The organism is Reyranella massiliensis 521 (assembly GCF_000312425.1).
In the GTDB taxonomy this organism is placed as follows: Bacteria; Pseudomonadota; Alphaproteobacteria; order Reyranellales; family Reyranellaceae; genus Reyranella; species Reyranella massiliensis.
This window is the reverse complement of record NZ_HE997181.1, coordinates 1238601-1296271: the sequence shown is the minus strand read 5'-3', so window position 1 is coordinate 1296271 and position 57671 is coordinate 1238601. Positions and strand designations below refer to the sequence as shown.

51 protein-coding genes and 1 tRNA gene (1 of these 52 only partly in view) are annotated in these 57671 nt (G+C 65.0%); 15 read left to right on the top strand and 37 right to left on the bottom strand.

What is annotated here, in order from left to right; translation table 11 throughout:
* From BN60_RS06370 to BN60_RS06340, 7 genes are all read right to left on the bottom strand, one after another.
* A protein-coding gene (locus BN60_RS06370) for an iron-containing alcohol dehydrogenase (protein WP_020695173.1) crosses the window boundary here: on the bottom strand, positions 1 to 490 show its beginning. It extends 671 nt beyond the left edge of the window; only the first 490 of its 1161 coding nucleotides appear in the window; its start codon is at positions 488 to 490; the stop codon falls past the left edge of the window.
* Positions 490 to 1854, bottom strand: coding sequence for a glutamine synthetase family protein (locus BN60_RS06365; protein ID WP_020695172.1), 1365 nt, complete (start codon positions 1852 to 1854; stop codon positions 490 to 492). The genes BN60_RS06370 and BN60_RS06365 overlap by 1 nt, the downstream gene beginning before the upstream one ends.
* A gap of 46 nt (positions 1855 to 1900) precedes the next feature.
* Positions 1901 to 3202, bottom strand: a complete 1302-nt coding sequence (locus BN60_RS06360; RefSeq protein ID WP_020695171.1) for a TRAP transporter large permease — start codon at positions 3200 to 3202, stop codon at positions 1901 to 1903.
* Positions 3203 to 3205: 3 nt separating this feature from the next.
* On the bottom strand, positions 3206 to 3745 hold the full coding sequence (locus tag BN60_RS06355; RefSeq protein ID WP_020695170.1) for a TRAP transporter small permease subunit: 540 nt from the start codon (positions 3743 to 3745) through the stop codon (positions 3206 to 3208).
* A 72-nt stretch (positions 3746 to 3817) separates the two neighbouring features.
* A complete protein-coding gene (locus BN60_RS06350; protein WP_020695169.1) occupies positions 3818 to 4822 on the bottom strand; it encodes a TRAP transporter substrate-binding protein in 1005 nt (334 codons plus the stop codon).
* 31 nt (positions 4823 to 4853) lie between these two features.
* Positions 4854 to 6527, bottom strand: coding sequence for a hydantoinase B/oxoprolinase family protein (locus BN60_RS06345; protein WP_020695168.1), 1674 nt, complete (start codon positions 6525 to 6527; stop codon positions 4854 to 4856).
* A 10-nt stretch (positions 6528 to 6537) separates the two neighbouring features.
* Positions 6538 to 8622 carry a hydantoinase/oxoprolinase family protein gene (locus BN60_RS06340; protein WP_043283679.1) on the bottom strand — a complete coding sequence of 695 codons (2085 nt, stop codon included), beginning with the start codon at positions 8620 to 8622 and terminating at the stop codon, positions 6538 to 6540.
* Positions 8623 to 8710: 88 nt separating this feature from the next.
* Between BN60_RS06340 and BN60_RS06335 the strand changes: the two genes are divergently transcribed.
* From BN60_RS06335 to BN60_RS06320, 4 genes are read left to right on the top strand one after another with little or no spacing between them, the layout of a single operon-like run.
* Positions 8711 to 9895 carry a cyclic nucleotide-gated ion channel gene (locus tag BN60_RS06335; RefSeq protein WP_020695166.1) on the top strand — a complete coding sequence of 395 codons (1185 nt, stop codon included), beginning with the start codon at positions 8711 to 8713 and terminating at the stop codon, positions 9893 to 9895.
* Positions 9892 to 11580 (top strand): FAD-dependent oxidoreductase, encoded by a 1689-nt coding sequence (locus BN60_RS06330; protein ID WP_020695165.1) that lies wholly within the window; start codon positions 9892 to 9894, stop codon positions 11578 to 11580. Before BN60_RS06335 ends, BN60_RS06330 begins: the two co-directional genes overlap by 4 nt.
* 29 nt (positions 11581 to 11609) lie before the next feature.
* Positions 11610 to 13016, top strand: a complete 1407-nt coding sequence (locus BN60_RS06325) for a mannose-1-phosphate guanylyltransferase/mannose-6-phosphate isomerase (RefSeq protein ID WP_020695164.1) — start codon at positions 11610 to 11612, stop codon at positions 13014 to 13016.
* 3 nt (positions 13017 to 13019) lie between these two features.
* The gene (locus BN60_RS06320; RefSeq protein WP_020695163.1) at positions 13020 to 13982 is read left to right on the top strand and encodes a hypothetical protein; all 963 of its coding nucleotides are present in this window, start codon (positions 13020 to 13022) and stop codon (positions 13980 to 13982) included.
* Positions 13983 to 14000: 18 nt separating this feature from the next.
* Here BN60_RS06320 and BN60_RS06315 read toward each other — a convergent pair whose 3' ends face one another.
* The 13 genes from BN60_RS06315 to gyrA form a co-directional block, all read right to left on the bottom strand.
* A complete protein-coding gene (locus tag BN60_RS06315; protein WP_020695162.1) occupies positions 14001 to 15302 on the bottom strand; it encodes a glycosyltransferase family 2 protein in 1302 nt (433 codons plus the stop codon).
* 7 nt (positions 15303 to 15309) lie between these two features.
* A complete protein-coding gene (locus BN60_RS06310; protein WP_020695161.1) occupies positions 15310 to 16554 on the bottom strand; it encodes a glycosyltransferase family 2 protein in 1245 nt (414 codons plus the stop codon).
* A gap of 13 nt (positions 16555 to 16567) precedes the next feature.
* Positions 16568 to 17284, bottom strand: a complete 717-nt coding sequence (locus BN60_RS06305) for an ABC transporter ATP-binding protein (RefSeq protein ID WP_043283678.1) — start codon at positions 17282 to 17284, stop codon at positions 16568 to 16570.
* Between the two features lie 2 nt (positions 17285 to 17286).
* The gene (locus BN60_RS06300) at positions 17287 to 18453 is read right to left on the bottom strand and encodes an FtsX-like permease family protein (protein ID WP_215905885.1); all 1167 of its coding nucleotides are present in this window, start codon (positions 18451 to 18453) and stop codon (positions 17287 to 17289) included.
* Between the two features lie 110 nt (positions 18454 to 18563).
* The gene (locus tag BN60_RS06295) at positions 18564 to 19520 is read right to left on the bottom strand and encodes an HlyD family secretion protein (protein ID WP_043283677.1); all 957 of its coding nucleotides are present in this window, start codon (positions 19518 to 19520) and stop codon (positions 18564 to 18566) included.
* A gap of 84 nt (positions 19521 to 19604) precedes the next feature.
* The gene (locus tag BN60_RS06290) at positions 19605 to 20768 is read right to left on the bottom strand and encodes a polysaccharide biosynthesis/export family protein (RefSeq protein ID WP_177324770.1); all 1164 of its coding nucleotides are present in this window, start codon (positions 20766 to 20768) and stop codon (positions 19605 to 19607) included.
* Positions 20769 to 20853: 85 nt separating this feature from the next.
* Positions 20854 to 21237: an STAS domain-containing protein gene (locus BN60_RS06285; protein ID WP_020695155.1), complete on the bottom strand. Its 384-nt coding sequence runs from the start codon at positions 21235 to 21237 to the stop codon at positions 20854 to 20856.
* Complete coding sequence (locus BN60_RS06280) at positions 21234 to 22376, bottom strand: glycosyltransferase (protein WP_020695154.1); 1143 nt, start codon at positions 22374 to 22376, stop codon at positions 21234 to 21236. Before BN60_RS06280 ends, BN60_RS06285 begins: the two co-directional genes overlap by 4 nt.
* A 6-nt stretch (positions 22377 to 22382) precedes the next feature.
* The gene (locus tag BN60_RS06275) at positions 22383 to 23195 is read right to left on the bottom strand and encodes an ABC transporter ATP-binding protein (RefSeq protein ID WP_020695153.1); all 813 of its coding nucleotides are present in this window, start codon (positions 23193 to 23195) and stop codon (positions 22383 to 22385) included.
* Positions 23173 to 24051: an ABC transporter permease gene (locus BN60_RS06270; RefSeq protein WP_020695152.1), complete on the bottom strand. Its 879-nt coding sequence runs from the start codon at positions 24049 to 24051 to the stop codon at positions 23173 to 23175. The genes BN60_RS06275 and BN60_RS06270 overlap by 23 nt, the downstream gene beginning before the upstream one ends.
* 28 nt (positions 24052 to 24079) lie before the next feature.
* Positions 24080 to 24154 (bottom strand) — tRNA-Lys (locus BN60_RS06265).
* Between the two features lie 123 nt (positions 24155 to 24277).
* Positions 24278 to 24784 (bottom strand): pantetheine-phosphate adenylyltransferase, encoded by a 507-nt coding sequence (coaD, locus tag BN60_RS06260; protein WP_020695151.1) that lies wholly within the window; start codon positions 24782 to 24784, stop codon positions 24278 to 24280.
* A 70-nt stretch (positions 24785 to 24854) separates the two neighbouring features.
* Complete coding sequence (gene gyrA / locus BN60_RS06255) at positions 24855 to 27674, bottom strand: DNA gyrase subunit A (protein ID WP_020695150.1); 2820 nt, start codon at positions 27672 to 27674, stop codon at positions 24855 to 24857.
* 178 nt (positions 27675 to 27852) lie between these two features.
* On the opposite strand from gyrA, the gene BN60_RS06250 reads away from it, so the two are divergent.
* Positions 27853 to 28494 (top strand): HAD family hydrolase, encoded by a 642-nt coding sequence (locus BN60_RS06250; protein ID WP_177324769.1) that lies wholly within the window; start codon positions 27853 to 27855, stop codon positions 28492 to 28494.
* Between the two features lie 19 nt (positions 28495 to 28513).
* On the opposite strand, the gene BN60_RS06245 is transcribed toward BN60_RS06250, so the two are convergent.
* Together BN60_RS06245 and ssb are read right to left on the bottom strand one after the other, a co-directional pair.
* Entirely contained in the window at positions 28514 to 29512 is a 999-nt protein-coding gene (locus BN60_RS06245; protein ID WP_020695148.1) for an amidohydrolase family protein, read from the bottom strand.
* A gap of 9 nt (positions 29513 to 29521) precedes the next feature.
* Positions 29522 to 30019 (bottom strand): single-stranded DNA-binding protein, encoded by a 498-nt coding sequence (ssb, locus tag BN60_RS06240; protein WP_020695147.1) that lies wholly within the window; start codon positions 30017 to 30019, stop codon positions 29522 to 29524.
* 199 nt (positions 30020 to 30218) lie between these two features.
* On the opposite strand from ssb, the gene BN60_RS06235 reads away from it, so the two are divergent.
* Both BN60_RS06235 and uvrA read left to right on the top strand, forming a co-directional pair.
* Positions 30219 to 31463: an MFS transporter gene (locus BN60_RS06235; protein WP_043283676.1), complete on the top strand. Its 1245-nt coding sequence runs from the start codon at positions 30219 to 30221 to the stop codon at positions 31461 to 31463.
* 85 nt (positions 31464 to 31548) lie between these two features.
* Positions 31549 to 34437 (top strand): excinuclease ABC subunit UvrA, encoded by a 2889-nt coding sequence (gene uvrA / locus BN60_RS06230; protein ID WP_020695145.1) that lies wholly within the window; start codon positions 31549 to 31551, stop codon positions 34435 to 34437.
* Here uvrA and BN60_RS06225 read toward each other — a convergent pair.
* The 3 genes from BN60_RS06225 to pdxH are packed head-to-tail and all read right to left on the bottom strand — an operon-like array spanning position 34434 to position 37406.
* A complete protein-coding gene (locus tag BN60_RS06225; protein ID WP_020695144.1) occupies positions 34434 to 35933 on the bottom strand; it encodes a bifunctional aminoglycoside phosphotransferase/ATP-binding protein in 1500 nt (499 codons plus the stop codon). The two genes, uvrA and BN60_RS06225, sit on opposite strands and share 4 nt — an antisense overlap.
* Positions 35930 to 36805: a cation diffusion facilitator family transporter gene (locus BN60_RS06220; protein ID WP_020695143.1), complete on the bottom strand. Its 876-nt coding sequence runs from the start codon at positions 36803 to 36805 to the stop codon at positions 35930 to 35932. Before BN60_RS06220 ends, BN60_RS06225 begins: the two co-directional genes overlap by 4 nt.
* A gap of 7 nt (positions 36806 to 36812) precedes the next feature.
* The gene (gene pdxH / locus BN60_RS06215) at positions 36813 to 37406 is read right to left on the bottom strand and encodes a pyridoxamine 5'-phosphate oxidase (RefSeq protein ID WP_020695142.1); all 594 of its coding nucleotides are present in this window, start codon (positions 37404 to 37406) and stop codon (positions 36813 to 36815) included.
* Between the two features lie 78 nt (positions 37407 to 37484).
* Between pdxH and fabI the strand changes: the two genes are divergently transcribed.
* The 5 genes from fabI to BN60_RS06190 all read left to right on the top strand — a co-directional run bounded on the left by fabI (position 37485) and on the right by BN60_RS06190 (position 42513).
* Positions 37485 to 38321: an enoyl-ACP reductase FabI gene (gene fabI, locus BN60_RS06210; protein ID WP_020695141.1), complete on the top strand. Its 837-nt coding sequence runs from the start codon at positions 37485 to 37487 to the stop codon at positions 38319 to 38321.
* An 18-nt stretch (positions 38322 to 38339) separates the two neighbouring features.
* Positions 38340 to 39410, top strand: a complete 1071-nt coding sequence (aroC, locus tag BN60_RS06205; RefSeq protein WP_020695140.1) for a chorismate synthase — start codon at positions 38340 to 38342, stop codon at positions 39408 to 39410.
* Between the two features lie 17 nt (positions 39411 to 39427).
* Positions 39428 to 39961 (top strand): hypothetical protein, encoded by a 534-nt coding sequence (locus BN60_RS06200; RefSeq protein ID WP_020695139.1) that lies wholly within the window; start codon positions 39428 to 39430, stop codon positions 39959 to 39961.
* Positions 39962 to 39982: 21 nt separating this feature from the next.
* On the top strand, positions 39983 to 41740 hold the full coding sequence (sppA, locus tag BN60_RS06195; protein WP_020695138.1) for a signal peptide peptidase SppA: 1758 nt from the start codon (positions 39983 to 39985) through the stop codon (positions 41738 to 41740).
* A gap of 119 nt (positions 41741 to 41859) precedes the next feature.
* Complete coding sequence (locus BN60_RS06190) at positions 41860 to 42513, top strand: FABP family protein (RefSeq protein WP_020695137.1); 654 nt, start codon at positions 41860 to 41862, stop codon at positions 42511 to 42513.
* On the opposite strand, the gene BN60_RS06185 is transcribed toward BN60_RS06190, so the two are convergent.
* The 3 genes from BN60_RS06185 to BN60_RS06175 all read right to left on the bottom strand — a co-directional run bounded on the left by BN60_RS06185 (position 42510) and on the right by BN60_RS06175 (position 44715).
* The gene (locus tag BN60_RS06185) at positions 42510 to 43007 is read right to left on the bottom strand and encodes a 2'-5' RNA ligase family protein (RefSeq protein WP_020695136.1); all 498 of its coding nucleotides are present in this window, start codon (positions 43005 to 43007) and stop codon (positions 42510 to 42512) included. The genes BN60_RS06190 and BN60_RS06185 overlap by 4 nt on opposite strands.
* Positions 43007 to 43762: a DUF169 domain-containing protein gene (locus BN60_RS06180; RefSeq protein ID WP_043284927.1), complete on the bottom strand. Its 756-nt coding sequence runs from the start codon at positions 43760 to 43762 to the stop codon at positions 43007 to 43009. Before BN60_RS06180 ends, BN60_RS06185 begins: the two co-directional genes overlap by 1 nt.
* A gap of 152 nt (positions 43763 to 43914) precedes the next feature.
* A complete protein-coding gene (locus tag BN60_RS06175) occupies positions 43915 to 44715 on the bottom strand; it encodes an IclR family transcriptional regulator domain-containing protein (RefSeq protein ID WP_020695134.1) in 801 nt (266 codons plus the stop codon).
* 97 nt (positions 44716 to 44812) lie between these two features.
* On the opposite strand from BN60_RS06175, the gene BN60_RS06170 reads away from it, so the two are divergent.
* Positions 44813 to 45787, top strand: a complete 975-nt coding sequence (locus tag BN60_RS06170; protein WP_020695133.1) for a Bug family tripartite tricarboxylate transporter substrate binding protein — start codon at positions 44813 to 44815, stop codon at positions 45785 to 45787.
* Positions 45788 to 45792: 5 nt separating this feature from the next.
* The gene (locus BN60_RS31410; RefSeq protein ID WP_020695132.1) at positions 45793 to 49635 is read left to right on the top strand and encodes a hydantoinase B/oxoprolinase family protein; all 3843 of its coding nucleotides are present in this window, start codon (positions 45793 to 45795) and stop codon (positions 49633 to 49635) included.
* Here the strand turns inward: BN60_RS31410 and BN60_RS06160 are convergent.
* The 4 genes from BN60_RS06160 to BN60_RS06145 are packed head-to-tail and all read right to left on the bottom strand — an operon-like array spanning position 49628 to position 52673.
* Positions 49628 to 50365, bottom strand: coding sequence for an SDR family NAD(P)-dependent oxidoreductase (locus BN60_RS06160; RefSeq protein ID WP_020695131.1), 738 nt, complete (start codon positions 50363 to 50365; stop codon positions 49628 to 49630). The two genes, BN60_RS31410 and BN60_RS06160, sit on opposite strands and share 8 nt — an antisense overlap.
* Positions 50358 to 51146, bottom strand: coding sequence for an alpha/beta fold hydrolase (locus BN60_RS06155; RefSeq protein ID WP_020695130.1), 789 nt, complete (start codon positions 51144 to 51146; stop codon positions 50358 to 50360). Before BN60_RS06155 ends, BN60_RS06160 begins: the two co-directional genes overlap by 8 nt.
* A gap of 2 nt (positions 51147 to 51148) precedes the next feature.
* The gene (locus BN60_RS06150) at positions 51149 to 52444 is read right to left on the bottom strand and encodes an O-acetylhomoserine aminocarboxypropyltransferase (protein WP_020695129.1); all 1296 of its coding nucleotides are present in this window, start codon (positions 52442 to 52444) and stop codon (positions 51149 to 51151) included.
* Positions 52445 to 52484: 40 nt separating this feature from the next.
* Positions 52485 to 52673 (bottom strand): DUF1192 domain-containing protein, encoded by a 189-nt coding sequence (locus BN60_RS06145; protein WP_020695128.1) that lies wholly within the window; start codon positions 52671 to 52673, stop codon positions 52485 to 52487.
* 66 nt (positions 52674 to 52739) lie between these two features.
* Between BN60_RS06145 and BN60_RS06140 the strand changes: the two genes are divergently transcribed.
* Positions 52740 to 53732: an NAD(P)H-quinone oxidoreductase gene (locus BN60_RS06140; RefSeq protein WP_020695127.1), complete on the top strand. Its 993-nt coding sequence runs from the start codon at positions 52740 to 52742 to the stop codon at positions 53730 to 53732.
* Between the two features lie 4 nt (positions 53733 to 53736).
* Here BN60_RS06140 and BN60_RS06135 read toward each other — a convergent pair whose 3' ends face one another.
* The 5 genes from BN60_RS06135 to BN60_RS31790 form a co-directional block, all read right to left on the bottom strand.
* Positions 53737 to 55005, bottom strand: a complete 1269-nt coding sequence (locus BN60_RS06135) for a TRAP transporter large permease (protein WP_020695126.1) — start codon at positions 55003 to 55005, stop codon at positions 53737 to 53739.
* The gene (locus BN60_RS06130; protein ID WP_020695125.1) at positions 55002 to 55565 is read right to left on the bottom strand and encodes a TRAP transporter small permease; all 564 of its coding nucleotides are present in this window, start codon (positions 55563 to 55565) and stop codon (positions 55002 to 55004) included. Before BN60_RS06130 ends, BN60_RS06135 begins: the two co-directional genes overlap by 4 nt.
* 9 nt (positions 55566 to 55574) lie before the next feature.
* Positions 55575 to 56603 carry a TRAP transporter substrate-binding protein DctP gene (dctP, locus tag BN60_RS06125; protein ID WP_083855974.1) on the bottom strand — a complete coding sequence of 343 codons (1029 nt, stop codon included), beginning with the start codon at positions 56601 to 56603 and terminating at the stop codon, positions 55575 to 55577.
* 111 nt (positions 56604 to 56714) lie between these two features.
* Positions 56715 to 57368 carry a DUF1013 domain-containing protein gene (locus BN60_RS06120; protein WP_020695123.1) on the bottom strand — a complete coding sequence of 218 codons (654 nt, stop codon included), beginning with the start codon at positions 57366 to 57368 and terminating at the stop codon, positions 56715 to 56717.
* Positions 57369 to 57509: 141 nt separating this feature from the next.
* Positions 57510 to 57668 carry an OmpA family protein gene (locus BN60_RS31790; RefSeq protein ID WP_354002177.1) on the bottom strand — a complete coding sequence of 53 codons (159 nt, stop codon included), beginning with the start codon at positions 57666 to 57668 and terminating at the stop codon, positions 57510 to 57512.
* Positions 57669 to 57671 lie beyond the last annotated feature (3 nt).

Here is a 57671-nt window from a genome sequence, read left to right as displayed (position 1 = left end):
GCGTCTGCTCGTTGGTGATCACCGACGCCCGGCCCGTCTCAGAGCCGGTGCCGGCCGTCGTGGGCACGGCGATCGAGGGATAGATCCCGGCCGGATTGGCGCGTGTCCACCAGTCGCCGACATCCTCGAAATCCCAGAGCGGCCGCGTCTGGCCCGCCATGAAGGCAATGGCCTTGGCCGCGTCGATGCCAGAGCCGCCGCCCCAGGCGATCACGCCATCATGCTTGCCGGCCCGCAGCACCCGGATGCCGGCCTCGACATTGGCAGCCACCGGATTGGGCTTCACGTCGCTGAACAGCGCCACTTCGAGGCCGGCCTTGCGCAGGCCCGTCACGGCGTCGCCGATCATCGGCAGCTTGGCGAGGCCGGGATCGGTGACCAGCAACGGGCGGCGCAGCCCCACGGCCTTGCAAGCGTCGGCCAGCTCGCGGATACGGCCAGCGCCGAAGCGAATCGAGGTCGGATAGTTCCAGTTGCCGACGAGTGACATCAGATGATTTCCATATAGCGGTCGAGTTCCCATTCCGTGATGGCCTTGCGGAACTCCCGCTCTTCCCACTCACGTGTTGCAGCATAATGATCGACGAAGGCATCGCCGAACAGGTCGCGTGCCACCTTCGATGCCTTCAGCCGGCCCGCCGCCTCCATCAGGGTGCGCGGAAGCTCTGCCCTCGCCGGATGCTTCTTCTCGTAGGAATTGCCCTTAACCGGCTCGCCGGGATCGACCTTGTTCTCGATGCCCCACAGGCCTGCGCCGACCGCTGCCGCCAGGGCGAGGTACGGGTTCGCATCCGCCGCGGCGACGCGATACTCCACGCGCGTCGACTTGGCCGAGCCCGGAATGACACGCAGCGAGGTCGTGCGGTTCTCCACACCCCAGCTCGACACGGTCGGCGCCCAGAAGCCCGGAATCAACCGGCGATAGGAGTTCACGTTGGATGCCACCATGCCCAGCAGCTCGGGCATCAGCGCCGCCTGGCCTCCCACGAAATGGCGCATGGTCGGGCTCATGCGATAAGGCGCCTTCTCGTCGAAGAACACCGGCTTGCCGCCCTTCCACAGCGACATGTGCATGTGGCCGCCGCAGCCGGGCCAGTCCTTCGACCATTTAGCCATGAAGGTGGCGAGCCAGCCGCGCTTCTGCGCCAGCACCTTGGTGAAGAGCTTGAAGAGCGCGGCCTTGTCGGTCGCCGCCAGCGCATCGTCGACGCGCAACGCCGCTTCCAGCACGCCCGCGCCGGTCTCGGTGTGCAGCCCCTCGATGCCCATGTCCATCGCCTCGCACATGGCGAGGAGGTCCTTGTACCAGTCGCTCAGCACGGAGTTGCGCAGCACCGAGTAACCGAAGAAGCCCGGCGAGATTGGCTTCAGGTTCCTGTAGCCTTTCTCGCGGATCGACTCGGGCGTCTCGGCGAAGACGAAGAACTCGTATTCGAAGCCCACCTTGACCTCGAAGCCGAGCCTGGCTGCCCGTGCCAGCACGCGCCGCAGCACCCCGCGTGGACAGATCTCCTCGGCTCGGTCCACGAACTCGCAGAGAAACATCAGGTTGCCCGGCTCGGTCGCGATCTCGCGGCACGTCTCGGGCAGGATGCGCACCATGGCGTCGGGGTAGGCGGTGTGCCAGCCGGTATAGGTGACGTTGTCGTAAAGCTGGTCGTTGATGTCCCAGCCCAGCACGACGTCACAGAAGCCGAAGCCGCCGTCGAGCGCCGAGTTGAACTTGTCGACGTGCAGGTACTTGCCGCGTAGGACCCCGTCTATGTCGTGGACGCCCACCTTGACGTGGGTCAGTCCGCGTTGCTTGACGATCTTGCGCGCATCGGCGCCTGTCTTGACCTGACGCGGTTCCATTCATCCCCCGAGAACTTCCAGTCTCGGGAGTTTGGCAGAGGCCGATCTACCTCGACAGGATGAAATCGGCCGGCCAGGTCACGAAGCTGGGGAAGATGGTCATCAGGGCCGTAAAGCCCATCATGATCAGGAAGAATGGGATGACCTTCCAGGCGACGTAGGTCTGCGAGTCGCCCGTGATGTTCTGGATGACGAACAGGTTGAAGGCCACCGGCGGGGTGATCTGCGCCATCTCGATGGTCAGGATCAGGAAGACGCCGAACCACACCTTGTCGAAGCCCGCCGCCAGCACGACCGGCAGCACGATCGGCAGGGTCAGTACGATCATGGAGAAGCCTTCCAGCACCGTGCCGAGCAGGATGTAGAAGAACATCAGGAACATGATCAACACGAAGGGCGACAGGTTCCACGAGGTGATTTCCGCCGAGACGAACTGCGGCACGCGCAGGTTGGCGAGCACCGTGCCGACCACGAAGGCGCCAAGGACGATCATCCCGATCATGCAGGTCGTCTGAACCGAGCCCAGCAGGGCATCGCGCAGCCCCTTCCAGCTCAACGTGCGCTGGAAGGCGGCCACCGCCAAGGCTCCCAGCACGCCGATCGCCGAAGCCTCGGAGGGGCTGGCGATGCCGGCATACATGGTGCCGAGCACCGAGAGGATCAGGAAGGCGACCGGCCCCAGCTCGATCAGGCTGCGGAAGCGATCGGACCACGTCCAGTTGCCGTGATCGTCACTCGGCAAAAGCTTCGGATTGAGGGTCGCCCGCAAGCCCATATAGGCCATGAAACAGCCGGCCAACGCGATCCCCGGCAGGAAGCCCGCCGTAAACAATCGCAGCAGCGATTCCTCGGCCAGCACCGCGTAGATGATCATGGGGATCGATGGCGGGATCAGGAAGCCGAGCGTTCCCCCTCCCGCCAGGCTGCCGACCGCGAGCCCCCTGTCATAACCGCGGTTCAAGAGCTCGGTCAGGGTGATGCGGCCCACCACCTGCGTCGTCGCGGCCGACGACCCCGAGATGGCGGCAAACATCGAGCAGCCGATCACCGTTGTGTGGAACAGCCGCCCCGGCAGGAAGCTCATCCAGGGGGCAATTCCCGAGAACAGGGACTGCGACAGCCGCGTACGGAACAGCAGCTCACCCATCAAGATGAACAGCGGCAGCGAGACGATGTCCGACGAAGTGAGGACGTTGAACGCCCAGGCACCGATCAGCTTGTGCGTCGGCCGGTTCGTGAACATCTCCAGGAGGCCGACGCCCACCGCGAGAAGCGCAGGACCGATCCAGATACCGAGACAGAGGGTTGCGGTCATCAGAACCAGCAACCAGGTCAGGATGGCACTCATGCGTTATTCGATGTCCTGACCGATACGGAGACGGGAATCATCGCCCGGCTCGCCGCGCAGCAGGCGGCCGAGCCGTGCAATCGTTTGCAACGTGAAGAGGAGCGAGCCCAGCGCCAACGGGAACTGGGTGATCCAGCGCAGGATCTCGCTCTTTTCCGGCGAGCGTGACTCGCGGACGTAGGACAGCCAGGTGAGTTCGCCCAGCGCCCAGGTAAGGTAGACGGCGATCAGCACGCCACAGATCGTGGCGAAGATATCCAGCAGCCGCGCCATAGGCTTCGGCACGTTCTCCAGCAGCACATTGACGCGGATTTGCGCCCCGGCGCGCAGCGCATAGGCCGCGCCCATCAGGAAGGCCGCGCCCATGAGGTACGCACTGAACTCCCAGGCGAAGTAGAGGCTGACATTGAAGAAGTTGCGCGACAGAACTTCGGCTACGATCAGGCCGAGAATCGAGACGATGCAGAGCGCGGATGCCCAGGCACCCCACATCGACAGCCCATCGATCAGGTCAAGGACACGGCCCGCCGGATCCGCCTTCATCCATACTCCTCTTTTCTTTTGAGATTCGGCGGGAGCGCGCCGTCCAACCGACCCGCTCCCGACAAAGACCGGCTACGAGCGGCCCAGCTCTTTCTTGTACTTGGCGATGATGTCGGCCGAGACCGGACCGGCGCGATCGATGAAGGCCTTCTCGAGCGAGGCGGTCCGCTTGCGCATGTCGGCCAACATGGCCGGCGGCACTTCGATCATGGTCATGCCGCCTTCGATCATCCGCTTGGCGCTGGCCTGGTCGGCATCGATCGAGACCTGCCAGAACTCCGGCTGCAGCTTCGCCGCGAGATCGGTGATCGCCTTCTGATTGGCCGGCGAAATCTTCTTCCAGGTGTCGTTGTTGATGGTGACGATCTGGCTGCTCCAGACATGATTGGTCTTGTAGAAGACCTTGAGGAACTCCCAGAACTTGCCGTCGACGCCCGACACCGAGGAGGTGCTGACGCCCACCACGGCGCCCGACGCCAGCGCCGGCACCGTCTCGCCCCAGGGGATCTGCACGGCCGACATGCCGAGCAGATTGATCATGTCGCCGGCCTGACGGTCGGGCACACGGATCTTGAGGCCCTTCAGGCCGTCGACCGTGTCCGCCTTGACATTGCAATGGATGTACTGCGTGGGCCACGGCACCGTGTAGAGGATCGTCTGGTTGAACTTGGTGGCGATCTTGTCGAACTCGGGCCGCGCATACTTCTGCAGCACCTTGAGTTCATCGGCATTGCCGACGAGGAAGGGCACGCCCTCGATGCCCAGCAGCGGCGCATCGCCGACCTGCTGGATGTTCAGGATATCGGCCATCGGCACCAGCCCGTCGCGCACGGCGTTGAGCTGTTCGGGTCCCTTGTAGCCCAGCGACCCGCCGGAATGGACGGTGATCGCCACGCCGCCGTTGGTCGCCTTGCCGACTTCCTCGGCGAACTTCTTGGCGTTCTTGGTGTGGTAGTTGCCATCGGGCCAGACCGTTGCCAGGTCAAGCTTCATGCCCGACTGCGCCTTCACGATCGCCGGTGCGAACATTGCCGCGCCGGCGCCAACCTTCAGTGCGGTTCGGCGTCCCAGTTTCATCGAAGTCTCCCTTCCCTGTTTCCCTGTTTTGCTATTCTGCCGCTTGAAGCGGCTTATATGCATATAGCTTGCTAGCTGCTTCCTCGGAGATCAAGCCGTCGGCGAGATCGTTAGCGACTTGAACCCGATCGCGTTCGGCCGGCGCGCCGATACCGGCACCACCCGGCGTCATGATTACGAGGCGGTCGCCCGGTGGAATCAGCTGGAAGCCCTTGCCTTTGAGCTTACCACCGGACTTAAGCGCCACGAACCCCGCCTCGCCATCGGCGCCACCGTCGCGGCCGCGCGGCGGATGGTCGATGCGGTCAAAAGCGGCCAACAGATCAAACGGCTCCGCGATGCCGCTTTCGATTTCCATGATCTGGCCCAGCCCGCCACGCGTGCGGCCGGCACCGCCGGAGTCGGGACGGAACTCCTTGCGCCAGAAAATGAGCGGCGTCTGTGTCTCGGCGATCTCGACGGGCGTGCCACGCACGCCGCTGGGATAGGCCGTGGCAGAGAGCCCGTCCTTGTCCGGACGCGCACCTGTACCGCCGTTGGAGGTGATGGCCATGCCGAATCCGTAGTTGCCGCCCTCGCCGCCTTTCACGTGGCCGCGCACGTTGATGTTCCACAGGCAGGAAGTGCCCTCGGCAGGCACCCGCTCGGGCACCGCCTGGCGCAGGCAGCCAAAGGTCACGTCCGGCAGCATCTGGCCGATGACATGACGCGAGGCCACGGCGCTGGGCTTGGGTGCATTCAGGATGGAGCCCTCGGGCGCCGATACGGTAAGCGGCTCGAGCGAGCCTGCGTTGTTGGGAATATGTGTGGAGACCACGCATCCCAGGCCGAACACCGTATAGGCCGTCGTATAGGCGTGCGGCACGTTGATGCCACGCCGCGACACGCCGGTGGTACCGGTGTAATCGACATGGATGCCCGTGTCGGACACGGTGAGCGAGGCCGACAAGGTCACCGGCTCGTCGTAGCCGTCGACCGTCATGGTGTTGTGCCAGGTGCCTTTGGGCAGCTTGGCGATCTCCGCCAGCACGGCCTCGCGCGAGCGGGCGATGATGTGGTCGCCGAGTTCGTCCAGCGAGTCGATGCCGAACTCGTCCAGCATCTCGACCAGACGGCGCGCGCCGACATCGTTACAGCCGGCCAGAGAGTAGACGTCGCCTTCGGTGTCGACCGGCTGGCGCGTGTTGGCGCGGATCATCGCAAACAATGTCTCGTTTGCCTTGCCCTGGTCGAAGAGCTTCAGCATCGGAATATAGAGGCCTTCCATGAAGACGTCGGTCGCATCGGGACCGAAGCCGATGCCACCGATATCCATGAGATGGCTGGTGCAGGAGAACAGCGCCACCAGCTTGCCGTTGTGGAAGCAGGGCGTGGTGATGACGAAATCGTTGAGATGGCCCGTACCCATCCAGGGATCGTTGGTGATGTAGGCATCCCCCGGCTTCATGCTCTCGACCGGAAAGTAACGCAGGAAGTGCTTCACCGATTCGGCCATCGAGTTCACATGGCCCGGCGTGCCCGTCACCGCCTGGGCGAGCATCCGCCCCTGAAGGTCGAAGACGCCGGCGGAGAGGTCGCCGCACTCGCGCACGATCGGGCTGAAGGCAGTGCGCATCAGGGTCTGCGCCTGCTCTTCGACCACCGCGATCAAGCGGTTCCACATGATCTGCAGGTCGATCAGGCCGACGCTGTTGGATTGGCTCATCGGTGGTTCCTCACGCGTCTTTGCGATCCATGACGATACAGCCGGACGCATCGATATGCGCGGCAAAACTCGCGGAAATGAAGGTCGAAGTCTCGTCTTCGGCGACGATTGCCGGCCCCTGGAATGCGCTCCCCGGTGGCAGACTCTCGCGGAGATACACCGGCACCTCGGCCGACTTGCCGCTGCGGCCATCGAACACCGGCCGCCGGCCTACGGGCTCGGGCGCAGCTGCGGTCCCCGCCTTGCCCTGCACCTCCGGTCGCTTGGCCTCGGTCGAGACCTGCACCGACCAGCTCAGCACCTCGATCGCGGCGTTGGGGATGTGCCGCTCGAACAGGACGGCATAGTCCTTCTCATAGGCCTCGCGCAGCGCCTGGGTATCCGCTTCGGTGAGCGGCCGCTGCGGCAAAGTCACCATGATTTCGTGGCCCTGACCGACGTAACGCATGAACGCGACACGGCGCTCGAAGGTCGGCAGACCGCGCGCCCCCGGCGCCACCAGGGCCGTCGCTTCCGCGCTCATCTCGTTGAGAAGCTCTGTCGCTCCCACCGCATCGAACGTGTCGAGACGCATGTAGCGGCTGCGCACGAGTTCATAGGACACAGGTGCAGCGAGAAAGCCCACCGCCGAACCGACACCGGCATTGGGCGGCACGATCACGCGCTGGACGCCGATCTTCTCGGCAACGCGCGCGGCATGGAGCGGTGCGCCGCCGCCGAAGGCGACCAGCGTATATTGATTGACCACCGAGCCGCGCTCGACGGCGTGGACTCGCGCCGCACTCGCCATGTTCTCCGACACCATCTCGTAGACGGCGTATGCGCCCATCTCGGTCGACAGGCCGATACCTTCCGCGACATCGCGCTCCAGCGCGCCGCGGGCCGCCTCGATATCGAGCGCGATCGAGCCACCCGCGAAGTGCGCAGGATCGATGGTGCCCAGCACGACGTTGGCGTCGGTGACGGCGGGATGCCTGCCGCCGCGGCCATAGCAGGCCGGTCCCGGCTCCGCGCCTGCGCTCTCCGGCCCGACGGTGACCCGCTTCAACGCATCGAGCCGTGCAATCGAGCCGCCGCCCGCGCCGATCTCGACCATCTCGATGACCGGGATGCGTACGGGCAGGCCGGAGCCCTTGAGGAAGCGCGCCGCGCGGTCGACCTCGAAGAGCCGCGCCGTGTGCGGCTGATAATCGTCGATCAGGCAGATCTTGGCCGTGGTGCCCCCCATGTCGTAGCTCAGCGCCCGCTTCTCGCCGGCGCGGGCCGCAACCTGTGCAGCAAAGATCGCGCCACCGGCCGGGCCGGACTCGACCAGACGCACCGGAAAGCGCCGCGCCGTCTCGATGGCGGTGAGACCGCCGCCGGACGTCACGAGATAGATCGTGCCCTTGAACTTCTCGGCCACGAAGGCCGACTGCATGCGCGCGAGGTAGGAATCCATCAGCGGCTGCACGTAGGCATTGGCAACGGCCGTCGACGTGCGCTCGTATTCGCGCACCTCGGGACAGACCTCGCTGGAGAGCGTCACCCAGAGATCAGGCAGCTCGGCTTTCAGGATGTCGCGCACCCGGCGCTCGTGCACGGGATTGACGTAGGAGTGCATGAAGGCGATGGCCACGCTTTCGATGCTCTCGCGCTTGAGCTGCTTGGCCAACTCCCGGACGGCCGCCTCGTCGAGCGGCAGTCGCTCCTTGCCGTGCACGTCCATGCGTTCCGGCACGGTAAAGCGCAGCGCGCGCGGCACCAGGGGCTTGGGCTTCTCGATGGTCAGGTCGTACTGGTCGTAGCGGCTTTCGTTGGCAATATCGAGAACGTCGCGGAAGCCTTCCGTCGCGATCAGGGCCGTGCGCGCGCCGCGCCGTTCGATGACGGCGTTGGTCGCGAGCGTCGTGCCGTGCACGAACACAGCGATGTCGCCAAAACCCTTGCCGGCATCCCCCAGGATCAGGCGGACGCCTTGAAGCACCGCTTCTTCGGGCCGCTGGGGCGTCGTCAGCAGCTTGCGCGTGAGCCGCCTAGCCCCCTGTTCCAGCACCACATCCGTGAAAGTGCCGCCGATATCGACGGCAATGCGCAAATCGTTAACCACCTTGATCTGATACCCCTAACCGCGACGCGGACACGACCGTAAACCGGGCCTCCCCGCGTTGCAATTGGCACGCCAAGCCGCCTATGGTCGCCCTGTGACGGCCGCGTCAAAGACACTCCGATCGCAGGTTTTCTCGGTCCTGCGTCCTGCCGAGCCCAGCCCCGCTGCGCGGCGCTGGCGGGCCTTCCATCTTATCGTTCTGGCTGTCGGCCTGCTGGCAGTGATCCTGCTCTCGATCGACGAATTCGCGGCGGGGCATCGCGTCTATCTCCGCAGCGCAATCTGGATCGTCACGATTGTCTTCCTGGTTGAATATCTCGTCCGGCTCTGGATCGCCCCCGAGATGCCGCTCTATGCCGAGATGCCGCCGATGCGGGCACGACTGCACTGGGTCGCCACCCTTCCTGGCTTGATCGGCCTGCTGGCGACCATGCCGGCCGTCATGATGACCGGCGGCTACGGCATCACAGGTACCGATACGGCGTCCGTCTTCTGCATCCTGTGGATCATGAAGCTCGGTCTGCATGCGCCGGCCTTCGGCACCCTGGCCCGCGTGATCTCGAACGAACGCGCGCCGATCGCCAGTGTGCTGATTGTCTTTGCCATCCTGTTGATGGCCGCGGCCACTGCTGCGCACATGTTCGAGCGCGTGAAGCAGCCCGAGGCTTTCGGCAGCCTGCCCAATGCCATGTGGTGGGCGGTCGTTACTCTGACGACCACGGGCTACGGCGACGTCGTGCCTCTTACCGTCGGCGGCCGGATGATCGGCTCGCTGCTGATGATCAGCGGCATCGCCGTGCTCGCGCTGATGACCGGCGTGCTCGCGACCGGCTTTGCACAGGAAGAGCGGCGACGCGAATATCTGCGCGTTTGGGATCAGGTCTCGCGGGTTCCCATCTTCGCCTCCCTCGGCGTCGTTACCTTGTCGGAGATCGTGGGCAAGTTGCGCACGCGCTACTACCCCGCCCATGTGACGGTGTTGCGTCGGGGCGATCCCGGCGACTCGATGTTTTTCATCTCGAACGGCGAGGTCGAGGTGCGATTGCCGACCGGCGGCTCGGTACGGTTGGACGACGGAGCGTTCTTCGGTGAAATGGCGCTGCTCAATCGCCAGCCGCGCGCCGCTTCGGTCGCGACGACTCGGCCAACTACCCTGCTGGTTCTTTATGCCAGCGACTTCTACGAGATTGCCTCGCATATCCCGGCACTGGCCGAAGCGGTGGAGAACGAGGCCACACGGCGGCGCGAAGAAAACCTCGGTCGCGAAGGCAAACGATGATCGAAACCGACCTTCTCGTCGTCGGCTCGGGTGCCGCCGGCTTCTCGGCGGCACTGACCGCCTCCCATGCAGGCCTGAGCGTGCTGATGGTCGAGAAGGAGCCGCTGTTCGGCGGCACCACGGCCTACTCCGCCGGCGTCATCTGGATTCCCGGTAACCGACACGGCCGGGCTCTGGGCATTGCCGACTCCAAGGAGGATGCGCTCACCTACCTACAGCAGGAGGCAGGCAACCGACTGAACCTCGAACTCGCCAACGCCTTCCTCGACAACTGCAATCCGGCGGTCGAGTTCATCGAGAACAACACCTATGTCCGCTACGAGGCGGTGCCGATCTGGGCGGACTATCATCCGACCAAAGCAGGCGCTGCACAGGGCGGCCGTTCGCTCCTGCCGTTGCCGTTCGACGGACGTCGCCTCGGCAAGCGCTTCGCCGAGCTGCGGGCCCCGCTACGCACCATGATGGCCTTCGGCGGCATGATGCTCGGCCGCAACGACCTCCCGCATGTCTTCCGCATGACCCGTTCCGCCCGTTCGGCGCTCCACGTGGCGGGCATGACGATCCGCTATGCCGTCGACCGAACCAGCCACGCCCGCGGAACACGCCTCACCAATGGCAATGCGTTGATCGCCGGGATGGCGCTTTCGGCCCAGGAACGCGGCATCGATCTTTGGCTGGAAAGCCCGGTGGTGGAGTTGGTGCAACGCGACGGCGCCGTCGTCGGCGCGGCTGTGAAGCGCAACGGCCAGCGGCAAGAAATCCGTGCACGCCATGGTGTTGTGCTGGCCTGCGGCGGCTTCCCGGCCGACGATGAATTGAAGCGCCGCTACTACGGCCATGTTCACGAGGGACATGCGCACCGTTCGGCTCCGCCGCCCGGCAATCGCGGCGACGGCATTCGGCTCGGCCAGTCGGCAGGCGGGGTGATGGCGGAGGACGTCGCCTACGCCGCGGCCTGGGTGCCGGTCTCGCTGGTCCCGCAGCCCGACGGATCGACCCTGCCCTTTCCGCACTTCTACGAACGCGGCAAGCCGGGCTACATCGCCGTCGATGCCACCGGCCGGCGATTCACCAACGAGTCCGCCTCCTACCATGACTTCGTGCCCGCCATGGTCGAGACCTGCCGCGGCCGCGCGGAAACGAGCTGCTGGTTGATCTGTGACCATCGTGCGATCCGCCGCTACGGCATGGGCGCCATTGGGCCGGCACCGCTGCCCCTCGGGCCACATCTCCGAAGCGGCTACTTGCTGAGTGCCGGAAGCTGGGCGGAGCTGGCAGGCAAGACCGGCATTTCCGCAGACGCCCTGCAGGCCACTATCGACCGCTTCAACGCGAACGCGGCGCGCGGTGAAGATCCCGAGTTCGGCAAGGGAACGGACGCCTATCACCGCTTCAACGGAGACCCCACCCACGGCCCCAACCCCTGTCTCGCACCGCTCGTGCAAGCGCCGTTCTACGCCATGAAAATGATTCCGGGCGATATCGGCACCTTCCTGGGCCTCAGGGTCGACGGCCATGCCCGTGTCCTCGATAGTGCAGGCGCGCCCATTCGCGGCCTCTATGCCGCCGGCAACGACATGACCAGCGTCATGGGTGGCACCTATCCAGGTGCGGGCATCACCATTGGCCCGGCCCTCACCTTCGGCTATATCGCGGCCCGACATGCGGCCTCGGCCGCCCGGTAGAACGCCCGTCAATAACGAAAGCAGTCGCCATGTCGCAGATCACGCCCGTCATCCTGGTCGGAGGCTCCGGCAAGCGCCTGTGGCCGCTGTCGCGCGAAAGCATGCCCAAGCAGTTCGTCCCGCTGCTGGGCAAGCAATCGACCTTCCAGCAGACTCTGGTGCGCGTAGCCGACCGCGGCCTGTTCGGTCGGCCCGTGATCGCGACCAACGAAGCCTACCGCTTCATGGCCGAGAAGCAGGCCAGTGAAGTCGGCATCGAGATCGACATTCTGGTCGAGCCGTCACGCCGAGATTCCGGTCCGGCCATGGCCGCGGCCGCCGTCTATACGCGCAACCTCGGCGCCAAGGCTGTGCTGGCGCTGGCGTCGGACCATCTGGTGATCGGGGCGGAGGAGTTCCTCGCGGGCTGCCGCGACGGGCTCAACGCCGTGCAGAAGGGCGGCATCGTGACCTTCGGCATTCCACCGACGGAGCCCAAGACCGACTACGGCTACATCCGGCCGGGCAGCGAGCGCATCGGCCCCGTCCAGAAGGTCGCCGCTTTCGTCGAAAAGCCTAATGCCCAGACGGCGCTGCGCTATATCGCCGAGGGCCTTCTGTGGAACAGCGGCAACTTCCTGTTCCCGCCCGAACTGATGCTGTCGGAGATGGCTCGCTTCGAGCCTGCCATGGCCGCCGCTGCCGAAGAGGCTGTCGCCAAAGCGAAGAAGATGGGTTCGACGATATTTCTCGACGCCGAAGCCTTCGCCAAGGCACCGGCTAAGTCGATCGACTACGCCGTGATGGAACGCACCGACAAATGCTGGGTGGTGCCGGCCAAGTTCCGCTGGTCCGATCTTGGCACCTGGGACGCCCTGCTCGATGTCGGCGAGGCCGACAGTGCCGGCAACGTCACCGAAGGTCCGGTCGAGGTCGACCATGTCCGCAACTCCTACATCCGCTCCGACGGTCCGCTGACAGCGGTGATCGGCGTCGAGGATGTCGTGGTCGTGGCGATGAACGATGCCGTGCTGGTCGGTCATCGCGACAACCTCCCGCGATTGAAGGACGTTGTGCAGCGCATGTCGGACGGCAATCATCGCGCGGCTACGGAGCACACGGTGATTCACCGGCCCTGGGGCAGCTATCAGGACATCGATCGCGGCGAACGTTTCCGCGCAAAGCGTCTGACGGTCAATCCGGGCGCCAAGCTCAGCCTGCAGAGCCACAACCGCCGCGCCGAGCATTGGGTGGTCGTGAAGGGTGTTGCCGAAGTGACGCTCGACGGCCAGATCACGACCTTGCACGAAAACGAATCGACCTACATCCCGATCGGCGGCATCCACCGTCTCGCCAATCCGGGCCCCGACCTTCTGGAAGTGGTCGAGGTTCAGACCGGCGACTATGTCGAGGAAGACGACATCGTCCGCTACGAAGACATCTACGCGCGCGTGTGACGGATGCTGTTCGGCGCTCATCACGAATGGGGCCAACTGCGCGAAGTCGTCATCGGGATATCGCCCGCCGAGGACTTCGTTGTTTTCCACGAGCCTTCGCAGCGCTGGCTGACATCAGACGGCGCGGCGTTCTGCCGGGCTCATGTTGGTCAACGTCTGATCGACGTCGATCCGGCGAGGGCAAAGCTCATCGAAGATCAGGCCGATGCCTTAGCCGAACTGGTGGCGCGCCAAGGCGTCACCGTCCATCGCCCCGAGCGGCTGAAGGGCGAAGAACGAACCTTCATGGCGCCCAACGGTGAAGGCGCCCAGCTTTTCCCGCGCGACGGCATGATCGTCGTTGGACACCACGTCATCGACGCGTCGCTGCGCCTGAAGTGCCGGCAGCGCGAACGTTTTGGCTTGCGCCCGATCATCCAGCAAGTCGTTCAGCAACGCGGCGCTCGCTGGTCCAGCGTACCGCTGGGCTCGCCCGGCTGCGTCGACGGACCGTTCCTCGAAGGCGGCGATACGCTGCTGAACGGTTACGAAATCTATGTCGGCATCTCCGGCTGCGCCTCCGATCTGGCGGGCGCCGACTGGCTGCAGGCGCTGCTGGGTGACCGATACCGGGTGATCCCCGTGGCGTTGCGCTCCAACGTGCTGCACCTCGACTGCGCAATGGCGCTGGTCAAGCCCGGCCTGCTGATCTACTGCCCGCAGAAGCTGATCGACGGCCTCCCCATGTCGCTACGCGACTGGGACAAGATCGAAGTCTCCGTCGAAGAAGCGACCCTGCTGGCCACCAACTGCCTGGTCCTCGAAGAAGGCCACGCGATCGTCGATGCCGATAATGCTCGCGTCATCGATGAGCTGAAGCGGCGCAAGGTCGAGGTCATCCCTCTGCCCTTCGACGGCCCGATCGCAACGGGCGGCGGCCTGCGCTGTGCGCACCATCCGCTATTGCGCGAAGGCGCCCTCGCCTAACGCCTAGCCAACTCCGGTTCAGGTGCCGCGCTTGGGTGTGCGGTCGAAGACGACAGGCTTGGGCTTGCTGAACAGCTTCTTGATATGGACACCGAGCGAGCGGACCACCGTCGCGGCCTGACCGCCGACGAAGCGCAGCAGCACAATCGCGAACTGGCCCGGCGGGATTTCACCGCCGCGAATGAAATTGTGACCCGCACGCAGGAAGGTGGTGGCGCAGAACAGCACCCAGGCAAAGGTGATGATGAACAGCGTCAGCAGCAACGGGATCAGCGATGGCGCCAGCAGCGCGGCCAGCAGACCGGCGGAAACGCCAACCAGCAACACCGGCTGATTGAGCGACATGCACAGGTGCAAGAGCGCCGCTCCCTTGGCCGCAGGCTTGATCGTGCGGCTCTTCAGGATCTCAGGAAACATCCGCCAAGAAACGTGGCGAAATCCATCCTGCCAGCGCTGCTGCTGGCGCAGCCAGGTCTTGGTGTCGGCCGGCAACTCGCCCGGCACGCCCACGCTGGTCAGGAACAGCGCGCGCCAGCCCTTGACCCAGCCGCGGTAGGTCAGGTCGAGATCCTCGGTGACGGTATCGCCCTTCCAGCCGCCTCCCGCTTCGATCGCCGCGCGCTGCCAGATGCCACAGGTCCCGTTGAAGGGCAGCGGATGGCCTGCCCAGCAGCGGGTCGCCTGCTCGATCCCGAGATGGGCATCGAGCGTCACCATCTGCATCTCGGTGAGCGCATTTTCGTGCGGATTGAGGAAGTCGAAACGGGCCTGGACGAAGGCGGTCTTCGGCTCGGCGAAGAATGGCCGCATGCAGACGCGCAGGAAATCAGGCGACGGGATGTAGTCGACGTCGAAGATCGCGAAGTAGTCGTAAGGCGTCTTCTGCATCGCCTCATGCAGGGCCCCGCCCTTGTAGCCGCTGCGATCGGTGCGCTGCAGAGCCACGATGTCGAAGCCCTTGGCCCGCAACTCTGCCGCCACGGCACGCACCATTTCGGCAGTCTCGTCCGTACTGTCGTCGAGAAGCTGGATGTGCAGCTTGTCGCGCGGCCAGTCGAGATCGGCGGCCGCCTGTGCCCCGCGGCGTACCACGGCTCCTTCGTTGAACGAAGGAATCTGCACCACCACATGCGGCAGCTCGGCGTCGGGCGGCAGTGGCGTGGCGAGCAGCGTCTCCTCGCGGCGCAATCCCGCTTCCTTCAGCCGATGGTGCAGCACGACCATATAGAGCAGGCTGCCGATGAAGGAGGCGAGCAACACGCAGCACACCGCAAAGATCGCGGCGAGCAGGAGGGCCAAAGTCGCCAGGATTACCGCCATAGCTCGCTCAGATTCCTGTCTTCGGCGTACGTTTGAACTCGGTCTTCTTGCCAAAGCCCGCGCCGACGATCGAGGCGGTATTGACGAAGGCAAGGTACACGATCAGCGCCGGCACGCTTGCCGCCGTGACGAGGTAGCGCATCAGATCGCCACGTTGCAGGCGACGATAGGCCCCCCAGGTCATTCCCAGCAGCACGGCCAGCATGCCGATCAGCCACAGCCAGAGGCCGAAGCGGAACAGGCCCAGCAGCTTGCCGTGCCCCAGGATCGAAATGAAAAGCCCGACGATGCCGACCGCGAGCAGCGGAAAGATGAGCTGCTGGCCGAGCGCCACCGTGGTCGTGAATTTCGCCTCTGTCGACCAATCGGCATTCCAGATCGGTCCCAGGAGCTTGCGCGCGACCTGGATGAACCCCTTGGACCAGCGGCTCTGCTGAACTCCGAACTCGTCGACCTTCTGCGGCAGCTCGCCCACGACATGGGGCTCCATCAGGAAAACGCCGGTCCACCCCTTGAGGTAAGTCCGCAGCACGAGGTCGAGATCCTCCGACAGCGTGTCGTGCGACCAGCCGCCCGCCTCCTCCACCGCCGCCCGGCGCCAGATGCCGCCGGTGCCGTTGAACTGGAAAGGTACGCCGCGCCGCGCCCGCACATCCTGCTCGACCGCGAAATGCGCATCCTGCATGAGCCGCTGGGCACGGGTCAGCCAATTGCTGTCGCCATTGCCCCACTCGATGCGGGTCTGCACGAAGGCTGCCCTCGGATTGGCCAGCATTGCGGCCATCGCTCGACGGAGCCAATCGGGCGGCGGCACGAAATCGGCATCGAACACGGCGACATAGGGCGCGTCGTCGAGCGCCAGGCCAGCAGCCAGAGCCCCGGCCTTGAAGCCGCTGCGATCGCTCCGGCGAACGTGATGGGCGTCGATGCCCTCCCGCCGAAGACGGGCGACGGCGTGAACGGCGATGTCCGAAGTGAGGTCGTTGCTGTCGTCTAGGAGCTGGATGGTGAGCCGATCGCGCGGCCAGACGAGCGCGCCTGCTGCGGTCACGGCACGCTCCACGACCAGAGGTTCGTTATAGACCGGAATCTGGATGAGAACGCGCGGCAGGTCGGCCGGCAGCGAGGCTTCGGCCGCCTGATCCGGCGGCAACTCCCGCAGCCAGTAGATCAGGTAGAGGAAGTAGCCCGCGATGGCGAACTGCGCGAGGAGACAGACAAGGACGATCAGGTCGACGGCGAAAAGCAGCATTCCTTGCTGCCCGTCAGTGATAATGGATCGGCACTTCGAAGCACCGCCCATCCTCGATGTGGAGACGGCGCGAAGCGACGTCGAAGATCCGCTCGTCGTGCGTCGACAGCACGACGGCGCACTTGGCGCGCATGGCGAGATCCTTGAGCTGATCGACCACGACACGGCCGGACACGCGATCCAGGGCCGAGGTCGGCTCGTCCGCGATGATGAGATCCGGCAGCCCAATCATGACTCGGGCAATGGCGACGCGCTGCTGCTGGCCGCCCGACAGCTCGTCGGGCCAGGCTTCAGCCTTGTCGGCGAGCCCCAGCAGTCCGAGCAGATGGCGCGCGCGCCTCTCGTCCCAGTTCGGGTCGGCAAGCGGCGTGGTCGAGACGCCGGCAATGACGTTCTGCAGCGCCGTTAGCGAGGACAGAAGATTGCGCTTCTGGAACAGGAAGCGCACGCGATTGCGCAGCGTATCCAACTCGGCGCCGCCCAGGCCGACGATATCTGTGCCCAGCAGGCGCAGCTTGCCTTCCGAGGGTTTGCGCATCGTGCCGAGAATGGTGAGCAGGGTCGTCTTGCCCGAGCCGGACGGCCCCGTGACGATCAGCAGCTCGCCCTCGCGGACCTGCATGTTGATGTCGAACAGCACGTCGACCCGCTGCGGCCCCTCGCCGTAGTGGTGATGGACGTCGACCGCCTCGACGACTGGCGGCCCGAAGCCGTGGGTGTCCGTCGTCATGGTCACTCGAACAGCATGATGGGATCGACCTTCCACAGGCGGCGGATGGCGAAGAGGCTGGAAACCACGGTCATGATCACGCAGGCGACCAGCGCCACGACCATCTCGCGCAGCCCCATGGTCATGCCGAGATGCATTGCGGCCTCGGTCGCCCCATACACGAACCGGCCCAGCGTGAAGGCCACCAGGAAGGCCGGCGTGATGATGGCCGCGCCGATCTGTCCGATCATGAACAGGAAGAACCACCAGTCATAACCCAGGCTCTTCAAGATTGCGTATTCGGGCAGATAGAAACGGATGATCTGGTACTGGGCGTAGTAGATGAACACCATGCCGATCATCACGCCCATGATGAAGCCCAGGTCCGTGATGTAACCAACCGGCGTCTCGCGCGACCAGTAGGCGCGTTCGCGCTTCTCGAAATCGCGGATGGTGATCACTTCGCCGCGGCCTGCAAGAGCCTTGTTGATCTCCTCCCGTACCGCATCCGGATCGGCACCCTTCACGAGCTTGATGCCGATGAAGGCCGGCCGGTCGGACCACCAGGCTCCGAAGACTTCCGCCATCGTGTCCTCGGACATCAGGATCGCGCCGTCGTTCAGCACGTTGGGTCCAAGGGCGAAGTTGCCGACCACGAAAAGCTGACGCAGGAGACCGCGATTGTCGGGCGGCCCCAGAACCTGAAACTCCGGCTTACCGGGCCCGACCGATTCGGCGAGATTGCCGAAATAAGGCCGCGAGTCCCGATCGTAGAGCATGCGGCGGGCTTCGCGCAGCCGGTAGAGATTCTCACGCAGCCCCGGAACGTCGATGGCCGGCCGCTCAACGTCGATGGCGTACCAGGCGATACGGCGGGGCGTCGTCATTCCGGCATGGGTCATCGACATGACGCCGAACCAGAACGGCATCGTCATCGCGACATGCGAGTTGGCGGAGACCACGTCCGTCATGGCGGCCGGGACCTCGCCGTGAAGCTGGAGCGACTTGAAGCCATAGGGAACCAGCACAAGGTCCCCTGTCACGGAACGGTGAAGCCGGATCGCCGAGTCGTAGACCGCGCGCTCGATGCCGAGCTGGGCGAAGATCACCAGCAGGCTCGCGGTAACGCCGGCAAGCGACAGCAGCGTACTGGTCCGCTGACGCTTGAGCTGCTGGGATCCCAGCGGCATCGCCGTGGCGGTCCGGGCGGCAGCCTTTAGGCGGGCCAGCGAAAACTGTGGCCACCACTGGAACCATTGCCGTCGCCGCGACGACGGAACGGCAGGCAGCGTAACGGCCATTAGAGGAAAGTGACGCGCGTCTCGCGTCCCAGCACCTGCGGCATGCTGGAGGGGTCATCGAGCTCAATTTCGACCTGCACGACACGCGCGTCGGTCGAAGAGCCGCCATCCGGCTCGATACGCTGCATACGCTTCACCGTGGGCGCCACGCGCGAGATCGTCCCCTTGTAGACAGTCGGGCTCCCGCGGAACGTGACTTCAACCTTGCCGCCGGGCGATATCCGTCCGACCTGAAGCTCGTCGACGTCGGCCAGCACGCGGAGCTGGGAGAGGTCCACGATCTTGGCGATGCCGTTCGTCGAGACGCGCTCGCCCTGCCGCGTGTAGATCTGGATCACGACGCCATCGAGCGGCGACCGCACCAGGGCTTGCTCGCGTGTATTGCGGGCGTTCGAGAGCTTGGTCTCTGTGATGGCGATTTCGGTGTCGATTTGCGCCAAATCACTCTGCAGCGTTTCCTTCTGCACGCGCAGCTTCGCCTGCTCGCGCTCTAGGTTCTGCTGCGAGATCGACATTTCGAGCTGCTTCTGATCCGGCGGCTTGCCCGACCGCTGCATCTCCAGCGTCTTGAGCTTCAGCTCCTCGGCCGACGACTTCACGACGACTTCCTGCATCGCGATTTCGGCGGTCCGGAAACCGCTGATCATGGCTTCGCGCTGCTGCTTGGTCTTGGCGAGCTCAGCCTCGGTCGTCCGGACGGCAATGTCGGCCTTGGGATAATTGGAAAGGACGGCGATTACCTCGCCCTTCTTCACCTTCTGGCCATCAGCGATCTTGAGTTCGATCAGCACGCCGCCGCCCTGCGGATCGCCAGCGATGATCGCCGTACCCGACGGAGCATCCGTATAGCCACGCGAAATCAGCGGCGGGGCCTGCCGCGCCGCGTCCTGGGCACTGCTGGTCTGCCGGCTGGGGGTCACCCAGAGAAGAATGGCGCCGACGACGAGCAACGCCACCAATCCCGCCGCACCCCATGTAAATTTTCTTGCCTGCGCCATACGGAATTATACCAAAAAACGGCTGGGATTGCTGCCCCTAGATCAGAACGATGTCGCCGGGATCACCGTGCCCCTCGCGACACCCACAATCGAGAACGTGCGATAGATCGAAGTCAGGATCTTGTCGTACTCGTAAAGCGGTGCGTTCGTGACGTAGATGACATCGCGTGCCTGGATCGGGAACTGCTGCGCAATGAAAATAGAGACTGGCTGGTAGAGGTCCAGTCGAAAAACGCGAGCCCGGGCTGTGGGATTCTTCTGCAAATCCCCCATTCTGAACACATAAACGCCCGTTTTGTTTGCTCGCTGATCGGCCAAACCGCCAACCGTGCCCAGTGCCTCGAGCAGGCTGGTATTCTGCTTTGACAGCTCGACGTTACCCGACTTCATGACGGCGCCCAGCACGGTGTAGACGCGCGAATTGGGGCGCACGACGATCTCGTCGTTCTTCTGGAGTGCCACGTCGCGACCAGCCAGCAGGTCGGAATACTGCGTCTGCAGGATCACCTGCCCCTGCCGGCGGAGCACGACCTCGACCTGGTTCGACGGGCTCGTAGCGAAGCCAGGCTGCGAACTGCCGCCGACCGGACCGCCCGCACGGCTGATGGCTTCGGCAAGGGTCCGCACGCCGTCGAGCATCGAGATGCGCCCGGGTTGCTTGACGTCGCCCGAAACCATGACGGTGTGGGTGCGATCAGCAACGAACTCGACGATTACCTGCGGGTCCTGAGCCTTGCCCGATGCCGCCACTTGCTGGGAGATCTTCTTCTCGATCTGGCTGAGATCCATGCCGGCAACGGCTACGGTGCCGACGAACGGCACGCTGATCGTGCCATCGTCCGTCACTCTCTGGACGCCGAAGTCGGCGCCCGGCCGCTGAATCGTCGGGAAGATGCTGCCTTCGTAGGGTTCGAAAATGCGCACCTTGAGCACATCTCCCGGCGCCACGGAAATGCGGCCGCCTGTTGCGGAGAGGTTGCCCACCGTCGAGGGGACGTCGAAGGGCGCCAACTGATTGTAGCTGGCGATCGTCGTCGGCGTGAGGTCGATCACATCGAACGGGAGAGCCTCAGTGCTGGTGGCAGCGGCGCCTCCCATCCACGGCCCATCGCCCGGGATCGCCGTGCAGGCTGAAACACCGATGCCCAAGCCGAGGACAATGGCGATAGGGCGCGCAGTCGCGCGCAGCCAACTCCAAACTGTCAAATCCCTGTCTCCGTCCGGAACGGTCGCCGCGTTGATCGCCAGCGCCGCGTCCCATCGCATGGTCCTGCTTCAGCAGGGGCAGTAATTAACCCGTGGCGCCACGCCGGTGCAAGCGCCCCGCTGGATCACCCACAGGCCCGCGTTTCAACCGAAGGGCGGCGTCTGCAGTGTTTTCGGCAACATCGAACAGCTCCGAAAAGCCGCTGACGAGCAGGCAATCGGCAGCCGGCCCCGAGAAACGACACAGCACGACCCGCGCGCCCACCTCCGCCGCGCGATGGAGTACCGTTGCAAGAGTTCGCACCCCCGCTGCGCTCATGTAGGTAACGTCGCTGCCGTCGACGATGACGCGCGCATTCGGTCGCACTTCGCCCAGCAGCAGCTTTTCCACCGACGCCGCCGTCGCCGAGTCGACGCGCGCCGGCAGCATGACCGTCGATATCGATTTGTCGATGTTCAGGTCTTTCATACGGATGTCCTCGAAGCGCTTTTACCGCGGCTGCGCCACTCACCACCAAGGTCTGTCCCGCGCCAGGGAATTCGGCGGCCCCCGATCGCGGATACAGCCAACACCGGCGCCAGGGCTTCGCGAACCAAGGCCGCCCCGGCAGCCGACCAGCCAAACGAGAGATGGCGCCCCGCCATGAACCACTTTTCCCCAGCAAGCCAGGCCAACACGTGTGCAGCCAAAGCGGCCGCCACCAGCCCGGGCGCAACGCCGCTTGCCAGCAATGCGGCAGCCCCGACCAGGCCGGTGACCGTGCAGCCGATCGCCGGCTCCCAGAGGACGAGAGGCCAGACAGGCAGACGCAGGCGGGTGCGCGCCCAACGGACCTGGCGGCGCCAAACCGCCGGCCATGGCCGTATACCCAGCGGCAACCGCGGCATGACTTCGCCGAGTTGAGTGGACAATCCCAGCTCGCGGACCGAACGCACGACGGAATAGTCGTCGGCGATCCACCGATTGAAACCGCGCCAGTTGCCGATGCGCTGGAGCGTGTCATTCGTCAGAAGCGTGACACCTCCCGACGCAACGGGAATCCCGAGCCGGTCCGCTGCAAGCAGGAAGCGCGCCTGATGGCCATCGATATAGGCGCGCTCGATCTCGGCTGCGAACGTCTCCGGCGCCTCGGCAGCCTTCAAGGCCAGCACGAGGCCGACCTTGTCCGAGAGCGGCGCGGCGGCCTGGCAGAGCTCCTCAGCATCGATCAGGATGCCCGCGTCGCAAAGCGCCACCACCTTGCGGCAAGCGGCTTCGAGTCCCTTGCGGACATTATTCATCTTGGGATTGAAGGTATCGCCGTTGCCCACCAGGATCGGCGCATCGGGCCAGAGCGATCTGGTCGGCGCCACCGCGCCATCGTCGACGGTCGCCACACAGATCAGGATCTCGGCGCCCGCCTGGGCGAGACGTTGGAGCGACCGCACGTAGGGCGTGGAGGCATCCTCCGCGCCCGCCATCGGCGCAACGATGCTGAAATCCGCCGCCCTGTGATGCACGGCGGCACCCTGCCTAGGGGTGCGTGCGAGAGCGGCGCTCGCCCAATGCACGGCCGTCCCGAACGACCACCAGCCCACTCCGAGCCACGCCAGGGCGCCCGGCTCCATGGCGCATTACTCGCCTGCCGCTACGGGCTTGGTTTCGGCCTTGCCCGCCGTAAAGCGGTTGACGTCGTCCTTCTCGACCAGCAATGCGCGGTGATAGTTGCGGATCACGTCGTTGGGGTCGCCCTCCTCGCGGATGCGCCCCTCCTCGATCCAGATCGCCCGGGTGCACAGGCGGCGCACTTCCGCCATCGAATGCGAGACGAAGAGCAGCGTGCCGGTCTTGCGGAAATTGTCGATCCAGTCGAGGCACTTGCGCTGGAAGGCGGCATCGCCGACCGACAGCGCCTCGTCGACGACCAGGATCTCGGCTTCGACGTGGGCACAGATCGAGAAGGCAAGGCGCGTACGCATGCCCATCGAGTAGTGCTTCACCGGCTGGTCCATGTAATCGCCGATCCCGGCGAACTCGGCGATCGAGTCGAACTTGCGCAGCACCTCGGCGCGCTTCAACCCCAGCACCGCGCCACCGATCATGACGTTCTCGCGGCCCGACAGCTCCATGTCGAACGTCGAGCCCAGCGCCAGGACCGGCGCGATACGGCCGTTCACCCGGAGCTCGCCATGGCTGGGCAAGGTCATGCCGCAGATCACCTGCAGCAGGGTGGACTTGCCGCAGCCGTTGCGGCCGAGGATGCCGATGCTCTCGCCGCGCCGCACTTCGAGGCTGATGTCGCGCAGCACCCAGAACGGCTTGAAGTACGACTTCCACCAGCCGAACAGGACCTGTTTCAGCCAGTCGTTGCGGTGAGCGTAGAGTTGGAAGGCCTTGCCGAGGTGTTTCGCCTCGACGACGACCTCAGAGGACGTCGACGATGACATTCCGATACCTGTCGAAGAACCAGTAGCCGAAATAGAAGCTGAACAGTGAAATAAACAGTGTCCAGCCATAGAGGATCATGTTGGGCAGCTTGCCCACCAGTACTATGTCGCGCAGAATTTCGACGAAGCAGACCAAAGCGTTGCCGTAAATCCAGAAATCGTAGGGTGCCGGCACCATCGACTGCGGATAGAATATCGGCGTTGCAAACATGAAAAGCGGCACGATCGTGATCATCAGATAGCCGGCATCGCGCGTGAACGCTCCGAGAGCCGCCAGGAACCACGACATGCCGATCAAGAACGCCATAAACGGGATGAAAATCAACGGCAGCAGCAGTACCGTCACGGGAAGCTCGCCGATCACCGCCAGTTGGAACAGCAGCATCACTCCCATCGAGATCAGCGTGTAGGCCGTGGCGCGCAGCGTCGAGATCACCGCCAGCATATCGCTGGGAAAGATCGTCTGCTTGATGAAGTGAGTGTACTCGTGCAGCAGCATCGGCGCGCGAAACGCCATCTCCGAGAAGAAATTGAAGATGATGAGGCCGCCGAAGATGAACAGGGCATAGCCAGCCTGGCTCTCGGCGAGTTTGTCGGGCAGCGGTAGCGTCAGAGTCGTGCTGAATACCAGGGAATAGACGGCGATCATAAGAAGCGGCGCAATGATCGCCCAGATCCAGCCGGCGATCGAGCCCTTGAAGCGCTCGCGCACTTCGCGGCGCAGAATCGCGAACACGAGGTCCCGATGCTGCCACATCTGCGCGAACGGCTTCACCAGGAAGCTCACGATCCGCTCGATCGGGCCGAGATTCTCGACCACGATCTGCTTGCCGTTGACGACTTTCACCGACGGCATGAGCCGCGCTTCTCCTTCTTGGGTCCAGTGGTGAGCCCGGTAGGGATCGAACCTACGACCACCTGATTAAAAGTCAGATGCTCTACCGCTGAGCTACGGGCTCGTCCCGGTTCCGCGCCGCGGGCCGTAGTCCCGCGCGGCGCCCGTATAAGGTGTGCGGGCGTTCCGGTCAACGCAGCCGCTTGGGATGGCAAGAAAGCCAATTCAGGGGCTCGCAGACCGGAAATTACTCCTTGGCGAACTTCTTCTTCAGACGCTCGAATACCCGCTTGGAAACGAACTGCGACGTGTCGCCGCCCAGTCGGGCAATATCCTTCACCAGCGAGGAGGCGATGAACTGGTGCCGGTCCGAGGCCATGAGGAAGATGGTCTCGATCGCAGGCTCCATGCGGGCGTTCATGTTGGCCATCTGAATTTCGTACTCGAAATCCGAAACGGCCCGCAGGCCGCGGATGATCACCGACGCATTCACCTGTCGTGCGAAGTGAATCAGCAGGCCCTCGAACGGAACGATCTCGATCCGGTCCCGGTCGGCCTGGGGAAAGTCGGCGATGTCGTCCTTGATGATGTCGATGCGCTCCTCGAGCGAGAACATCGGGCCCTTGCTGATGTTCATCGCCGGGCCGATCACCAGCTTGTCCACGAGCCGCAGCGAACGGCGCACGACTTCCATGTGCCCGCTCGTGATGGGATCGAACGTGCCCGGATAAACTCCGGTGCGTTCTACGGCCATGTCTTCCCCCCACTCCGCAACGACTTGTTCGCAGACTGCGACTGCAAGGTCTTAGCGACACGGCCGGTCCTTATCCACCGTTTGTTTCGGAACTGGGCGTTTCGGAATCGGGCATTTCGGAACTCGCCTCGCCGTTGCCGTTCCCAGCATCGTCCTCGCCGATGCGCACAGCAGAAACGACGCGCTCGCCTTCGCTCACATTGACGATGCGGACACCGCGCGTGCCTCGACCTGCGATGCGAATCCCGTCGACCGGGCAGCGGATCAGCGTGCCACCATCGGTGACAAGCATGATCTGGTCGTTGTCGAGTACGGGGAAAGCCGCGACGACCTCGCCGCCCTTGCCCAGGTTCATCAACTCCACACCCTTGCCACCGCGGCCCGTCACTCGATACTCGTAGGCAGAGGTGCGCTTGCCAAAGCCGGACGAAGCGACGGTAAGGACGAACTCCTCCTTGCCCTGCAGTTCGGCGAACCGTTCCGCCGTGAGCGTCGTCGCGGGTGCGGCAGCCTCCTCGGCCGTCGCCGCGGCATCCTCATCGGCCGCTTCGGCCGCGTTCTCGGCCTGTCGCAGCGCACGCGACTGACGAAGGTAAGCGTCGCGGTCCTCGGTCGGAATGCCCTTGCCGTTGTCGACCAGCGACATGGAGATCACCTCGTCGCCATCGGCCAGGGCGATGCCGCGCACGCCGGTCGAGGCGCGGCTCTGGAAAACGCGCACGGTCGAGACCGGGAAGCGCATGGCGCGGCCCTGGCGGGTGGCCAGCAGCACGTCCTGCTCTTCGCTGCAGACCCCCACGCCGATCAGGCGGTCGCCGGCATCGTCGCCCTCGAACTTCATGGCGATCTTGCCGCTCTGATTGACACTGACAAAATCACTCAGCTCGTTGCGCCGCACGCCGCCACGAGCCGTGGCGAACATGACGTGCAGGGTCGCCCAGCTCGCCTCGTCCTCCGGCATCGGCATCACGGCGCTGATGGTCTCGCCCTCGTTCAGCGGCAGAAGGTTCACGAACGCCTTGCCCCGGGCCTGCGGCGCGCCGAGGGGCAGCCGCCAGACCTTGAGCTTGTAGACGATGCCCCGGCTGGAGAAGAACAATACCGGCGTGTGCGTATTGGCAACGAACAGGCTCGAAACAAAGTCGTCCTCGCGCGTGGCCATGCCCGAGCGGCCTTTGCCGCCGCGGCGCTGGGCGCGATAGGCGGAGACCGGCACGCGCTTGACGTAGCCGCCGTGCGTCACCGTCACGACCATGTCCTCGCGCTGGATCAGGTCCTCGATGTCCTGCTCGAACTCGTTGTCGAGGATCTCCGTCCGACGCGGCGTCGCGAACTGCTCCTTGATCTCGAGCAGTTCCTTCCGCATCAACGCGAAAAGCTTGTCGCGGTCCCCCAGCAGCTCGAGGTAGCCCTCGATGAGCTTGGCCACTTCGGTCAGCTCTTCGGCAATCTTGTCACGTTCAAGACCCGTCAGGCGCTGAAGGCGCAGCTCGAGGATGGCGCGCGCCTGTGCCTCGGAAAGGCGATAGGTGCCCTCGGGCGAAACCTCGCGGCCGGGTTCGGCGATCAGGGCGATCAGCGGCGCCACGTCGTGGGCCGGCCAGTCCTTGGCCATCAGGCGTTCGCGCGCCACCACCGGATCGGGCGCGCGACGGATCATCTCGATCACTTCGTCGATATTGGCGACGGCGATGGCAAGACCGACCAACACATGGGCGCGGTCGCGGGCATGGTTCAGCTCATACTTGGTCCGCCGCGTGATGACCTCGGCGCGGAAGCGGATGAACGCCTCCAGCAGCTCCTTGAGGCTCATCAGCTTCGGCCGGCCGCCGTCGAGTGCCAGCGCGTTGACGCCGAACGTCGTCTGCAGCGGCGTGTAGCGGTAAAGCTGGTTCAGCACGACATCGGCCATGGCGTCGCGCTTCAACTCGATCACCAGACGCACGCCGTCGCGGTCGCTCTCGTCGCGAATTTCGGAGATGCCCTCGACCTTCTTGTCGCGCACCACTTCCGCGATGCGTTCGTGCAGGCGGGCCTTGTTTTCCTGATAGGGAATTTCGGACACGACGATCATCTCGCGTCCGCCGCGCCCCTCCTCGATCCGAGTGCGCGCCCGCATGACGATGGAGCCGCGGCCAAGCTCATAGGCCGCGCGGATACCGTTGCGGCCGAGGATGGTGGCGCCGGTCGGGAAATCCGGCCCCGGCACATATTCCATCACCTGCTGCATGGTAAGCTCGGGCGTGTCGATCAGCGCACAGCAGGCGTCGATCAACTCACCGAGATTGTGCGGCGGAATATTGGTCGCCATGCCGACGGCGATACCGCCCGCACCGTTGGCCAGCAGGTTCGGAAAGGCCGCCGGCAAAACCGTCGGCTCCAGCGTGGTCTCGTCGTAGTTGGCCTGGAACTCGACCGTGTCCTTGTCGATGTCGGCCAGCAGCGCTTCCGCCGCGCGCGCCAGGCGCGCCTCGGTATAACGCATCGCCGCCGGCGGATCGGCATCCATCGAGCCGAAATTGCCCTGCCCCGAGATCAGCGGCAGGCGCATGGAGAAATCCTGCGCCATGCGCACCATGGCGTCGTAGATCGCGCTGTCGCCATGCGGGTGATACTTACCCATCACCTCGCCGACGATACGCGCCGACTTGCGGAAGGCGTGCGTCGAGTCGAAGCCGCTTTCCTTCATCGCGTACAGGATGCGGCGCTGCACCGGCTTCAGCCCGTCGCGCGCGTCGGGAAGCGCACGCGACACGATCACGCTCATGGCGTAATCGAGGTACGACCGGCGCATCTCCTCTTCGATCGTGATCGGCGCGATATCGTGCGGAGGGGGCGGAGGCGCGTCAGAGGGCGGCGGCGCCGGTGGCAGAGTCGTATCGTCGCTCACGAAAAACCTGGTTTTTATCTCGTATTGGTGGCCGTTCCGGAGACTCCGGCTGGGCGATTTCGAACACTAGCAAAACGGCCCCCGAAGACCAACTAAAATCGACTCTCGCACATAGCTTTAACTAATTGATTTTATTGATTAAATTATGCGCACAAACACCCCTCAGAAAGGCTGCGATTTGAGCCCTCGAACGCCCCCTCCCCGGCCCTCGGTCGCCATATTCGATTTCGGCGGAGTCCTGGTCGACTGGAACCCCCGGCACCTCTACCGGCAGCTCATTCCGGACCCCGACGAGATGGAGGATTTCCTGGCCAATGTGACCACGAGGGCGTGGCACGAAAAGCAGGACCATGGTGGAGACCCTGTGGCGGCGACGCGGGCGCTGCAGGCCCTCCACCCCGGCAAGGAGGAACTGATCGCCGCCTTCTACGGCCGGTTCGACGAGATGTGCACGCAGACCTTCCGCCCGATGATCGAACTGGTCGACCGGCTGCACCGTGCTGGCACACCGCTCTACGTTCTCTCGAACGCGCCGAACCTGCTCGATCCGTGGCTGCGCGGCCCCGGCCGCACCCGGCATCCCTTCTTCGGCCATTTCCGCGACTACGTGGTCTCGGGCCTTGTCGGCGTCTCCAAGCCCGATGCCGCGATCTACGAGTTAGTTTGCCGGACCGGCGGCTTCCAGCCCCAGGATGCGGTGTTCATCGACGATGTGATCGCCAACGTCGAAGGCGCCCGCGCCGTCGGCATGAACGCCATCCACCACCGATCGGCCGAAGATACTGTGGCGGAACTGCGCGCCATGGGCCTGCCTGCGTGAAGGCCTGAGACGATCAGACTTACAGCTTGAAGAGGTTCACGGCGTTGGTCTCGCAGACCCGTTTCCGCTCCTCGGCGGTCAGGACCGTCTCCTTGATGAAGTGTACGGCTTCATCGTCGTCTTCGTAGGGATAGTCCGCTGCGAACAGGACACGCTCGCTGCCGAGCACGTCGAGGCAGAGGCGCAACGTCGGCAAGGACGTGACGCCGGCCGTCGTGACGTAGAAGTTCTCGCGGAAGTACTCGCTGGGCTTCCTGGCCAGCGCGGGCGTGGCACCGAGCTTGACCTGCATCGCATGGCGATTGTCGATGCGCTGCAGGTAATAAGGAATGCCCTCGCCCATGTGGCCGAGCACGATCTTGAGCTTGGGAAACCGATCGAAGGTACCCGACACGATCAGGCGCATGGCATGCAGGCCGGTCTCGGCGGAGAAGCCCCACATGGCGAAGTAGAGCCCATAGTCGAGGAACGGCGTGACCATCGGCGTCGACGGCTCGCGCGGATGGAGATAGATCGGCATGTCGAGCGCTTCGGCCGCTTCGAGGATCGGCCGATACTTGGGCAGATCGAGATACTCGCCCCCGGTGTGGGAATTGACGATGACACCCCGCATGCCGAGCTGCCTCGCCCCCCGCTCGATCTCCTTGGCCGCCACGGCAGGATCTTGCGGCGCAATGGCCGCCAGCCCGGCCAGCCGCGTCGGATAGGCCTTCACGGCCGCCGCCAGCATGTCATTCGACTGGGCCGCCAGCCGAATCGCCGTGGCCGCGTCGAGCACCTGCACTCCGGGCGAGGTCAGCGACAGCACCTGCATGTCGACGCCGACCTTGTCCATGTGGGCGATGCGGCCCGCCCCGATATCGAGCATCTTCTCGAACAAGGGCCTACCGGCAGGGCTCAAGAGAGCGCCCGCCATCTTCGCGAACCCTGGCTCGACGTCGTCTCGCTTCAGGCATTCTTTCCAGGCGGCAAGAATCTCAGGCGTGATGAACGCCTCTTCCACGGCAATGCGACGCATGTGGCGCCTCTAGAACGGAATGTCGTCGTCGAGTTCCGGCTTGCTGCCGCGAGACGCCGACCGGCCACCTCCGCCGCCGCCGCCGCCACCGGACATGCCGCCACCTCCGAAATCGTCGTCCGGTCCACCGCCAGGACCACCGCCCTCGCCGCCGCTACGGCCATCGAGCATGGTGAGCGCGCCGCCGAAGCGCGGGATCACGACCTCCGTCGTGTAGCGCTCCTGGCCGCTCTGGTCGGTCCACTTGCGCGTCGCGAGCTGGCCTTCGACATAGACCTTCGAGCCTTTGCGCACGAACTTCTGCGCAACCTCGGCGAGCTTCTCGTTGAAGATCACGACACGGTGCCATTCGGTGCGCTCCTTGCGCTCGCCGCTCTGGCGATCGCGCCATGTATCCGACGTAGCCACCGACATGTTCACCATGGAACGGCCATCCTGCATGGACCTCACTTCGGGGTCGCGGCCGAGATTGCCGACCAGGATGACTTTATTGACGCTGCCCGCCATGGGGGCCTCCTCGCATTCCCGGTGCCGCGGGGCGCGGCACCTACCTCATGGCGGCGAACCTAGCTCCGGCAGCCTGTGGGCAGCCACCTAATTTGGGTTGTGTCCCCCTTTGGGCTGCAGACGCCGTGAGCTTCACTCATGCCAGCCCTCCGACAATTCATTGGTTTCCGCAGCAACCCCTCCCCTATCTTGCCGCGTCATGAGTAAACCCTTTCACGTCCCCCAGGTTTCGACCGGTCAGGCCTACGCCATGCTGGGCGGCGCCGCGCTGATGATGACCCTGGCCATGGGCATCCGTCAGAACCTCGGCCTGTTCCAGGCGCCGGCCTCCAAGGAACTGGGCATCGCCATCTCCGACTTCGCGCTGGCCATTTCTGTCCAGCAGGTCGCCTGGGGGCTGAGCCAGCCGATTGCCGGCGTCTTCGCCGACAAGTACGGCACCCGCTGGGTGGCCCTCCTGGGCAGCGCCATGTTCATCCTGGGCATCTGGCTCACGGCCACCGCGCAGGGCGCCCTGGCGATCATTCTGGGGGCCGGCGTCCTGATCGGCATTGCGCTGGCCTGCACGACCTCGGGCATCACCGCCAACATCGCGGCGCGCGTCGTCGAACCCGGCCGGCGTACCCTGGCCTTCGGCATCGTCTCGGCCGCCGGCTCCGTCGGCACGATGGTGACGGCACCGATTGCGGCCTACCTCCTGACCTCCGATGGCTGGCGGGCCGCCTCGTGGTCGTTCGTGATCCTGGCCATCGCCATGCTGCCGGCCGCCTGGATCGGCAGCCGTGCCGACAAGCTGCCCAACACGCTGGCGAGCGACCGGGACCTCACGCTCATGGGCGCACTCGACGAGGCGCGGCGCCACAGCGGCTATGTCGTGATGGCCATCGCCTTCTTCGTCTGCGGCCTGCAGCTCGTCTTCCTCACCACGCACCTGCCGACCTACCTCGCCCAGTGCGGCATGGATGCAAGTTACAGCGCCGTGGCGCTCATGCTGATTGGTGGCTTCAACATCCTGAGTTCGTGGCTGTTCGGCTGGCTGGGCGACAAGTATCCCAAGCGGCTATTGCTGGGCGCGATCTACCTGCTGCGCTCGCTCACCCTTCTCCTTTTCTTCATGTACCCGCCGACGCCGCTCTCGGTGGTGCTGTTCGGCGCGGCCATGGGCACCCTCTGGCTGGGGGTCATTCCGCTGGTCAACGGGCTGGTGGTGCAGATCTTCGGCCTGCGGTTCCTGTCGACCCTGACCGGCATCGCTTTCCTCAGCCACCAGGCAGGCTCTTTCCTCGGCGCCTGGGGCGGCGGCTATCTCTTCGATCTGATGGGCTCCTACGATCTGGCCTGGAAGATCGGCGTCCTGATCGGCCTGATCGCGGGCACCATGCAGCTCCTCATGAACGACCGGCCGACCGACCGGGTGCTAGCAGCGCAGGCATCCGCAGCCTGATCTTGCGGCTTGTGGAGGACTGGCGCGGTTGGGGGTGAATCGCCATATGCGATGATCCCGCGCTTCCCCTATTCTCCCGGTCCACATGGCTAAGTCACGCTTACCTGCCGCCGAGCCGCACCGCTTCATCTCGATCCGCGGTGCGCGCGAGCACAATCTCAAGAACGTCGACCTCGATCTGCCGCGCGACCGGCTGGTGGTGATCACCGGCCTGTCGGGCTCGGGCAAGTCCTCGCTCGCCTTCGATACGGTCTATGCCGAGGGCCAGCGGCGCTACGTCGAGAGCCTCTCGGCCTATGCCCGCCAGTTCCTCGAATTGATGCAGAAGCCCGACGTCGATTCGATCGAGGGCCTGTCGCCGGCGATCTCGATCGAGCAGAAGACGACGTCGCGCAATCCGCGATCGACGGTCGGCACCGTCACCGAGATCTACGACTATCTCCGCCTGCTGTTCGCGCGCGTCGGCGTGCCCTACTCGCCGGCGACCGGCCTGCCGATCGAAAGCCAGACCGTGTCGCAGATGGTCGATCGCGTGAAGGCGATGCCCGACGGCACGCGCCTCTACCTGATGGCGCCCATCGTGCGCGGTCGTAAGGGCGAGTATCGCAAGGAACTGCAGGAGCTGCAGAAGAAGGGCTTCCAGAGGGTCAAGATCGACGGCAAGCTCTACGAGATTACCGAAGCGCCATCGCTCGACAAGAAGTTCAAGCACGACATCGACGTCGTGGTGGACCGCCTCGTCGTGAAGCCGGACCTCGGCAACCGGCTCGCCGATTCCATCGAGACGGCGCTCAATCTGGCCGAAGGCCTGGCTGTCGCGGAGAATGCCGACAACGGCGAACGTACCGTCTTCTCGGCACGCTTCGCCTGCCCGGTCTCGGGCTTCACCATCGAGGAGATCGAGCCCCGCCTCTTCTCCTTCAATGCGCCACAGGGCGCATGCCCGTCCTGCGACGGGCTCGGCGTGAAGATGTTCTTCGATCCCGAAATGGTGGTGCCGGACGACCGTCTGTCATTGTCCGAAGGCGCGATCGCGCCCTGGGCCGACAGTTCGGGCCAGTATTACATGCAGACGCTCGAGAGCATCGCCAAGCACTTCAAGGTCAAGATGTCGGTGCCCTGGCGCGACCTGCCGAAGAAAGTGCGCGACACGATCCTGCAAGGCAGCGGCGGCGAGTCCATCGCCATGCGTTACGACGACGGCATTCGTCAGTATCAGACCACCAAGCCGTTCGAAGGCGTGATCCCCAACCTGGACCGCCGGTGGAGGGAAACCGACTCCTCCTGGGTGCGCGAGGAGCTGGAGCGCTTCCAGCACGAGAGCAAGTGCGAGGCCTGTGGCGGCGCCCGACTGAAGCCAGAGGCGCTGGCGGTGAAGATCGCCGGCCTCAACATCAGCCAGACGACCGAATTCTCGATCGGCGATGCGGTGAAGTGGTTCCTGGAACTGACACCCAAACTGACGCCCAAGCAGCGCGAGATCGCCGAACGCATCCTGAAGGAGATCAACGAGCGGCTGGGCTTCCTCGACAATGTCGGCCTGTCCTACCTGACGCTGAACCGCACCTCCGGCACGCTGTCGGGCGGCGAGAGCCAGCGCATCCGTCTGGCGTCGCAGATCGGCTCCGGACTTACCGGCGTGCTCTACGTCCTCGACGAACCGTCGATCGGCCTGCATCAGCGCGACAACGACCGGCTGCTGAAGACGCTGACCCGTCTGCGCGACCTCGGCAACACGGTGCTGGTGGTCGAGCACGACGAAGATGCGATCCGCGCCGCCGACCATCTCGTCGACATGGGTCCCGGCGCTGGCGCGCATGGCGGCAAGGTCATCGCCCAAGGCACGCCCGAGGAGGTGATGCAGAACAGCGCCAGCCTCACCGGCCAATATCTCTCGGGCTTCCGACAGATCCCCGTCCCCAAGGTGCGGCGCGAGCCGCCGCCGAAAAACGGCCGCTGGCTGACGGTGAAGGGCGCCAGGGAGAACAATCTCCAGAACGTGACGGCCAGCATTCCGCTCGGCACTTTCACCTGCGTCACCGGTGTATCGGGCAGCGGCAAGAGCACCCTGATCGTCGAGACGCTCTACAAGGCGCTGGCCAAGCGGCTGAATGGGGCCCGCGAACATCCCGGCGCACACACCGGTCTCGACGGCGTCGGCCAGCTCGACAAGATCGTCGACATCGACCAGTCGCCGATCGGCCGCACGCCGCGCTCCAATCCTGCGACCTACACCGGCGCCTTCTCGCCGATCCGCGACTGGTTCTCGCAACTGCCGGAATCGACCGAGCGCGGTTACAAGCCTGGGCGCTTCTCGTTCAACGTCAAGGGTGGCCGCTGCGAGGCCTGCCAGGGCGACGGTGTCATCAAGATCGAGATGCACTTCCTGCCGGACGTCTACGTCCAGTGCGACGTCTGCAAGGGCAAGCGCTACAACCGCGAGACCCTGGAGATCGTGTTCCGCGGCAAGTCAATTGCCGATGTACTGGACATGACCGTCGACGAAGGCTGCGAGTTCTTCAAGGCCGTGCCGGTGATCCGCGACAAGCTGCTGACGCTTCAGCAGGTCGGCCTGGGCTACATCCATATCGGCCAGCAGGCGACGACGCTCTCGGGCGGCGAAGCCCAGAGGGTCAAGCTCGCCAAGGAACTGTCGCGCCGGGCCACCGGCCGCACGCTCTACATCCTCGACGAGCCGACGACCGGCCTGCATTTCGAGGATGTGCGCAAGCTCCTCGAAGTCCTGCATCGGCTAGTCGAAACCGGCAATACCGTGCTGGTGATCGAGCACAATCTCGAAGTCATCAAGACAGCGGACTGGATTCTCGACATGGGCCCCGACGGCGGTTCGGGCGGCGGCCGTCTGGTCGCCGAAGGTCCGCCCGAGGAGGTCGTGAAGGTCGCCGAGAGCTACACGGGCCAGTACCTCGCCCGCCTGCTGCCACGCAGTTCGGCGGCGAAGAAGCGGGCCTAGCTGGGAGTGCGCCGCTCCCAGCGGATCGTCCCGAGATCGTAGCCAAACTGCCGTTCGACGACTTGGGGAGTAGCGTCGGACGCATCGGCCTTGCGCGCGGCCACGCGCTCCTGGGCGACTTCCTTCGGCACATCGAGCCAGATGCCCTGGAAGGGCACCCCTACTTTAGTCGCCAGGGCTTCCGCCGCCACCCGCTCGGGCTCGCGGGCAAAGACGGCGTCGAGCACGACGCTATGGCCGGCCCGCAGCACCCGCTCCGCCCGTGCCATGAAAGCAGCATAGACAGCAGCCGAGGCTTCCGGCGTATAGCTGCCCGCCGGCATGCGCTCTTCCAGAGCAACGCCGGCCTGTCGCTTGCGCTCGACGTCGCTCCGGACCACGACCGCCCCTGGTGAGCGACCAACGTCCGGGGCGAGCTTCAGCGCTAAAGTAGTCTTGCCGCTGCCGGAGAGTCCGCCTACCGCCAGCAGCTGCGGCGGCGCGGGTCGCAGGAAATCCAGCGCGGCTTTCTGGTAGGCCCGCGCCGGTGCATTGTCGGCGCCGCTCACGGCCGTGATGGCCGAATCGACGTAGGCGCGGATTGCAGCCCGGCGGGCGAGGAACATCGGCAGGAGCGCCAGTGCCTCCTCGTGCGAAGCCTCCGGCAGTTCGCCGACGCGCCACAGCCATTCGTTCAACAGCCGGTTGGCCAGAGCACCGAGCCCTTGTCGCGCCAGATCCATCAGCGTGAAGGCGAGATCGTAGAGCACGTCGATGTTGGCGATCTTGTCGGAGAATTCGATGGCATCGAACGGCACAGGCTCGCCCTGCAGCATCACGATGTTGCGCAGGTGGAGATCGCCATGGCAGCGGCGCACGGCGCCGACCGCGACCCGGCGCGCCACCAGTTCGACGAAGGGCTCGAGCGAGCGCGGCATCGCCTCGGCCAGCGCTTCGCTGGTCGGCGGATCGAGCCGTTCGCCTGCCTCGCGCATCTGGCGCACGTCGGCCGCGACGGAATGGCGGTAATCGTCGGGCGAGCAAAAGCCCGCCACGATCGGAGGCAGGCCGTCGTGAAAACGTGCGACGCGAGCGCCGAGCGACGCCATCAGGGCCGGCGTCAGCGCTCCCCGCGCCGCCATGCGGTCGAGCATCCCCTCCTCGTCGAAGCGGCGCATGACGACCAGCCAGTCGACGGCCTCCTCCCCATCCTCGCCGATCTCGCCCAGGGTCAACTGCCCGTTACGGCAGAACACCGGCATGACGCCCAGATAGATCTCCGGCGCCAGCCGCCGGTTGACGTCGATCTCGGCGGCACACATGGCGGCACGTCGCGGTGCCGTCGAGAAATCCATGTAGGGAAACTTCACCGCGCGCTTCATCTTGTAGGCGCGCTCGCGCCCGAGAAAGACCACGGCGCCGTGCGTGTCGATGCGCCGCTCGGGCTTCAACTGCCTCTCGAGAAAGGCCACGGTCTCGGACTGGTCCTCGACGACGAAAGCGGGCTTGTCGGTCATGATGCGTGCGATGGATCGACGTGGAGAATGATCTCGGCCCCGGGAAAGGCCTTGGCGATCTCACCCTGCACCTGACGGCCGATATCGTGACCGGCGATCAGGGACAGGTTTCGATCGACATCGATGTGAAGCTGGATGAACCGCGTGGCGCCGCCGGAGCGTGTGCGTAGCTCGTGAACGTCCTTCACGCCGGGATTCCGTCGGGCAATCTCTTCAATCTGTCGGCGATCTTCGTCCGGCAGTTCGCGGTCCATCAGGATGTCGAGCGAGTCGCGGCCGATCTTCCACGCGCCGTGCAATAGATACAGTGCCACGAAACCCGCGATCGAGCTGTCGATCAGCGGCAGGTCGAACTGCCCCGAAAGAAAGAGGCCGACGCCTGTCACCAGCGTGGCCACGACGTCCGTGCCGTAATGCGCCATGTCGGCGCCGATTGCGATCGAGCCGGTACGACGCACGACATGGCGCTGGAAGGCGACGAGACCGATCGCCAGAACCAGCGCCAGCGCGCTGATCACCAGGCCGACACCTTCCTCCCGCACCTGCTTCGGCGCGTTGAACCGCTCGACGACGGCGAACAGCAAGGCGCAGCCCGACGCAGCGATGAAGCCGGCCTGCACCAGTCCGGACAGTGCCTCGGCCTTGCCATGACCGAAGCGATGATCGGCATCGGCCGGGACGAGCGCCTGACGGACGGCGAAGAAGGTGATCAGTGACCCCACCAGGTCGAGCGAGGTGTCGACCAGCGACGACAGCATGCTCACCGAATCCGTGACCACCCAGGCGACGGCCTTGGCTCCCAACAGGGTCAAGGCGACCGATGTGGAGGCGACGGTCGCCAGCCGCATCAGCCGCTGGGGGTCCATCGCCATCGTAGTCTCAGGGATAGAGGGCGCGCGTGGTCCACGGCTCGGCCGCCGAGCCGCGCCGGTATTCGAGCCGGTCGTGCAGACGGAAAGCACCGTCCTGCCAGAATTCGATCAGGGTCGGCTGCAGCCGGAATCCCGACCAGTGCGGCGGCCGCGGCACCTTGCCGACCACATGCCGGGCCGTCACCTCGGCGACTCGCTTTTCGAGGGCGAAACGGCTTTCCAGGGGTCGCGACTGCTCCGACGCCCAGGCACCGATCTGGCTGCCCCGCGCGCGCGAGGCGAAATAGGCATCGGCCTCTTCCGCCGTCGTCTGGCTGACCGGTCCCTCCAGGCGAACCTGCCGGCGCAGCGACTTCCAATGGAACAGGAGCCCAGCCTTGGCATGGGCCAGCAACTGCGTGCCTTTGCGGCTCTCGTAGTTGGTGTAGAAGACGAAGCCGTCGGCATCATAGTCCTTTAGCAGGACCATGCGGACAGACGGTGTTCCGTCGGGCCCCACCGTGGCCAACGCCATGGCGGAGGGGTCATTGGGCTCGCTCTTCTCGGCCTCGGCATACCACGTGCCGAAAAGCTCCAGCGGGTCGGTCGTTTGCCGGATCATGACCACAATATGAGGGGGTTGGAAGCCTTCCACCACCGGCATCTTGTCCCAATAGCCATCCCCCGCTAAGAACAAGGGATGACCGCTGCTGCACAACTGATGGCCGGCAAAAAAGGCCTCGTCATGGGCGTTGCCAACGAACGCTCGATTGCTTGGGGTATTGCCAAGGCCTGCCACGACGCTGGCGCCAAGGTAGCCTTCACCTTCCAGGGGGAGGCCCTTGAGAAGCGCGTCCGGCCCCTGGCGAGTTCCATCGGCAGCGAAATCATCCTGCCCTGCGATGTCACCAACCCGGCGAGCATCGACGCCACCTTTGCCGAGATCCAGAAGCAGTGGGGCGACCTCGATTTCGTGGTCCATGCCATCGCCTTCTCGAACAAGGATGAGCTGCGCGGTCGCTATCTCGACACGACCGCGGACAACTTCGCCCTCACCATGAACGTGAGCGTCTATTCATTCACGGCCGTTGCCCAACGGGCGGTGCCGATGATGAAGAACGGCGGCAGCCTGCTCACGCTCACCTACTACGGCGCCGAACGGGTCATCCCCCATTACAACGTCATGGGCGTCGCCAAGGCCGCCCTCGAGGCCAGCGTCCGCTATCTCGCGGCCGATCTCGGCGAACAGAAGATCCGCGTCAACGCAATTTCCGCCGGCCCGATCAAGACGCTCGCCTTCGCTGGCATCAACGACGGTCGCTACATTCTCAAGTGGAACGAACTCAATTCGCCGCTGAAGCGTAACGTCTCGACGGAAGAAGTCGGCAATGCCGGCCTCTACCTCCTGTCCGACCTCGGCACCGGCGTGACCGGCGAAGTGATGCACGTCGATGCGGGCTATCACGTCGTCGGCATGATCAACACCTCGTCCGCGAAGCAGATCGCCGAATTGCTCGGCACCTTCGAAGGCGATTAAAGCGAGGAGCCGGCGACCATGGCCGGCAGCAGTTTCGGTACCCTTTTCCGGTTCACGAGCTGGGGCGAAAGCCACGGCCCGGCCATCGGCTGCGTCGTCGACGGCACGCCGCCGCGCATCCCGTTGGCCGAAGCCGATATCCAGGTGTGGATGGACAAGCGCCGGCCGGGCCAGTCGCGCTTCGTCACGCAGCGCCAGGAACCCGATACCGTCAAGATCCTGTCCGGCGTCTTTGAAGGCGTCACGACCGGCACCCCGATCGCACTGCACATCGAGAACGTCGACCAGCGCAGCCGCGACTACGGCGAGATCAAGGACCAATTCCGCCCCTCCCATGGCGACTACACCTACTGGAAGAAGTACGGCGCGCGCGACTATCGCGGCGGCGGCCGCCAGTCGGCACGCGAGACGGCCGTGCGCGTCGCCGCCGGTGCGATCGCCCGCAAGATCCTGGGAGACGGCGTCAGCATCCGCGGCGCGGTGATCCAGATCGGCACGCAAAAGATCGACCGGGCCAATTGGGAGTGGGACGCGACCGGGGACAACCCCTTCTGGTGCCCCGACCGCCAGGCCGCCCAAGGCTGGGAAGGCTATCTCGACGACGTACGCAAGCGCGGCAGCTCCTGCGGCGCCGTCATCGAAGTCGTCGCTTCCGGCGTCCCCATCGGCCTCGGTGATCCTGTCTACGACAAGCTCGACGCCGACCTCGCCAAGGCGCTGATGAGCATCAACGCCGTCAAGGGCGTGGAGATCGGCGACGGCTTCGCCACGGCCGCCATGAGCGGCGAGGAGAATGCCGACGAGATGCGTATGAAGGACGGCGAGCCCTCCTTCCTCAGCAATCACGCTGGCGGCATCCTGGCAGGTATCTCGACCGGTCAGGACATCGTCTGCCGACTCGCCATAAAGCCCACCAGCTCGATCCTGACGCCCGTCCGCAGCGTCGACCGCAATGGCCGCGATATCGAGCTGCGCACCAAGGGGCGTCACGATCCCTGCGTCGGTATCCGCGCGGTGCCGGTAGCCGAGGCGATGATGGCCTGCGTATTGGCCGATCACCTGATGCGCCATCGCGCCCAATGCGGCTGATCGCAGGCGGCTGAGCGTTGGCGCAGCCCAAGCTCGAAGCCCGTTACGGCGTGCTGCACAATGCCGGGATGGCAGCCGTGTCGATCTTCATGATCGGTGCGGCCATCGTCCACTTTGCATCGGGCTCTGCCAACGCACCGACGCTCTCCCTGAACGACCCGCGCTTCGTTCTCTTCTCAGTCCTGGCGTTGGCGCTGGCCTACTACATCTTCCTTGGAATTCGTCACACCCTCGACCGTGCCCCCCAAATCGTCATCGATCACGAGGGGTTGATCCTCGGTTTCGGGCGCAACAAGCGCATCCCCTGGCAGGATGTTCAATGGGTCCGTCTTCGCCGCCTGGCCTTGCGCCCGCAGCTTCAGGTCGGCATCGCACCTGAAGCTTTTATTGCAGCGGACTTGCGGCTCTCCCTGCTCAATCTCGACGACAGCCTGCGTCCGATCCGTGGCATGCCGACGGCCGTACTGGTGCGCGACAACGGGCTCGACACCAAGGCCACCGTCATGCTTGACGCCGTGAAGCGCTTCCGGCCGAATCTGGTGCAGTCCTAGACAACACAGCGGAGTTCTCGCATGCGGCGATACATCGTCGGCCTTCTTGCGACCGTGGGCACGCTCACCCTGCTCGCAATTGCAGCTGGCATAGCCTTCGTCGCATCGAGCCCCTTCTCGGCCAAACCGCTCCCCCAGCAGATGGTGCTGTCGCTCGATCTGAGGTCGCTGCCGCCGGAGAGGACTTCCACCGATATCCTGAGTGGCGGCTTGTTCCATGGCTCGCGCGACATCGTCGAGACCGTACAACTCCTCTGGCAGGCAGCCGACGATCCACGGGTTGCCGGCCTCTACATCGAGATCGGCGACGAGCGTGCAGGCCTCGCGCGCGTTCAGGAACTGCGACAGGCGATTGCGCATTTCCGCGGCAAGGGCAAATTCGCCATTGGCTTTGCCGAATCCCTGGGCAGCGGCGGCAGTCATTTCGCCGACTATTATCTCGCCGCCTCTCTGGAGCAGATATGGCTGCAGCCCAGCGGTGGCTTCGGCGTCGCGGGCATCGCCGTCGAGACACCCTTTCTCAAGGGTGGCCTCGACAAGCTCGGCGTGAAGGTCGAGGGCGGCAAGCGCTACGAGTACAAGAGCGCCCCCGACAGCTTTCTCGAGAGCGGCTACACCCGTCCGGCCCGTGAGAACCTCCAACAGCTCCTCGACAGTCTGTTCGGTCAGTTCGTCGCCGACGTGGCGCGCGACCGCCACCTCGAGCCTGCCGAGCTGCGCCGCCTGATCGACACGGCGCCGCTCGAACCCGAACATGCGCGGCGCGACGGCCTGGTCGACAAGATCGGCTATCGCACCGATGCCCTCGACGAAGTCTATAAGCGAGCCGGTGGCAAACGAGACCTCGTGACGCTCTCCGAATATGCCGGCGACGAGACGCGGCCCAAGGCGCAAGGCGAAGTCATCGCCCTGATCCATGCCAGTGGCGCCATCATGTCCGGTCCCTCCGGCGACAACCCGTTCCAGGAGGAAACCTCGGCCAATTCGGAGGACGTGGTCGATGCACTCGACGAAGCCTCCAAGGCAAAGGACGTGCGCGCCATCGTCCTGCGAATCGACTCACCCGGCGGCACGTACCCTGCAGCCGATGCTATTGCAGACGCGGTGGGTCGTGCGCGGGCGGCCGGAAAGCCGGTCATCGTATCGATGAGCGACGTCGCCGCTTCCGGTGGCTATCTCGCGGCCGTCAGGGCCGATGTCATCGTGGCGCAACCCACGACCATCACCGCCTCGATCGGCGTCTTCAGCATCTGGCCGATGGCGCACGAACTGCTGGCCTCGCTGGGCGTCAATGTCGAGCGGGTCTCGGTCGGCACCAACGCTGGCATGTACTCGACCTTTCAGCCGCCCAGCCCGGCGCAACGGCGGGCCGTCGCCCGGGAACTCGACACGATCTACTCGGAGTTCACCCGCATCGTCGCCGACGCGCGCAAGCTGAACGCCGAACGCATGGATGCCGCCGCTCGCGGTCGTGTTTTTAGCGGCGTCGACGCCAAGAAGGCCGGTCTGGTCGACGAGCTGGGCGGACTGCAACTCGCTCTCAATATTGCCCGGGCCAAGGCCGACCTGGACGAGACGAAGAAGGTCGAGATCAGGCGTTATCCCGACGAAACCGACCGCTGGCAGCGCATGTTCGAACGCCTGTTCAAGCTGGCCAGTACCGATGCCGGCCCGACCGTTCGCCTGCCGCGCGAAGTGCGCGACGCCCTTGCTCAGTTCGGCATCACGGCGCGACCGGGCAATGTCCGACTGCCGCCCCTGCCACCGCTCTGGCACTAGCGCCGCCACAAGCGATGCGGGAGCGCGGAGGATTTTCTCCGATGACGTTTCGCCGCCTCTGTCTCGTCCGCTCGCACGCCGTGGTATCGTGAGCGCGTCAACGCTGCACAAGGAACTCCATGTCGAATATTCCGGATGACATCTTCACCGAGCCCGAGGACGTCTCGCCCGATACGCTGGCCAATCTGGGACCGTTGCGTCGCCTGGCCGGCGTCTGGCAGTCAGACAAGGGCGTCGATGTCAGCCCCAAGGCGGACGGCCCCGAACGGCGGGTGTACCGCGAGCATATCCGAATGGAGCCGTGCGACCCGCAGGCCAACGGTCCGCAACTCCTTTACGGGCTGCGCTACCACATCCACATCAATACGCCGGAAGAGGCCATCACCTTTCACGATCAAGTCGGTTACTGGCTGTGGGAACCGGCCACTGGCCTGATCATGCAAACCATCGCCATTCCGCGCGGCCAGGTGGTTCTGGCAGGCGGCAAGGCGAGCGCCGACGGCAAGCACATTTCAGTCGAAGCGAGGCGCGGCGATACCCGGTTCGGGATCTGCTCGACCACCTTCCTGGAAGAGGCTTTCCGCACCGACTACTACCGCATCGACATCACCTTCAACGACGATGACAGCTGGACCTATCTGACCCGCACCGATCTTGCGGTTCGAGGCAAGGAGCCGGCCTTCAATCATCACGACACGAACACCATGCGGCGTGTCGAACCAGCCTCGCCAAACCCGCTTGTCGGCTTGCTGAAGGACGGCAAGGCGAGCTAGAGCCGGACGCTCTTCAACGTCTCCAGCCCGTCGGCCGTGCGGCGCAGTAGCGCCAGCTCCTCGACACGGCCGTGCATGGGCAGGTGCTGGCGCTCGACGATACGCGCGATCTGTTCGGCATCGGCCGCGCGCTCGAAGAGGCCGAGAGTCATGTGCGGTTCGAACGGCTCGCCGCTTCCCGAAGGATTGAACGTCTCGTGAAGCTCGACCAGCTCGACCGCGCCGTCGGCCGGCGTCGCATAGAGATAGGCGCCACGCGACGGCGGCGGCTGATCGTGCCGCAGGAGGCGCTCCAGCACGAACCAGAAGGGCCGGCGCTCGATACCCTCCAGCGCGGCGCGCAAAGAGATTTCGCGATCGAGCGGCGCGCCAAACACCAGGGTGAAATGCGGGCCGATCAGGTCGGCCTCGCCCGGATGGTACTGCGCCCGCAGGCGGCGCAGCGCGGTATCGTCGGCCTCGCCGAGGGTCGGCAAGGCCACGACATAGAGCATCAGCTGTAGCTCTTGGCCATGCCCAGCGCCGGATCCATCGCCGCGCCGTAGGGCGGGAACGGATAGCGCAGCCCATTCTTGCCGAGCTGGATCATGCCTTCGATGGCCCGCAGGAACTCGTCCGGCGGGCAGGCCATCAGAAGCTCGTCGTCGGCCACGCCGCCATAGCGACGCTCGGCGAAGCACGGCAGCGACAGCGAGGTCTGACGGGTGGCAAGCGCGCGGCCCCACGAGTCGGCGCAGGCGCTCTCGCCCGTCACGGTGAAGTCGTAACGGCGATAGCGGTGATACTGCAGGCCGTTGATGAAGTAGATCATCTGGCCGGGCGATCCGTAGAACAGGCAAATGTCCGGCGGATCGAGGCGGCCGGAGCGCAGCGGCGCCACGACCAAGCCGTTGTAGGTGCCGTGCGGCACCCGCGGCATCTGCGCCTGATGCGCCGCCGACGCTTCCTTGTTGCCGAACCACACGCCGTTCATGTGATCGCCCGACAGGAAGCCCTCGCCCGGGTGGTTGAGGCCGACCACGCCGCCGCAATTGCCGCCGCGCGTATTGTCGACGGTGATGCCGAGCGTAAAGCCGTACCAGCGCGCCTGCGTCACCATCTGGCACATGGTGAACTTGAACCCTTCGGTCGGCTTGCGCAGGCCCTTGATCTTGTCCATTTCGGCCGGGTCCTCGAACAGCCGCATGCCGATCGGCTGCGTGCGGATGCGCAGGAGGTCGATCAGCTTGGTGCTGGCCTCGCTCAGCATCGCGCCGGTAATCTTCTCCGGCGGCGACCATGGCGCGGTCTTGTAGCCCGGCGGCAGGGTCTGGACGTTCATCTACTCCTCCATCCTTCAGTCTTCTCAGCGATACTGGTCGCAATCGAGGCCGGCTGCCTAGTGGGCTTATCGACCGACGTTCACCTGCTGAACGCTTGAGGGCCGCCCGCTTCGAGCCCACGCTGCATTTCACGCCCGAGATTTTGCGCCGCGGTACGCAGAGCCGACAGGCATTCCCGTGCGATTGCCTCCGGCGTCGACATCTTCGGCAGGAAAACGACGTTGAGGCAGGCCATTGCCCGGCCGCCGACGAGCACCGGGACGGCAATCGCGCCCACGCCGGGTGCGATCGTGGCATCGCGAACGCCGTAGCCACGCTCCTGGGTCCGCTCGATTTCCGCGTCGACCGCGGCACGTTCCGCCGGATCGGCAAGCTGCCTCAAAATCCGCTCGCGTTCATCGGCATCGCACCATGCAAGGTAGGCCGAGCCCGAGGCCGAACGGAAGATCGACGACGTCATGCCGTCGTAGCGCGTGTTGATGTTGAGGCCCGAGCTGTCGCGGTTCGACGTCAGCACAAACATGTTCTCGGCGCTGCGGACCATGAGATCCGACGGCCACCGGATCCGACGCATCAGGCGCCGCAGCCGCGGCTGGGCGATGGCCGTCAGCCAGGCGTTGTAGTCGAAGCCGGCGGAGAGCGCCGTGACCCGCGGCGAGGCACCGTAGCGCGCGCTGCCCGGCACCCGTGCGACATAGCCCGCCCCTTCCAGCGTCTCGAGAAGACGGATCGCCGTGGCGCGGGGCAACTTGGCCTCCTGCGCCAGTTCGGCAATCGACCGGGCCTGGCCCCGATTGACGGCCGCCAGGAGATCGAGACTGCGCAAGACGGCGCGCACGGGCTCGAAGGCAGGACGGGTGACGGACCGGCGGGTGTTCACCAGGTGAACATTAGAGCAATCCGGCGGCTAGGCAATCAAGGCGCGCTGCGGAGAATGCCGGAACGCGCCCGGGGGCGGGCAAACGTGGGGAAAGACCATGCGCCTGAAATTCATCAGCATTCTAGCAGCTCTGGCAGCACTCCCGGTCGCCTCGCCTGCGGTGGCACAGCAGGCCTATCCCAACAAGCCGATCCGCCTCATGGTCGCTTACGCTCCCGGCGGCTCGGCCGACATCATGGCGCGCCTGCTGTCCGAACCGCTCGGTCGCACGCTGGGCACGACCGTGATCGTCGAGAACAAGCCGGGCGGCGCCGGCATTGTCGGCACCGAGGCCTGCGCACGAGCGCCTGCCGACGGCTACACGATCTGCTTCGGCTCGACCACGACCCACTCCATCCTGCCCTTCCTGCATGGCGGCAAGCTGCCGTTCGATCCGCTGAAGGACTTCACGGCGCTGACCCTGGTCGGCACGCAGCCCAACGTCATCGCGGTCAATCCGACGATTCCCGCCAACACGATGCCGGAGCTCATCGCCTGGGCGAAGGCCAACCCCGGTGCCGGCTACGCGACGGCCGGCATCGGCACGTCGAACCACCTGATCGGTGCCTACCTCAACAAGGAGCTGGGCCTCGACATTTCACACGTGCCCTATCGCAGCGGCGGTCTGGCCACGGGTGCTGCCGTTGCCGGCGAAGTGCCTATCGTCATCGACCAGATTTCGACCGTGTTGCCTTTCCTGACCAGCGGCAAGCTCAAGGCCATCGCCGTCACGAGCCCCAAGCGATCGCAGCTCCTGCCCGAAATCCCCTCGATCACCGAAAGCGTGCTGCCGTCGATCAAGTTCGATTCATACCAGGCCCTGTTCGCTCCCGCCGGCCTGCCACCTGAACTCGTGCACAAGCTGAACGACGCGATCCGCAAGGCCCTTTCCGATCCGGAAATCCGCAAGCGCCACCTCGAACTCGGCATCGAGCTGGTCCTGAATTCGTCCGAAGACTTCACGGCCTGGCTGCGCGAGACCTCGCCGCGCTGGCAGGAACTGGTCACCCTTTCCGGCGCCAAGGTGGAGTAGCTGAGATGATCCGCGTTGCGTCCGACATCGGCGGCACTTTCACCGATCTGGCCCTGGAGCGCGACGGGCGTATCTTCAGCACCAAGGTCCCGACCACGCCGTCGGAGCCCGACCAGGCGGTGATGGCCGGGCTGGAGCAGCTTCTCAGCGAGACCGGCACCACCCCTTCCGAAATCGATTTGTTCATCCACGGCACGACCCTGGCGACCAACGCGGTGATCGAGCGCAAGGGCGCCCGTACGGTGTTCGTCGGCACGGAGGGCCTCACCGATTCACTCGAAATCGGCCTCGAGAACCGCTTCGACCAGTACAATCTCAATATCGAGAAGCCGCGGCCGCTGGTCCCGCGCCCCCTCCGCTTCGGCCTCAAGGAACGTGTCGCCGTCGATGGTTCGGTCGTCGAGACGCTGGAAGACGCCGCCCTGGAGCGGCTGGAAGCCTTCGTGCGCGCACAGGAAGCCGAAAGCGTGGCGGTGTGCCTGCTGCACGCCTATCTCAACGACGCCCACGAGCGCCGCGTGGGCGAGCATCTGCGCCGTGCCCTGCCCGGCCTGTCGGTGTCGCTGTCGAGTGAAGTGTCGCCCATCGCTGGCGAGTACGAGCGTGGCACCACCGTTTGCGCCAACGCCTATGTCCAGCCCTTGATGGCCCGCTACCTCGAACGCCTGCAGACACAGCTCACCGCGAAGGGAGTGGTGGCGCCGATGCTGGTGATGATGTCGGAAGGCGGCCTGACCTCCGTCGAGACGGCCTGCCGTTTCCCGGTGCGGCTGATCGAGAGCGGCCCGGCCGGCGGCGCACTTCTCGCCGCCTCGATCGGCCGCCGGCTCGGCATCGACCGCCTGTTCTCTTTCGACATGGGCGGGACGACTGCCAAGATCTGCCTGATCGACGATGGCGTGCCCGAGTTTGAAACCTCGTTCGAGGTCGATCGCTCCTACCGGTTCCGCAAGGGCAGCGGCCTGCCCCTGCGTATCCCCGTGGTCGATCTGGTCGAGATCGGCGCCGGCGGCGGGTCCATCGCCCGCATCGATGCGCTGGGAAGCATCCGGATCGGCCCGGACAGCGCCGGCAGCGAGCCCGGCCCGGCCTGCTTCGGCAAGGGCGGCACCCTGCCGACCGTGACCGACGCCGACCTGGTCGTGGGCAAGATCGATCCCGCACGGTTTGCCGGTGGCGCCATGGCGCTCGACAAGCGCGCCGCAGCGGCCGCGATCAAGGCCGGCATCGGCACGCCCCTTGGCCTCGACGATGCCGCTGCCGCCGCCGCGATCGGCGAAATGGTCGACGAGAATATGGCCAACGCCGCGCACATCCACGCCACCGAGAAGGGGAAAGACATCGCCGGCTACACCATGGTGGCCTTCGGCGGCGCGGCCCCCCTGCATGCGCTGCGCGTTGCCGAGAAGCTCGGGATCGAGCGGGTAGTCATTCCCCCCAATGCCGGTGTCGGCTCGGCCATCGGCTTCCTGGTCTCGCCGGTCTCCTACACGACGCGCCGCACGCACTACATGCGCCTGGCCGATCTCGATCCCGCCATTGTGCGTAGCATTCTCGAAGAAATGCGTGCCGATGCCGAGACCCAGGTGCGCTCCGCGGCTGCCCATGGCGCCTCGACCGAGGAATGGAAGACCTTCATGCGCTATGTCGGCCAGGGCCACGACATCGCGATCCGCCTCGATGGCTTGCCGGCCGAGATCGCTTCCCCGAGCCTTGCCGCCTCGCTGACGGCGCAGTTCGAGGAAGAGTATCGCCGACAGTTTGGCCGCACCCTCGACGGCAATGCCATCGAGATTGTCGGCTGGGCCTACAAGCGCGCCATCATGCGCAACGATGCCGAGACGATCTGGTCCTCGGCGTCGACGACCGGCAGCGCGATGGCGGAGAGCCGGCACGATCTCTACGACCCGGTGAGCGGCCGGACTGTCGACGCCCTCCAGCTCGACCGCGCCGGCATGACGACGACGCCGCGTCCCGGTCCCGCCCTGATCGTCGAAGCACAGACCACCATCGTCGTACCCGAAGGCTTCGACGCCGCGCGCGACGACAGCGGCTGCATTGTCGTGCAGCGCCACGGCAAGCGGACGACGCAAGCCGCGGCGACACAAAGCGATCTCGCCAATCAGATCATGTGGAACCGACTGCTGTCGGTCGTCGAAGAGCAGGCGCAGGCGTTGATCCGCACCTCGTTCAGCTCGGTGGCGCGCGAAGCAGGCGACCTTTCCGCGGGTGTCTTCACGCCCGATGGGCGGATGATCGCGCAGGCCGTTACCGGCACGCCGGGCCACGTCAATTCCATGGCCCAGTCGGTGTTTCACTTCCTCAAGGCCATTCCCCTGGAGCAATGGCACGAGGGCGATGTCGGCATCACCAACGATCCGTGGAGCGGCACTGGGCATCTCAACGATTTCTGCGTCGTAACGCCTGCGTTCCGCGGCGGACGGATCGTCGGCTTCTTCGCCTGTACGACCCACATCATGGATGTCGGCGGTCAGGGCGCGGGTTTCGAAGGCCGCGACATCTGGCACGAAGGCCTGCGCATCCCGATCGTGAAGCTGGTCGAACGCGGCGTACTCGACGCCAAGCTGGTGTCGATCCTGTCGACCAATGTCCGCCTGCCGCAGCAGGCGATCGGCGATATCATGTCGCTGGTCGCGGCCAACCACACCGGCTGCGTACGGCTGGACCGCATGTGCGAGGAGTTCGGCCTCGCTCATGTCGACCATCTCGCCGAGTACATCTTCGCCCGGTCGGCAGCCGGCATGCGCGAGGCCATCGGCGCCCTGAAGGCCGGGACCTATCGCGCCGAGCTGCAGATGGACGGCGTCGAACGGCCCATCCATCTGGTTGCCGACATGACCATCGGCGATGGCGCCATTCGTGTCGCGCTGTCGGGCGAATTGGCGCCCTCGCTCAAGGGCATCAACGTGCCCTATTGCTACACCGACGCCTATGCGAGCTATGGCGTGCGCTGCCTGGTGGGGCCGGAGATCCCCAACAATTACGCCTCGCTGACCGCAGTGCGCATCGAAGCGCCCGAGGGGTCGATCCTGAATGCGACGGACCCCGCACCCGTCGCATCCCGACATATGATCGGCCAGATGCTGCCCGACCTGATGCTGGGCTGCCTGAGCGCTGCCGATCCCCGGATCGCGCCGGCCGAAGGCAGCGGGTCGCTGTGGAACATCCGCCTCTTGCGCCAAGGCGTCGGCGGAAGCGACGGAACCAAGCACCCGCGCTTCATCTCTCTCTTCTTTCACTCCGGTGGCGTTGGCGCGCGGCCGGGCCTCGATGGTCTCTCGGCCACCGCTTATCCGAGCGGCGTGCGCTCGATCCCCGTCGAACTGGCCGAACGCAATGCGCCGGTGCTCTATGTTCGCAAGGAGCTGCGGCCCGACTCCGGTGGTGCCGGCCGCTGGCGCGGCGGCCTCGGACAGGTGATCGAGTTGCGGGCGCGGGACGGCGGCGACATGACTTTGGCGGCCATCTTCGAGCGTGTCGCCAATGCCGCACGCGGACGGCATGGCGGCGCCGACGGAAGACTGGGCAAAGTCAGCCTGAAGGCGGCCGGCCCGCTTTCCGCCAAGGGCCTGCAGACCATTCCGGCCAACGACGTCCTGGTGGTCGAGAGCCCCGGCGGAGGTGGCCTGGGCGATCCTCTGACCCGGCCTGCAGAAGCCGTACATGCCGACGTTGTCGCCGGCTACTGCAGCCTCGTGGAAGCGCGCACGGCCTATGGCGTCGTCGTGAACGACGATCTCTCGCTCGATCAGGCCTCGACGGCGATCCTGCGACGCCGCCGTCAGCGACCGACGCCTCAGGACGGGATCATTTCGACGACTATGTGAGGTTCAACCCGCCATCGGCGATGACGATTTCGCCGGTGACATAGTCGTTGGCACACAAGGCAGCCACGAGGTCGGCGATGTCTTCCGGCTTCGCCGGACGCTTCATCGGCGACTTGGTGTTCCACAACTCATACGCCGCCTCCCAGCCCGTGCTCATGGGCGTGTCGACCAAGCCGGGCGCCACGCAATTGACGCGGATATCCGGCCCGAGAGTCAGCGCGAGGAGGCGCGTGGCATGATGCAGCGCCGCCTTGGCTGCGGCGTAGGGGATCGACGAGCCCTTGGGGCGCACGGCGGCATGCGTGCCGATGTTGATGATCGAGGCAGGCCGCCCCTGCTTCGCCGACTTGCGCAACGCGGCCTCGGCTTCGGCGATCAACATCCACGGCGCAATCACGTTCACGTCGAACATGCTGCGCCAGATTTCGGGGGTCGCTGCCTTGAGATCGGCATGCGGGAAGCGCGCCACGATACCGGCGTTGTTCACCAGCACGTCGAGCCGTCCATGATGCGCGACGACCTCGCGCACGAGCCTGCCGGCATGTTCGACGTCGGCGAGGTCAACCTGATGGTAGCTCGCGCCGGGCAGTTCGGCCGCCATGGCGCGGCCGAGATCGGCCTGACGCCGCCCATGCAAGGCAACTCTGTAACCGTCGCGGGAGAGCCGACGTGCGATGGCTTCACCGATGCCCGAGGTCGAGCCGGTGACGAGGGCCACGCGATCAGACATCCGCCTTCAGAGCCTCCAGCGTTTCGTCCGGCCGCTCGACCATCATGAAGTGCCCACAGTTCGGGATGACGACAGTCTTCGCCCCCGAGATGGCCGCGGCCAAAGCCTTGCCCTTGGCCGCCGGCGTCATGAGATCGCCATCGCCCAGCACCAGCACGGTCGGCGCCTTCACCGCCGCGGCGCGTTGCGGCGCATCCTTGTAGGCATTGCATGCTGCGAGATCGGCATGGATCACGTCGGGCCGATTGCCAGCCAGCACGGCGAGCGACTCACGACGCAGCCACAGGCCCGGCGAGACCATGCCGCCTTTGTGCAAGGCGTTGCCCATGCCCCAGAAGGTCATGAGTTCCTGGACTTTGAGCGTGTTGGCCTTGGCCGACTCCAGCATCTCGGGATGTACGGGCATGTCGACCGCAACGCCGCAAAGGCCGAGCGCCCTCACCTTCTCGGGGTGTCGCGCCGCGCAATCCAACGCCACCAATGCGCCCATCGAATGGCCGACCAGGGCGGCCTGTTTCAACCCGGCAGTCTCGATGAGCTTTGCCGTCCAGTCGGCCATCGCGGCGATGCTGTCGAGGGCGGGCCCTTCGGATCGGCCGTGCGCGGGGAAGTCGACCGCGAGCACGCTGCGGCCATGATGGGCAAACCAGCGCGTCTGCAGGCGCCAGGCCGTTCGGTCGAAGCCTGCGCCATGGAGGAAGACGATCGCGGGCTTGGCCGCATCGAACTCGGCGCCGCCGGTGGTCGCAAAGACGGTCCGGCCATCGACTGTGAGATTCATGGTCAGCCCTTCTGCGAGGCGCGCAGCGCCGGCCCGAGATCGTCGATCAGGTCTTCGGGGTCCTCGAGGCCCACCGAGAGCCGGATCATGCCCTCGCCGATGCCCGCCTGCTTAAGTGCCGCCGCGTCGAGCTGGGCGTGGGTGGTCGAAGCGGGATGGATTACCAGCGACTTGGCATCCCCGACATTGGCGAGATGCGAGAAGAGTTTCAGCCGTTCGATGAAACGCCGCCCGGCCTCGCGGCCGCCCTTGATGTCGAAACTGAAGATCGAGCCCGTGCCCTTGGGCAGCATCCGTTGCGCCAGCGCATGGTCGGGATGGTCGGGCATATCCGGTGAGGCGATGCGCTCGACCGCCGGGTTGGCCTTGAGGAAGGCCATCACCTTGCGCGCATTCTCGACATGGCGCGCCACGCGCAGCGGCAAGGTTTCCAGGCCCTGCAGCAGATAGAAAGCCGTCTGCGGCGCCATGCAGCAGCCGAAGTCACGCACGCCTTCGGTGCGGGCCCGCATGATGAAGGCGTGCGGCCCGAACTCTTCGGCAAAGTCGATACCGTGATAACCGGCATAGGGTTCGGTCAAGGTCGGGAACTTGCCCGATCCCTCCCAATCGAAACGGCCGGATTCGACGATCACGCCGCCGATCGCGACGCCATGACCGCCGATGAACTTGGTCGCGGAATGGAAGACGATATCGGCCCCCAGAGTCAGCGGCCGGCAGAGCATCGGCGAGGCGAAGGTATTGTCGATCATCAGCGGGATCTTCGCCTCGTGCGCGATCGCCGCGATGGCCGGAATGTCCAGCACCTCGCCCCCCGGATTGCCGATGGTTTCGCCGAGGACCAGTCGCGTGTTGGGCTTTATGGCCTTGCGGAAACCCTCGTGGTCGCCGGGGTGCACGAAGCTCGACTCGATCCCGAAGCGCGGCAGGGTGAGCCCCAGCATGTTGCGCGTGCCGCCATAGAGCGACGTCGACGCGACGATGTGGCTGCCCGCGCCCATCAAGGTCGCAATGGCGATATGCAGCGCTGCCTGCCCGCTCGACACCGCGAGCGCCCCCGAGCCTTCCTCGAGAGCGGCCACACGCTCCTCGAACACCGCCACCGTCGGATTGGAGATGCGGCTGTAGATATGGCCGCCGACCTCGAGGTTGAACAGGCTCGCGGCATGGTCGACGTCGCGGAACACAAAGGACGTCGTCTGGTAGATCGGTACGGCACGCGCGCCGGTCACCGGGTCTGGATGCTGGCCTGCGTGCAGCGCCAGTGTATCGGGCTTCAGGAATTTGGCGTCGACCACGATGTCTTCCTTTTTCTCAAGCGGTCTTGCCGCATGAAGCTCACTTCTTGAAGAGCGAGGCGGCGGCCGCGGCGTGGCTCTGCTTGGCCTTGATCTTGTTCTCGACCCTCGCCAGCTCCGCCTTCAGGGCAGCGACATACTCCTTCAGGTCCTCGATGTTCATCGCATCGAGGTTTTTCGGTTGCGGCTTCTTCTGCCGGGGGTCGAGATCGTCGAGGTCAAAGGCCATAGCGCGGCTCCACGGAAGCGGCTAAGGGAGGACTAGCATTGCTCCCCTTGCTTCGAAAGGCCGACCATGAGCGCCCTGCCCGCAACGATGACCTGCGTCGAAATCACCAAGCCGGGCGGCCCCGAGGTGCTGGTACCGACGACGCGGCCGGTACCGCAGCCTAAGGCCGGCGAGATCCTCGTCAAGGTCGCGGCCACGGCCGTGAACAGGCCCGATATCGCACAGCGCGCGGGCCTTTATCCGCCGCCGCCGGGGGCCTCCGATCTGCCGGGCCTCGAGGCCGCCGGCACGGTCGCCGCGCTGGGCGATGGTGTAACCGACTGGAAAGTGGGCAATCAGATTTGCGCACTGACGCCGGGCGGTTCCTATGCGGAATACTGCACCGTCCCCGCACCGCAGTGCCTGCCGCTGCCCAAGGGCTTCGACATGCTGCAGGCGGCCGCACTGCCGGAGAATTACTTCACGGTATGGCACAACCTCTTCGAGCGCGGCCAGCTCAAGGCCGGCGAGAAGGTCCTGATCCATGGCGGTGCGAGCGGCATCGGCACGACGGCGATCCAGCTTGCCAAGGCGTTCGGCGCCACCGTGTTCACCACGGTCCGCACAGCGGCGAAAGCCAAGGCGGTAACGGAGCTCGGCGCCGATCACGCCATCATCTACAAGGACAATGACTGGGCCGCCGAGGTGAAGAAGCTGTCGGGCGGCGTCGATGTCGTGCTCGACATGGTGGCAGGAGAGTATCTGCCGAAGAATCTCGGCCTCTTGAAGCTCGATGGCCGCTGTGTGGTGATTGCCGTACAGCTTGGCGCAACGGCCACGATCAGCGCCGGCATCGTCATGGTGAACCGCCTCACCCTGACCGGCTCGACGCTGCGCCCTCAGAGCGTAGAGAACAAAGGCCGCATGGCCCGCGGCCTGAAGGAAAAGGTCTGGCCGCTGCTCGAGGCCGGCAAGATCAAGCCGATCATCTTCAAGACCTTCCCGCTCAGGCAGGCCGCGGAGGCGCATGCCGAACTGGAACGCGCCGACCATGTCGGGAAGGTCATGATGACCGTCTGAGGTCTCAGAACTTTCCGGTCACGAAATACATCGCGATCCAGGGCTGCCACACCACCAGGAAGAGGCAGCCCAGCATCAATGCGATAAATGGCAAGGCGGCCCGGCAAAGCAGCCCGAACGGCTGCTTGAAGGCGCTCATCGCCACGATCAGGTTCAATCCCACAGGCGGCGTCAGGTAGCCGATCTCCAGATTCAGGATCATGATCACGCCGAAGGTCACCTTGTCGAAGCCGTAGGCCGCTGCGACCGGCGCCAGCAACGGCGCCAGAACCAAGATGGCCTCGCCGGTGGTCATCAGGCAGCCAACGATCAGCAGCAGCACGTTGACCAGCAGCATGAACATCCAGGGATTGTCGATGTAGCCCTGCATCAAGGCCACCATGCCCTGTGGGATGCGGTGCTCGATCAGGATGATGTTCAGGCTGAGTGCGACGGCCAATACCGGGAACAACGAGCCGCCGAGCTTCGAAGCCTCGAGAACGACATTGTAGAAGTCGCGGAACTGCAGCTCCTTGTGCACGAAGATCTCGATCACCATCGCGTAGGCGAGCGCGACCGCCGCGGCTTCGGTCGCCGTGAAGTAGCCGCTGTAGATGCCGCCCAGCATGATCACCGGCATCAGCAGCGCCCAGATGCCACGGCGGAATGAGTGTAGGAACTCGTGCAGGCTGAAGGATTCGGCCGCCCGCTTTCGGTTGATCCAGATGGCATAGGCCGACAACACGACGGTGAGCAGGATGCCCGGTCCGAAGCCTGCCGCGAACAGATCGACGATCGAGGTTTCGGTGACCAGCCCGTAGATGATCATCGGGATCGAGGGCGGGATGATGATGCCCAGCGTACCGCCGGACATGATGGCGCCCAAGGTGAACTTGAGGTCGTAGCCCGCCTGGCGCATGGCCGGAAGCATCACCGAGCCGATCGCCAGCATGGTGACGATCGACGATCCCGAGATGGCCGCGAACACCGCACAGGCCAGCACACAGGCCACCGCCATGCCGCCCGGCAACGGCCGCGTGATGGCGGCCAACATTTCGATCAGACGTTGGGCGATCGAGCCGCGCGTCATGACGTTGCCGCACAGGATGAACAGCGGGATCGAGAGAATCAGCTCCTTGTCGAGGCCGACCCACATGTCCTCGACGATGTAGTCGAGCTGACCGCGGCCCCAGACGAGATGGATGTAGCCGGTGATCGACAGCAGAATGATCAGGAGAGGCTGTCGTAGAAACAGGAGAACAAGGACGAGCCCGACGAGAGCTAACGTGGTCATTCCTGGAACTCTGGCGGCTTGGGCCGGAGACCCGGCCAGATCGCGTAGGCGAAGTAACGGCCGGCCGCGGACAGGAAGCCGATCGGGATGGCCATCTGGAACGGCCACACCACCCAGTCGAGCACGGGTGCGCGCAGATCAGCCGTGAAGGTCGAGTGCACGAACTCCACGCCGTAGTAGACGACCACGATCAGACAGACTCCGGTGACGACATCCGCCAGCCTGTCCATTGCCGGCCCCCAGGCCGCCGGCGCCCAGCCGAAGCCGACCCGCGGCACGAGATGGCTTCCGGTCGCCGTCGCAATGCCGATGCCCGCGAAACTGCCGACGACCAGCGCATAAATCGAGAACCGTTGCGACGCGAAGATGCCGGTCGGTCCGACATCGATTCCCAGCGCATTGAACAACGGCCCAACTAGCTCGCGGCCCAGTACATCGAGCACGAGAATGATGGCAATGAAGGAGAAACAGGCGACGGCAAGCCAGCACTCGAGCCGGTGCCAGACAGCCAGCACCCGCACCGCCCAAGGCGGTGCGGTCGCGACCGACACATCAGTCATAAACGGCGCTTAACTCTTCTTGTCGCAGGAGGCCCGAGCCGCTTCCATTTGCTTGTAGAAGTTCTGTGCTTCACCGCCCACTTCCTGCACCATCTTCGGCCATACCGGCTGCAGGACCTTGCGCCACTCTTCGCGCTGCTCAGGGGTCGGTGTCGCAATCGTGCCGCCGGCCTTCACATGCATGTCGCGCAGCGTTGCCTCGAAGCCGCGGATCTCCTGCCGGAGCTGAGTGGCGCTGCGACGGGCCAGGGCCTTGTCCAGCGCCGCACGCTCGGCTGCCGGCAGCTTGTCGTAGGCGGCCTTGTTCATGAGGATGATGCCGGGAGCGTCCGACAGTTCGACGCGCGACAGCACCGGCGCAACCTTCGCGAGGCCCGACGGGAGGTAGAAAGTCACGACTGTGGAGTTGATGTCGGTGAGCCCGGTCTGGAACGCCGACGCAATCTCGGTGATGCCGATCGGTGTTGGGTTTGCGCCGAGCGTCGACCACATCGCCGCCGAAACCTTGTTCGATGCCGAGGCTGCCTTCAGCCCCTTGACGTCCGCCGGGACCAGATAAGGTTTCTTACCGACGATGTCGGCGGTGCCGACTTCCGTCCAGCCGAGGAACTTCACGCCCTTCTTGGCCAGCAGGTCCGAGACCGTCTTGGTCATGGCGTCGACCGTGCAGTCCTGCTCGGCGATGTTCTTGAAGTAGAACGGCAAACCGAGCAGCGAGAGCTCCGGGACGATCAACGCCACGGCACCGTTGGAAAAACCACCCATGTCGATGCGGCCGCGCGCGACCTGCTGCACCGTGTCCTGCTCATTGCCGAGCTGGGCGTTGACGAAGGAGGAAATCTTGAGCTTGCCGCCGCTCTCCTCGGCGACGTCCTGCTCGAAGCGCCGAAGCTGGGGTGTCACCCATGGCGTTTTCTCGGGTGCCCCTGTCGTGTAGCGAAGCTCGGTGGCCTTCTTGTCCTGCGCAGTGGCGGCGCCGGTCAAAGCAAGCGCCAAGGCTGCCGTGGCAGCAACAGCCGCCGCAGTCATTCGAACCATGCTGGTGTTTCCTCCTATCCTTGCGGGCGTAGCGCACTTTGGGGCGCCTTCATCCCGCGGACAGTCTGCCGAGGTTCGCGCTCCAATGCGAGCACGAAGTTGGCGGAGGTGTCAGCTTTGTGTCGGATCTCCGATGTCGGGCTGATCGGCTTCGGCCGGGTCGACTGGCGCAGCGTCGGATACATCCTCAACCGGAAGGCCGGCCTTGGCGGCCTCCCTCTTGCGCGCGGCGTCCTCACGAGCGGCCTTGCGGCGTGCCTTGTCGACCGCATCGTTGAGGTCCTTCAACGAACAAAGGCCGAGCGTCACCGGATCACGTGGACGGACGTTCTGCATGTTCCAGTGCGTACGATCCCGCACCGACTGGACCGTGCTCTTGGTCGAGCCTACCAGCTTGGCGACCTGACTTTCCTGCAACTCCGGGTGAACCTTGAGCAGCCAGGCAATGGCATCGGGCCGGTCCTGGCGCTTGGCGACCGGCGTGTAGCGTGGGCCCTTGGAGCGGGCCACCGGCATCGGCACGTCGCGCGGGCTGAGCTTCAGACGTGCCCCCTGGTCCGCCTCGACGCGTTTGATCTCTTCCTTGGTAAGCTGGCCATTGGTGGTCGGGTCGAGACCCGTCATGCCGCCTGCAACTTCGCCATCGGCGATCGCCTGCACTTCGAGCGGATGCAGGCCCGTGAAGGCCGAAATCTGGTCGAAGGTGAGGGTCGTATTTTCGACCAGCCAAACGGCGGTCGCCTTGGGCATCAACACTTGCGACATGAATTCACTCTCCTCGCCCGGATATAGAGGCCGTCTCAGGCCCCGCCAACCTGAAAAGCACCCTATCCCATCGCATAGCTGAAAAAGAAAACGGCCGGGGTCGCCCCCCGGCCGTCCTCAAAGACTTGGCTTCGGATCGTCTTACTGAATGACGATCTCGACGCGGCGGTTCTGCGGCTCGCGGACGTTCGGGCCGGTCTGAACCAGCAGGCCCTGCTCGCCACGGCCGACAACCGCGATGGCCGTCGCCGGCACGCCTTCACGCACCAGAGCGTCCTTCACAGCGTTCGCACGGCGCAGCGA

Bases quoted from the DNA above. Each gene is read 5' to 3' on its own strand.
- BN60_RS06365 (WP_020695172.1), bottom strand. From the start codon at position 1,854: ATGGAACCGCGTCAGGTCAAGACAGGCGCCGATGCGCGCAAGATCGTC.
- BN60_RS06360 (WP_020695171.1), bottom strand. From the start codon at position 3,202: ATGAGTGCCATCCTGACCTGGTTGCTGGTTCTGATGACCGCAACCCTC.
- BN60_RS06355 (WP_020695170.1), bottom strand. From the start codon at position 3,745: ATGAAGGCGGATCCGGCGGGCCGTGTCCTTGACCTGATCGATGGGCTG.
- BN60_RS06350 (WP_020695169.1), bottom strand. From the start codon at position 4,822: ATGAAACTGGGACGCCGAACCGCACTGAAGGTTGGCGCCGGCGCGGCA.
- BN60_RS06345 (WP_020695168.1), bottom strand. From the start codon at position 6,527: ATGAGCCAATCCAACAGCGTCGGCCTGATCGACCTGCAGATCATGTGG.
- BN60_RS06330 (WP_020695165.1), top strand. From the start codon at position 9,892: ATGATCGAAACCGACCTTCTCGTCGTCGGCTCGGGTGCCGCCGGCTTC.
- BN60_RS06325 (WP_020695164.1), top strand. From the start codon at position 11,610: ATGTCGCAGATCACGCCCGTCATCCTGGTCGGAGGCTCCGGCAAGCGC.
- BN60_RS06320 (WP_020695163.1), top strand. From the start codon at position 13,020: ATGCTGTTCGGCGCTCATCACGAATGGGGCCAACTGCGCGAAGTCGTC.
- BN60_RS06315 (WP_020695162.1), bottom strand. From the start codon at position 15,302: ATGGCGGTAATCCTGGCGACTTTGGCCCTCCTGCTCGCCGCGATCTTT.
- BN60_RS06310 (WP_020695161.1), bottom strand. From the start codon at position 16,554: ATGCTGCTTTTCGCCGTCGACCTGATCGTCCTTGTCTGTCTCCTCGCG.
- BN60_RS06305 (WP_043283678.1), bottom strand. From the start codon at position 17,284: ATGACGACGGACACCCACGGCTTCGGGCCGCCAGTCGTCGAGGCGGTC.
- BN60_RS06300 (WP_215905885.1), bottom strand. From the start codon at position 18,453: ATGCCGCTGGGATCCCAGCAGCTCAAGCGTCAGCGGACCAGTACGCTG.
- BN60_RS06285 (WP_020695155.1), bottom strand. From the start codon at position 21,237: ATGAAAGACCTGAACATCGACAAATCGATATCGACGGTCATGCTGCCG.
- BN60_RS06280 (WP_020695154.1), bottom strand. From the start codon at position 22,376: ATGGAGCCGGGCGCCCTGGCGTGGCTCGGAGTGGGCTGGTGGTCGTTC.
- BN60_RS06275 (WP_020695153.1), bottom strand. From the start codon at position 23,195: ATGTCATCGTCGACGTCCTCTGAGGTCGTCGTCGAGGCGAAACACCTC.
- BN60_RS06270 (WP_020695152.1), bottom strand. From the start codon at position 24,051: ATGCCGTCGGTGAAAGTCGTCAACGGCAAGCAGATCGTGGTCGAGAAT.
- coaD (WP_020695151.1), bottom strand. From the start codon at position 24,784: ATGGCCGTAGAACGCACCGGAGTTTATCCGGGCACGTTCGATCCCATC.
- BN60_RS06245 (WP_020695148.1), bottom strand. From the start codon at position 29,512: ATGCGTCGCATTGCCGTGGAAGAGGCGTTCATCACGCCTGAGATTCTT.
- ssb (WP_020695147.1), bottom strand. From the start codon at position 30,019: ATGGCGGGCAGCGTCAATAAAGTCATCCTGGTCGGCAATCTCGGCCGC.
- BN60_RS06235 (WP_043283676.1), top strand. From the start codon at position 30,219: ATGAGTAAACCCTTTCACGTCCCCCAGGTTTCGACCGGTCAGGCCTAC.
- uvrA (WP_020695145.1), top strand. From the start codon at position 31,549: ATGGCTAAGTCACGCTTACCTGCCGCCGAGCCGCACCGCTTCATCTCG.
- BN60_RS06225 (WP_020695144.1), bottom strand. From the start codon at position 35,933: ATGACCGACAAGCCCGCTTTCGTCGTCGAGGACCAGTCCGAGACCGTG.
- BN60_RS06220 (WP_020695143.1), bottom strand. From the start codon at position 36,805: ATGGCGATGGACCCCCAGCGGCTGATGCGGCTGGCGACCGTCGCCTCC.
- pdxH (WP_020695142.1), bottom strand. From the start codon at position 37,406: ATGATCCGGCAAACGACCGACCCGCTGGAGCTTTTCGGCACGTGGTAT.
- fabI (WP_020695141.1), top strand. From the start codon at position 37,485: ATGACCGCTGCTGCACAACTGATGGCCGGCAAAAAAGGCCTCGTCATG.
- aroC (WP_020695140.1), top strand. From the start codon at position 38,340: ATGGCCGGCAGCAGTTTCGGTACCCTTTTCCGGTTCACGAGCTGGGGC.
- sppA (WP_020695138.1), top strand. From the start codon at position 39,983: ATGCGGCGATACATCGTCGGCCTTCTTGCGACCGTGGGCACGCTCACC.
- BN60_RS06190 (WP_020695137.1), top strand. From the start codon at position 41,860: ATGTCGAATATTCCGGATGACATCTTCACCGAGCCCGAGGACGTCTCG.
- BN60_RS06185 (WP_020695136.1), bottom strand. From the start codon at position 43,007: ATGCTCTATGTCGTGGCCTTGCCGACCCTCGGCGAGGCCGACGATACC.
- BN60_RS06180 (WP_043284927.1), bottom strand. From the start codon at position 43,762: ATGCTGAGCGAGGCCAGCACCAAGCTGATCGACCTCCTGCGCATCCGC.
- BN60_RS06170 (WP_020695133.1), top strand. From the start codon at position 44,813: ATGCGCCTGAAATTCATCAGCATTCTAGCAGCTCTGGCAGCACTCCCG.
- BN60_RS31410 (WP_020695132.1), top strand. From the start codon at position 45,793: ATGATCCGCGTTGCGTCCGACATCGGCGGCACTTTCACCGATCTGGCC.
- BN60_RS06160 (WP_020695131.1), bottom strand. From the start codon at position 50,365: ATGTCTGATCGCGTGGCCCTCGTCACCGGCTCGACCTCGGGCATCGGT.
- BN60_RS06155 (WP_020695130.1), bottom strand. From the start codon at position 51,146: ATGAATCTCACAGTCGATGGCCGGACCGTCTTTGCGACCACCGGCGGC.
- BN60_RS06145 (WP_020695128.1), bottom strand. From the start codon at position 52,673: ATGGCCTTTGACCTCGACGATCTCGACCCCCGGCAGAAGAAGCCGCAA.
- BN60_RS06140 (WP_020695127.1), top strand. From the start codon at position 52,740: ATGAGCGCCCTGCCCGCAACGATGACCTGCGTCGAAATCACCAAGCCG.
- BN60_RS06135 (WP_020695126.1), bottom strand. From the start codon at position 55,005: ATGACCACGTTAGCTCTCGTCGGGCTCGTCCTTGTTCTCCTGTTTCTA.
- BN60_RS06130 (WP_020695125.1), bottom strand. From the start codon at position 55,565: ATGACTGATGTGTCGGTCGCGACCGCACCGCCTTGGGCGGTGCGGGTG.
- dctP (WP_083855974.1), bottom strand. From the start codon at position 56,603: ATGGTTCGAATGACTGCGGCGGCTGTTGCTGCCACGGCAGCCTTGGCG.
- BN60_RS06120 (WP_020695123.1), bottom strand. From the start codon at position 57,368: ATGTCGCAAGTGTTGATGCCCAAGGCGACCGCCGTTTGGCTGGTCGAA.